Source organism: Paracoccus sp. BR5-17 (assembly GCF_055693925.1).
In genome coordinates, this window is the sequence record NZ_JBVFUV010000003.1 from 836,047 (window position 1) to 892,450 (window position 56,404).

49 protein-coding genes, 5 pseudogenes and 1 riboswitch (2 of these 55 running past the window's edge) are annotated in these 56,404 nt (G+C 70.4%); of the genes and pseudogenes, 35 read left to right on the top strand and 19 right to left on the bottom strand.

Features of this window, described 5'->3' with window-relative positions; genetic code table 11:
* From dnaK to ACZ1HC_RS05560, 7 genes are all read left to right on the top strand, one after another.
* Positions 1–337 carry the end of a molecular chaperone DnaK gene (gene dnaK / locus ACZ1HC_RS05530; protein WP_472699090.1) on the top strand. Its footprint begins 1,580 nt before the window's first position, so 337 of the gene's 1,917 nt are visible here — the last part of the coding sequence; its start codon lies beyond the left edge, outside the window; its stop codon occupies positions 335–337.
* 79 nt (positions 338–416) lie between these two features.
* Complete coding sequence (dnaJ, locus tag ACZ1HC_RS05535) at positions 417–1,574, top strand: molecular chaperone DnaJ (protein WP_472699091.1); 1,158 nt, start codon at positions 417–419, stop codon at positions 1,572–1,574.
* A 63-nt stretch (positions 1,575–1,637) separates the two neighbouring features.
* Positions 1,638–2,408 carry a RadC family protein gene (gene radC, locus ACZ1HC_RS05540; RefSeq protein WP_472699092.1) on the top strand — a complete coding sequence of 257 codons (771 nt, stop codon included), beginning with the start codon at positions 1,638–1,640 and terminating at the stop codon, positions 2,406–2,408.
* A gap of 285 nt (positions 2,409–2,693) precedes the next feature.
* A complete protein-coding gene (gene petA, locus ACZ1HC_RS05545) occupies positions 2,694–3,257 on the top strand; it encodes a ubiquinol-cytochrome c reductase iron-sulfur subunit (RefSeq protein WP_472699093.1) in 564 nt (187 codons plus the stop codon).
* 11 nt (positions 3,258–3,268) lie between these two features.
* A complete protein-coding gene (gene petB / locus ACZ1HC_RS05550) occupies positions 3,269–4,591 on the top strand; it encodes a cytochrome b (RefSeq protein ID WP_472699094.1) in 1,323 nt (440 codons plus the stop codon).
* Between the two features lie 592 nt (positions 4,592–5,183).
* Positions 5,184–5,981: a cytochrome c1 gene (locus ACZ1HC_RS05555; RefSeq protein WP_472700788.1), complete on the top strand. Its 798-nt coding sequence runs from the start codon at positions 5,184–5,186 to the stop codon at positions 5,979–5,981.
* A 107-nt stretch (positions 5,982–6,088) separates the two neighbouring features.
* Complete coding sequence (locus ACZ1HC_RS05560) at positions 6,089–6,964, top strand: ribokinase (protein WP_472699095.1); 876 nt, start codon at positions 6,089–6,091, stop codon at positions 6,962–6,964.
* Here ACZ1HC_RS05560 and phoB read toward each other — a convergent pair.
* From phoB to mutS, 8 genes and pseudogenes are all read right to left on the bottom strand, one after another.
* Entirely contained in the window at positions 6,961–7,650 is a 690-nt protein-coding gene (gene phoB, locus ACZ1HC_RS05565) for a phosphate regulon transcriptional regulator PhoB (RefSeq protein ID WP_472699096.1), read from the bottom strand. The two genes, ACZ1HC_RS05560 and phoB, sit on opposite strands and share 4 nt — an antisense overlap.
* A gap of 1 nt (position 7,651) precedes the next feature.
* Positions 7,652–8,377, bottom strand: a complete 726-nt coding sequence (gene phoU / locus ACZ1HC_RS05570) for a phosphate signaling complex protein PhoU (RefSeq protein WP_472699097.1) — start codon at positions 8,375–8,377, stop codon at positions 7,652–7,654.
* A gap of 17 nt (positions 8,378–8,394) precedes the next feature.
* Positions 8,395–9,195: a phosphate ABC transporter ATP-binding protein PstB gene (pstB, locus tag ACZ1HC_RS05575; RefSeq protein WP_472699098.1), complete on the bottom strand. Its 801-nt coding sequence runs from the start codon at positions 9,193–9,195 to the stop codon at positions 8,395–8,397.
* Positions 9,196–9,218: 23 nt separating this feature from the next.
* Complete coding sequence (gene pstA / locus ACZ1HC_RS05580) at positions 9,219–10,577, bottom strand: phosphate ABC transporter permease PstA (RefSeq protein WP_472699099.1); 1,359 nt, start codon at positions 10,575–10,577, stop codon at positions 9,219–9,221.
* Positions 10,574–11,779, bottom strand: a complete 1,206-nt coding sequence (gene pstC / locus ACZ1HC_RS05585) for a phosphate ABC transporter permease subunit PstC (protein WP_472699100.1) — start codon at positions 11,777–11,779, stop codon at positions 10,574–10,576. The genes pstA and pstC overlap by 4 nt, the downstream gene beginning before the upstream one ends.
* A gap of 64 nt (positions 11,780–11,843) precedes the next feature.
* Positions 11,844–12,872: a substrate-binding domain-containing protein gene (locus ACZ1HC_RS05590; protein ID WP_472699101.1), complete on the bottom strand. Its 1,029-nt coding sequence runs from the start codon at positions 12,870–12,872 to the stop codon at positions 11,844–11,846.
* A gap of 149 nt (positions 12,873–13,021) precedes the next feature.
* A pseudogene (gene aroC, locus ACZ1HC_RS05595) lies at positions 13,022–14,121 on the bottom strand (chorismate synthase).
* Positions 14,118–16,766: a DNA mismatch repair protein MutS gene (mutS, locus tag ACZ1HC_RS05600; RefSeq protein WP_472699102.1), complete on the bottom strand. Its 2,649-nt coding sequence runs from the start codon at positions 16,764–16,766 to the stop codon at positions 14,118–14,120. Before mutS ends, aroC begins: the two are co-directional and overlap by 4 nt.
* 47 nt (positions 16,767–16,813) lie before the next feature.
* Positions 16,814–16,909, top strand: a riboswitch (TPP riboswitch).
* A gap of 32 nt (positions 16,910–16,941) precedes the next feature.
* Here mutS and ACZ1HC_RS05605 point away from each other — a divergent pair.
* From ACZ1HC_RS05605 to ACZ1HC_RS05615, 3 genes and pseudogenes are all read left to right on the top strand, one after another.
* The gene (locus ACZ1HC_RS05605) at positions 16,942–17,922 is read left to right on the top strand and encodes a thiamine ABC transporter substrate-binding protein (protein ID WP_472699103.1); all 981 of its coding nucleotides are present in this window, start codon (positions 16,942–16,944) and stop codon (positions 17,920–17,922) included.
* Positions 17,898–19,443, top strand: a pseudogene (locus ACZ1HC_RS05610) (ABC transporter permease family protein). The gene ACZ1HC_RS05605 and the pseudogene ACZ1HC_RS05610 overlap by 25 nt, the downstream one beginning before the upstream one ends.
* Positions 19,436–20,128 (top strand): thiamine ABC transporter ATP-binding protein, encoded by a 693-nt coding sequence (locus ACZ1HC_RS05615; protein WP_472699104.1) that lies wholly within the window; start codon positions 19,436–19,438, stop codon positions 20,126–20,128. Before ACZ1HC_RS05610 ends, ACZ1HC_RS05615 begins: the two are co-directional and overlap by 8 nt.
* Here ACZ1HC_RS05615 and truB read toward each other — a convergent pair.
* From truB to rbfA, 3 genes are read right to left on the bottom strand one after another with little or no spacing between them, the layout of a single operon-like run.
* Complete coding sequence (truB, locus tag ACZ1HC_RS05620) at positions 20,116–21,018, bottom strand: tRNA pseudouridine(55) synthase TruB (RefSeq protein ID WP_472699105.1); 903 nt, start codon at positions 21,016–21,018, stop codon at positions 20,116–20,118. The genes ACZ1HC_RS05615 and truB overlap by 13 nt on opposite strands.
* A 52-nt stretch (positions 21,019–21,070) precedes the next feature.
* Positions 21,071–21,826 (bottom strand): phosphodiester glycosidase family protein, encoded by a 756-nt coding sequence (locus ACZ1HC_RS05625; protein ID WP_472699106.1) that lies wholly within the window; start codon positions 21,824–21,826, stop codon positions 21,071–21,073.
* Entirely contained in the window at positions 21,816–22,235 is a 420-nt protein-coding gene (gene rbfA / locus ACZ1HC_RS05630) for a 30S ribosome-binding factor RbfA (RefSeq protein ID WP_472699107.1), read from the bottom strand. Before rbfA ends, ACZ1HC_RS05625 begins: the two co-directional genes overlap by 11 nt.
* A 72-nt stretch (positions 22,236–22,307) precedes the next feature.
* Here rbfA and dapB point away from each other — a divergent pair, with 72 nt between their 5' ends.
* Positions 22,308–23,144 carry a 4-hydroxy-tetrahydrodipicolinate reductase gene (dapB, locus tag ACZ1HC_RS05635; RefSeq protein ID WP_472699108.1) on the top strand — a complete coding sequence of 279 codons (837 nt, stop codon included), beginning with the start codon at positions 22,308–22,310 and terminating at the stop codon, positions 23,142–23,144.
* 17 nt (positions 23,145–23,161) lie between these two features.
* Here dapB and ACZ1HC_RS05640 read toward each other — a convergent pair whose 3' ends face one another.
* On the bottom strand, positions 23,162–23,764 hold the full coding sequence (locus ACZ1HC_RS05640) for a COG3650 family protein (RefSeq protein WP_472699109.1): 603 nt from the start codon (positions 23,762–23,764) through the stop codon (positions 23,162–23,164).
* A 103-nt stretch (positions 23,765–23,867) separates the two neighbouring features.
* Between ACZ1HC_RS05640 and tsaE the strand changes: the two genes are divergently transcribed.
* The 9 genes from tsaE (at position 23,868) to ACZ1HC_RS05685 (ending at position 36,104) form a co-directional block, all read left to right on the top strand.
* Positions 23,868–25,268, top strand: coding sequence for a tRNA (adenosine(37)-N6)-threonylcarbamoyltransferase complex ATPase subunit type 1 TsaE (gene tsaE / locus ACZ1HC_RS05645; RefSeq protein ID WP_472699110.1), 1,401 nt, complete (start codon positions 23,868–23,870; stop codon positions 25,266–25,268).
* Positions 25,256–25,924: a nucleotidyltransferase family protein gene (locus ACZ1HC_RS05650; protein WP_472699111.1), complete on the top strand. Its 669-nt coding sequence runs from the start codon at positions 25,256–25,258 to the stop codon at positions 25,922–25,924. The genes tsaE and ACZ1HC_RS05650 overlap by 13 nt, the downstream gene beginning before the upstream one ends.
* Entirely contained in the window at positions 25,917–28,862 is a 2,946-nt protein-coding gene (addB, locus tag ACZ1HC_RS05655) for a double-strand break repair protein AddB (protein WP_472699112.1), read from the top strand. The genes ACZ1HC_RS05650 and addB overlap by 8 nt, the downstream gene beginning before the upstream one ends.
* A complete protein-coding gene (gene addA, locus ACZ1HC_RS05660; RefSeq protein WP_472699113.1) occupies positions 28,855–32,226 on the top strand; it encodes a double-strand break repair helicase AddA in 3,372 nt (1,123 codons plus the stop codon). Before addB ends, addA begins: the two co-directional genes overlap by 8 nt.
* A 54-nt stretch (positions 32,227–32,280) precedes the next feature.
* Positions 32,281–32,601, top strand: coding sequence for a thioredoxin (trxA, locus tag ACZ1HC_RS05665; protein ID WP_472699114.1), 321 nt, complete (start codon positions 32,281–32,283; stop codon positions 32,599–32,601).
* A gap of 90 nt (positions 32,602–32,691) precedes the next feature.
* Positions 32,692–33,249, top strand: a complete 558-nt coding sequence (gene hslV / locus ACZ1HC_RS05670) for an ATP-dependent protease subunit HslV (RefSeq protein ID WP_472699115.1) — start codon at positions 32,692–32,694, stop codon at positions 33,247–33,249.
* A 154-nt stretch (positions 33,250–33,403) separates the two neighbouring features.
* A complete protein-coding gene (gene hslU, locus ACZ1HC_RS05675) occupies positions 33,404–34,711 on the top strand; it encodes an ATP-dependent protease ATPase subunit HslU (RefSeq protein WP_472699116.1) in 1,308 nt (435 codons plus the stop codon).
* A 54-nt stretch (positions 34,712–34,765) separates the two neighbouring features.
* Positions 34,766–34,942, top strand: coding sequence for a PLD nuclease N-terminal domain-containing protein (locus ACZ1HC_RS05680; protein ID WP_472699117.1), 177 nt, complete (start codon positions 34,766–34,768; stop codon positions 34,940–34,942).
* A 94-nt stretch (positions 34,943–35,036) separates the two neighbouring features.
* Positions 35,037–36,104 (top strand): alpha/beta hydrolase, encoded by a 1,068-nt coding sequence (locus tag ACZ1HC_RS05685; RefSeq protein WP_472699118.1) that lies wholly within the window; start codon positions 35,037–35,039, stop codon positions 36,102–36,104.
* A gap of 30 nt (positions 36,105–36,134) precedes the next feature.
* Here ACZ1HC_RS05685 and ACZ1HC_RS05690 read toward each other — a convergent pair whose 3' ends face one another.
* On the bottom strand, positions 36,135–36,722 hold the full coding sequence (locus ACZ1HC_RS05690) for a Smr/MutS family protein (RefSeq protein ID WP_472699119.1): 588 nt from the start codon (positions 36,720–36,722) through the stop codon (positions 36,135–36,137).
* Positions 36,722–37,378: a Tim44/TimA family putative adaptor protein gene (locus ACZ1HC_RS05695; protein WP_472699120.1), complete on the bottom strand. Its 657-nt coding sequence runs from the start codon at positions 37,376–37,378 to the stop codon at positions 36,722–36,724. Before ACZ1HC_RS05695 ends, ACZ1HC_RS05690 begins: the two co-directional genes overlap by 1 nt.
* Before the next feature lie 106 nt (positions 37,379–37,484).
* Between ACZ1HC_RS05695 and ACZ1HC_RS05700 the strand changes: the two genes are divergently transcribed.
* The 3 genes and pseudogenes from ACZ1HC_RS05700 to ACZ1HC_RS05710 all read left to right on the top strand — a co-directional run bounded on the left by ACZ1HC_RS05700 (position 37,485) and on the right by ACZ1HC_RS05710 (position 39,208).
* Positions 37,485–38,012, top strand: coding sequence for an FxsA family protein (locus ACZ1HC_RS05700; protein WP_472699121.1), 528 nt, complete (start codon positions 37,485–37,487; stop codon positions 38,010–38,012).
* A 58-nt stretch (positions 38,013–38,070) separates the two neighbouring features.
* A complete protein-coding gene (gene secB / locus ACZ1HC_RS05705) occupies positions 38,071–38,592 on the top strand; it encodes a protein-export chaperone SecB (protein WP_472699122.1) in 522 nt (173 codons plus the stop codon).
* A gap of 6 nt (positions 38,593–38,598) precedes the next feature.
* Positions 38,599–39,208 (top strand): annotated as a pseudogene (locus ACZ1HC_RS05710) (HD domain-containing protein).
* 43 nt (positions 39,209–39,251) lie between these two features.
* On the opposite strand, the gene ACZ1HC_RS05715 reads toward ACZ1HC_RS05710, so the two are convergent.
* From ACZ1HC_RS05715 to ACZ1HC_RS05725, 3 genes are all read right to left on the bottom strand, one after another.
* On the bottom strand, positions 39,252–39,563 hold the full coding sequence (locus ACZ1HC_RS05715) for an H-NS histone family protein (protein WP_472699123.1): 312 nt from the start codon (positions 39,561–39,563) through the stop codon (positions 39,252–39,254).
* 78 nt (positions 39,564–39,641) lie between these two features.
* Positions 39,642–40,202, bottom strand: coding sequence for an ActR/PrrA/RegA family redox response regulator transcription factor (locus tag ACZ1HC_RS05720; protein ID WP_472699124.1), 561 nt, complete (start codon positions 40,200–40,202; stop codon positions 39,642–39,644).
* Between the two features lie 67 nt (positions 40,203–40,269).
* Positions 40,270–40,899: an SCO family protein gene (locus ACZ1HC_RS05725; protein ID WP_472699125.1), complete on the bottom strand. Its 630-nt coding sequence runs from the start codon at positions 40,897–40,899 to the stop codon at positions 40,270–40,272.
* A gap of 86 nt (positions 40,900–40,985) precedes the next feature.
* Here ACZ1HC_RS05725 and ACZ1HC_RS05730 point away from each other — a divergent pair, with 86 nt between their 5' ends.
* The gene (locus ACZ1HC_RS05730; protein ID WP_472699126.1) at positions 40,986–42,293 is read left to right on the top strand and encodes an ActS/PrrB/RegB family redox-sensitive histidine kinase; all 1,308 of its coding nucleotides are present in this window, start codon (positions 40,986–40,988) and stop codon (positions 42,291–42,293) included.
* A 4-nt stretch (positions 42,294–42,297) separates the two neighbouring features.
* Here ACZ1HC_RS05730 and ACZ1HC_RS05735 read toward each other — a convergent pair whose 3' ends face one another.
* Entirely contained in the window at positions 42,298–42,771 is a 474-nt protein-coding gene (locus ACZ1HC_RS05735) for a hypothetical protein (RefSeq protein WP_472699127.1), read from the bottom strand.
* A 43-nt stretch (positions 42,772–42,814) separates the two neighbouring features.
* Here ACZ1HC_RS05735 and ACZ1HC_RS05740 point away from each other — a divergent pair, with 43 nt between their 5' ends.
* Positions 42,815–43,927 (top strand): PAS-domain containing protein, encoded by a 1,113-nt coding sequence (locus ACZ1HC_RS05740; protein ID WP_472699128.1) that lies wholly within the window; start codon positions 42,815–42,817, stop codon positions 43,925–43,927.
* 10 nt (positions 43,928–43,937) lie between these two features.
* Here ACZ1HC_RS05740 and ACZ1HC_RS05745 read toward each other — a convergent pair whose 3' ends face one another.
* On the bottom strand, positions 43,938–44,585 hold the full coding sequence (locus tag ACZ1HC_RS05745) for a GntR family transcriptional regulator (RefSeq protein WP_472699129.1): 648 nt from the start codon (positions 44,583–44,585) through the stop codon (positions 43,938–43,940).
* A 270-nt stretch (positions 44,586–44,855) separates the two neighbouring features.
* Here ACZ1HC_RS05745 and ACZ1HC_RS05750 point away from each other — a divergent pair, with 270 nt between their 5' ends.
* The 10 genes and pseudogenes from ACZ1HC_RS05750 to ACZ1HC_RS05795 all read left to right on the top strand — a co-directional run.
* Positions 44,856–46,049 (top strand): NRAMP family divalent metal transporter, encoded by a 1,194-nt coding sequence (locus ACZ1HC_RS05750; protein ID WP_472699130.1) that lies wholly within the window; start codon positions 44,856–44,858, stop codon positions 46,047–46,049.
* Positions 46,050–46,059: 10 nt separating this feature from the next.
* Positions 46,060–46,827, top strand: a complete 768-nt coding sequence (locus ACZ1HC_RS05755) for a LamB/YcsF family protein (protein WP_472699131.1) — start codon at positions 46,060–46,062, stop codon at positions 46,825–46,827.
* Positions 46,827–47,609: a putative hydro-lyase gene (locus tag ACZ1HC_RS05760; protein ID WP_472699132.1), complete on the top strand. Its 783-nt coding sequence runs from the start codon at positions 46,827–46,829 to the stop codon at positions 47,607–47,609. Before ACZ1HC_RS05755 ends, ACZ1HC_RS05760 begins: the two co-directional genes overlap by 1 nt.
* A 2-nt stretch (positions 47,610–47,611) precedes the next feature.
* Positions 47,612–49,036: pseudogene (locus ACZ1HC_RS05765) on the top strand (5-oxoprolinase subunit B/C family protein); the annotation flags it as partial.
* A 112-nt stretch (positions 49,037–49,148) separates the two neighbouring features.
* A complete protein-coding gene (locus ACZ1HC_RS05770; protein ID WP_472699133.1) occupies positions 49,149–50,921 on the top strand; it encodes an acetyl/propionyl/methylcrotonyl-CoA carboxylase subunit alpha in 1,773 nt (590 codons plus the stop codon).
* 209 nt (positions 50,922–51,130) lie between these two features.
* Positions 51,131–53,002, top strand: coding sequence for a TRAP transporter large permease subunit (locus ACZ1HC_RS05775; protein WP_472699134.1), 1,872 nt, complete (start codon positions 51,131–51,133; stop codon positions 53,000–53,002).
* Between the two features lie 31 nt (positions 53,003–53,033).
* Positions 53,034–54,050 carry a TRAP transporter substrate-binding protein gene (locus tag ACZ1HC_RS05780; RefSeq protein ID WP_472699135.1) on the top strand — a complete coding sequence of 339 codons (1,017 nt, stop codon included), beginning with the start codon at positions 53,034–53,036 and terminating at the stop codon, positions 54,048–54,050.
* Positions 54,050–54,346 (top strand): hypothetical protein, encoded by a 297-nt coding sequence (locus ACZ1HC_RS05785; protein ID WP_472699136.1) that lies wholly within the window; start codon positions 54,050–54,052, stop codon positions 54,344–54,346. Before ACZ1HC_RS05780 ends, ACZ1HC_RS05785 begins: the two co-directional genes overlap by 1 nt.
* Positions 54,343–55,511 (top strand): annotated as a pseudogene (locus tag ACZ1HC_RS05790) (acetyl-CoA acetyltransferase). The gene ACZ1HC_RS05785 and the pseudogene ACZ1HC_RS05790 overlap by 4 nt, the downstream one beginning before the upstream one ends.
* Positions 55,508–56,404, top strand: the 5' portion of a protein-coding gene (locus ACZ1HC_RS05795; protein WP_472699137.1) for an acyl-CoA synthetase. It continues 681 nt past the right edge of the window; the window shows 897 of its 1,578 coding nt (coding positions 1–897); the start codon lies at positions 55,508–55,510; its stop codon lies off the right edge, out of view. Before ACZ1HC_RS05790 ends, ACZ1HC_RS05795 begins: the two are co-directional and overlap by 4 nt.

Sequence of the window (56,404 nt, forward strand, 5' to 3'; positions counted from 1 at the left end):
TCTGGTGGAAGCCAGGAACCAGGCCGAAAGCCTGATCCATTCCACCCGCAAGTCGCTGGAAGAGCATGGCGACAAGGTCGATGGCTCGACGGTCGAGGCGATCGAGCTGGCGGTGGGCGCGCTCGAGGAGTCGCTCAAGTCGGACGACGCGGGCAAGATCCGCGGCGGCATCCAGAACCTGATGGATGCGTCGATGAAGCTGGGCGAGGCGATCTACAAGTCGCAGCAGGCCTCCTCGGAAGGCGGCGACGATGACGGCGACCGCCCGCGCAACGTCGATGAGGACATCGTGGACGCCGATTTCGAGGATCTCGGCGAAGACAAGAAGCGCGGCTGATCCGGGCCGCACCCTTTCGGGCCGGTCCGCGGGATGACGCGGGCCGGCCGTTTCGTCGGGGAACCAGACAGGACGAAAGATGGCCAAGCGTTGCTACTACGAGGTTCTGGGCGTGACGCGCGGGGCCTCGGCCGAGGAAATCAAGAAGGCCTATCGCCAGAAGGCGAAGGAACTGCATCCGGACCGCAACAAGGACAACCCCCAGGCCGAAGCCCGCTTCAAGGAAGCCAACGAGGCTTACGACTGCCTCAAGGACGAACAGAAGAAGGCCGCCTATGACCGCTTCGGCCATGCCGCCTTCGAGGGCGGCGGGGGCGGCTTCGGCGGGCGCGGGGCCCATTCGGGCGACTTCGGCAGCGCCTTCGCCGACGTGTTCGAGGATCTGTTCGGCGACATGATGGGCCGGCGCGGCGGCGGCGGGGGCCGATCGCGCGCCCAGCGCGGCCAGGATCTGCGCTACAACCTGCGCGTCAGCCTGGAAGAGGCCTATGCCGGGCTGAAGAAGTCCATCACCGTCCCGGGATCTGTCGCCTGCGGCGAATGCGAGGGCACCGGGGCCGAGGGCGCGACCCAGCCCGCAGCCTGCCCCACCTGCGCGGGCATGGGCAAGGTCCGCGCCCAGCAGGGCTTCTTCACCGTCGAACGCACCTGCCCCACCTGCGGCGGACAGGGCCAGATCGTCAAGAATCCCTGCAAGGCCTGCCACGGCGCCGGCCGCATCGAACGCGAGCGCACGCTGTCGGTGAACATCCCCGCCGGCGTCGAGACCGGCACCCGCATCCGCCTGGCGGGCGAGGGCGAGGCCGGGTTGCGCGGCGGTCCCGCGGGCGACCTGTACATCTTCATCGAGGTGCAGGACCACCCGATCTTCCTGCGCGACGGCAAGATCCTGGCCTGCCAGGTGCCGGTCAGCATGGCCACGGCCGCCCTGGGCGGCGAGGTCGAGGTGCCCACGATCGACGGCGGGCGCGCGCGCGTCAAGGTGCCGGCGGGCAGCCAGTCCGGGCGCCAGATGCGCCTGCGCGGCAAGGGGATGCCTCCCCTGCGCCATGGTCCGGGCGCGGGCGGCGAACCGGGCGACATGCTGATCGAACTGGTCGTGGAAACCCCGGTGAACCTGACCCCCCGCCAGCGCGAGCTGCTGCGCGAGTTCGAGGCCGAGCAGGCCAACAACAGCCCGCAGTCGGACAGCTTCTTCGACAAGGTGAAAAGCTTCTGGGACGGCATGACCCGCTGAGGGGCCGCTGAGGGGCCGCGGGCGTTAACCAATTCTTCACCCGGTCGGGTCCATGCTGTGGCCATGGACCCGAATCGCACCTTTGGCGAAATGCCCCTGCCGCTGTTCCAGCCCGCCCCTGACGAGGCGGTCCCGGCGCCCGGCCCGTCGTCTGGCAGGCTGCCCTCGTACCTGGCGGATCACCGCGCCCGGTTGCGCGACCGCTTCCTGCAGGGCGGCGCCACCGCGATGCCCGATTACGAACTGCTGGAACTGGTGCTGTTCCGCGCCATTCCCCGCCAGGACGTGAAGCCCCTGGCGCGGCGGCTGATCGAAACCTTCGGCGACTTCAACCGCGTCCTGACCGCCCCCGCCGCGCGGCTGGAACAGGTCGCGGGCGTCGGACCCGCCGTCGTCACCGAACTCAAGATCGTCGAGGCCGCGGCCCAGCGCATGGCCCGGGCCCGGGTCATGCACCGCCCCGTCCTGACGGGCTGGGACGCGCTTCTGGACTATTGCCATACCGCCATGGCCCATCGCGAGATCGAACAGTTCCGGGTGCTCTATCTCGACCGCAAGAACGTCCTGATCGCGGACGAGGAGCAGGCCCGGGGCACCGTGGACCACGTGCCCGTCTACCCGCGCGAGATCATCAGGCGCGCCCTGGAACTGAATGCCTCGGCGCTGATCCTGGTGCACAACCACCCCTCGGGCGACCCGACGCCGTCGGACGCGGACATCGCCATGACCGCCCGCATCGCCCAGGCCGCCGACAGCATGGGAATCGTGATCCACGACCACCTGATCATCGGCAAGTCGCGCGAACTCAGCTTCCGCAGCCAAGGCCTGCTCTAGGCGTTCTTCTTTGCCGAAATACCCCCGGGGGTGAAGGCCGCGCCAGCGGCCGAGGGGGCTGGAAGCCCCCTGCCTGCCGAAGGGCGGGGAAACGGCCCGCGGATCCTGCGGCGGAATGCCCGCGACACTTTTCCAACAGCGGCCGGGGAATGGGCAGGGCAGGCGGGGCTTACCCGCTGGACTGACGGAAGATTGAAGGCTAGAACCGCCCCCGCGAAGGCTGCGACGATGCGCGGCCCGGATTGTCGTATCGGCCGGTCGCCGGCCCGAATTGGAGAATGACCCGTGTCCCACGCAGATGACCACGTAGGCACCCGGAGGGATTTCCTCTACTATGCCACGGCGGGCGCAGGCACGGTGGCCGCCGGTGCCGCCGCCTGGACGCTCGTGAACCAGATGAACCCGTCGGCCGATGTCCAGGCGCTCGCCTCGATCCAGGTCGATGTCAGCGGCGTGGCCGAAGGCACGCAGCTGACCGTCAAATGGCTGGGCAAGCCCGTGTTCATCCGCCGCCGCACCCCCGAGGAGATCGAGGCCGGCCGGGCCGTCGATGTCAGCGAGCTGATCGACCCCACCGCCCAGAACGCCAACCTGGGGGGCGTGGAGCCCGCGACCGACGAGAACCGCACCCTGGACGAGGCCGGCCAGTGGCTGGTCCAGATCGGCGTCTGCACGCATCTGGGCTGTGTTCCCATCGGCGACGGCGCAGGCGATTTCGGCGGCTGGTTCTGCCCCTGCCACGGCTCGCACTACGATACGGCGGGGCGCATCCGCCGCGGCCCCGCGCCGCAGAACCTGCACATTCCCGTCGCCGAATTCCTCGACGACACCACCATCCAGCTGGGCTGAGGAGGATCTCGATGGCCGGAATTCCGCACGACCATTACGAGCCCAAGACGCGCTTCGAAAAGTGGCTCTACCGCCGCCTGCCGATCGCCGGGGTGATCTATGACACGATCATGATCCCCACGCCGAAGAACCTGAACTGGATGTGGATCTGGGGCATCGTGCTGATGTTCTGCCTGGTCCTCCAGATCGTCACCGGCATCGTGCTGGTGATGCACTACACGCCGCATGTCGACATGGCCTTCGCCAGCGTCGAACACATCATGCGCAACGTGAACGGCGGCTACATGCTGCGCTATCTGCACGCCAACGGCGCCTCGCTGTTCTTCCTGGCGGTGTATCTGCACATGTTCCGCAACCTCTACTACGGCAACTACAAGGCGCCGCGCGAGGTGACCTATATCATCGGGATCCTGATCTATGTCCTGATGATGGCCACGGCCTTCATGGGCTACGTGCTGCCCTGGGGGCAGATGTCCTTCTGGGGCGCCACGGTGATCACCGGCCTCTTTGGTGCCATCCCGGGGATCGGGGCGCCGATCCAGCAATGGCTGCTGGGCGGGCCGGCCGTGGACAACGCGACGCTGAACCGCTTCTTCTCGCTGCATTACCTGCTGCCCTTCGTCATCGCGGCGCTGGTCGTGGTCCATGTCTGGGCCTTCCACACCACCGGCAACAACAACCCCACCGGGGTCGAGGTGCGCCGCACCAGCAAGGAAGAGGCCGCCAGGGACACCCTGCCCTTCTGGCCCTACTTCATCATGAAGGACCTGTTCGCGCTGGGCGTGGTGCTGGTGCTGTTCTTCGCGGTCGTCGGCTTCATGCCGAACTACCTGGGCCACCCCGACAACTACATCGAGGCGAACCCGCTGGCGACCCCGGCCCATATCGTGCCCGAATGGTACTTCCTGCCCTTCTACGCGATCCTGCGCGCCTTCACGGCCGACGTCTGGATCGTGCAGATCGTCCAGTTCCTGTCCTTCGGCATCATCGACGCCAAGTTCTTCGGCGTACTGGCGATGTTCGGCGCCATCCTGGTCATGGCGCTGGTGCCTTGGCTGGACACCAGCCGGGTCCGCTCGGGCCGCTATCGCCCGCAGTTCAAGTGGTGGTACTGGCTGCTGGCCTTCGACTTCGTGCTGCTGATGTGGTGCGGCGCGATGCCGGCCGAGGAGCCCTATGCGACGATCTCGCTGATCGCCTCGGCCTACTGGTTCGCCTACTTCCTGGTCATCCTGCCGCTTCTGGGCATTTTCGAGAAGCCCCAGCCGATGCCCGCCACGATCGAGCAAGACTACCTTGCGCATCACAATTCGCCCACGCGCATGGCCGAGTAAGGAGAGCCGGACAATGACCCTGAGAACCACGTCGCTCACGGCCGCTCTGGCCCTGGCGATCTCTGCCGGCGGCGCTGCCCTTGCGCAGCAGGCCGTCACGATCGCCCCGGCCCCGCAAGACGCCGAGACGCAGCAGGCACCCCAGCCTGCGGCCATCCCGCCGGCGACCGAAGGCGAGGCCGCCCCGGCCCAGGCCCAGGCCCCCGCGGCGGAAGCCCCTGCGGCCCAGGCCCCTGCAGCCCCCGCTCCTGCGGCCGAAGCCCCCGCGGCCCCGGCCCCCGTCGAGGCCGGTTCGGGGGAAACCCCGACCGGCGAATCCGCGACCGCGCCCACGCAGTCGTCCGAACCGACCTCGGAACCGGCCGGAGGCGAGCTGACGCCGATGGAGGCGCCGCAAGCCCCCACCGCCACCGCGACCGACGGCGACACGCCCGCCGAGGCCCCGGCCGCAGACGCGCCCGCCGCGATCCAGGAGCCGGCTGGCGATCCTGAAGCCGGCGCCGCGGCGGAAGACGGCGCGCAAGCCGCAGACGCCGTCGGCCTGACCGAGGGCGAGGAAGCCGCAGTCCCGGCCGAAACCACCGGCACGGTCGTGGCGGTCGAACGTCACGACGACGTCGAGGGACAGGCCGCCGAGGAGGAGGACCACGGCGGCGGCGACCACGGCGGCGGCCATATCGAGGACATCGCCTTCAGCTTCGAGGGTCCGTTCGGCACCTTCGACCAATTCCAGCTGCAGCGCGGGCTTCAGGTCTATACCGAGGTCTGCGCGGCCTGCCACGGCCTGAAGTTCGTGCCGATCCGCACCCTGCACGACGACGGCGGCCCCGGCCTGCCCGAGGATCAGGTCCGCGCCTACGCCGCGGCCCTGACCCCGATCCTGGATCCCGAGACCGGCGAGGAACGCGCCCGCCTGCCGACGGACCATTTCCCGACGGTGACAGGCGAGGGCATGGGTCCCGACCTGTCGCTGATGGCAAAGGCCCGCGCGGGGTTCCACGGCCCCTACGGGACCGGCATCAACCAGCTGCTGAAGGGCATCGGCGGGCCGGAATACATCCACGCGATCCTGACCAGCTATACCGGCGAACAGGTCGAGGAGGCCGGCGCGGTGCTGTATGAAAACACCGCCTTTCCCAGCGGCTACATCGCCATGCCTCCGCCGCTGACGGACGATGCGGTGACCTATCAGGACGGCACGCCCGCCACGGTCGATCAGATGGCGCGCGACGTGGCGGCCTACCTGATGTGGACGGCCGAGCCCAAGCTGACCGACCGCAAGCAGGTCGGCCTGGTGGCCGTGCTGTTCCTGATCGTCCTGACCTCGCTGCTGTATCTGACCAACAAGCGGATCTGGGCGCCCCACAAGGGCAAGAACCTGCACCGCTGATCCCTCTCAGCGCCGCAAGACCCTGACGCGCCCCCTGCGGGGCGCGTCTTTCGTTGACAACGCGGGCGACGCCCTGCTTGCCTCTCGGGCGGGACATCGGAGAACACATGGCCATCTGGAACCTGGGCTCGATCAACATCGACCATGTCTATCGGCTGGACCGCCTGCCCCGGCCGGGCGAGACGCTGGCCGCGCGAAGCTATTTCCGCGGCCTGGGGGGCAAGGGGGCGAATCAGTCCATCGCGGCGGCGCGGGCGGGCGCCGTCACCCGGCACATCGGCGCCACCGGCCAGGACGAGGACTGGGTGATTCAGCGCCTGCAGGATGCCGGGGTCGGTGTCGCCGGCATCCGGCGCCTAGCGGATCAGGCGACGGGCCACGCCATCATCCTGCTGGACGAGGGGGCCGAGAACGCGATCGTCATCCACCCCGGCGCGAACCGCGCCATCACCGCCGAGATGCTGCACGAATCTCTGGCCCCCATCCAGCCGCAGGACACGCTGCTGATCCAGAACGAGACAAGCTGCCAGGTCGAGGCCGCGCGCCGGGCGCGGGCGGCAGGGGCGCGGGTGATCTATTCGGCGGCACCCTTTGACATCGCCGCCGTGCGGGACGTCCTGCCGCATGTGTCCGTCCTGGCGCTCAACGCGGGCGAGGCCGAGGAGCTGTTCGCGGCGATGCCCGGCGATCCGCCGGTCGAAGGGCTGCTGATCACGCGCGGTGCCGAAGGCGCGGAATACCGCGACCTGACCACCGGCACCGTCCATCGCCAAGCGGCCTTTGCCGTGCGCGCGGTCGATACCACCGGGGCCGGCGACACCTTCGCGGGCTATTTCGCCGCGGCGCTGGACCGGGGCGAGGCGGTTCCGGCGGCGTTGCGGCTGGCCTCGGGGGCGGCGGCGCTGAAGGTCACGCGACCCGGTGCGGGCGACGCCGTCCCCGCGCTGAGCGAGGTCACGGCCTTCATCGCGGACCGCGCCTAGCCCAGCGAATAGCCGGCGCCGCGCACCGTCCGAACCGGGTTGTCGCCGCCGTTCTGCATCAGCGCCTTGCGCAGGCGGCCCACGTGCACGTCGATGGTGCGCGTGTCCACATAGATGTCGCGGCCCCAGACCCGGTCCAGCAACTGTTCGCGCGTCCAGACGCGGCCAGGCCTCTCCATCAGGGTGGACAGCAGCCGGAACTCGGTCGGTCCCAGATGCAGCGCCCGTCCCGCCCGGAAGACGCGGTGTTCGGCGGCGTCCAGGATGATGTCGCCGAAGGACAGCCGCTCGCCCATGCTGGCGGGCCGGGTGCGGCGCAACTGCGTGCGCAGCCGGGCCATCAGTTCGACCACCGAATAGGGCTTCACCACATAGTCGTCCGCCCCGGTTTCCAGGCCGCGCACGCGGTCGGCCTCCTCGCTGCGGGCGGACAGCATGATGATGGGGATGGACCGCGTCGCCGGGTCGGCCTTGACCTGGCGGCAGACCTCGATCCCCGAGACGCGGGGCAGCATCCAGTCCAGCACCAGCAGATCGGGCTGCTCCTCCTGGACCAGCAGCAGCGCGTCCTCGCCGTTGTCGGCGACAACGACCGCGAAGCCTTCGGCCTCGAGGTTGTATTGCAGCACCTCGCGCTGCGCGCCTTCGTCCTCGACCACCAGGACGCAGGGGGCTTGGCGGCTCATCTCAGCCTCGGGCCGTGGCGCCCGTGCCGATGTCCGGCACGCTGTTGTCCCGGGGCCGGCTGTCCTCGGGCACCACGCCCGTGACCAGATAGATCACCTGTTCGGCGATGGCGGTGGCCAGATCGCCCATGCGTTCGACGTTCTTGGCGATGAAGTGCAGGTGCATGCAGGCGGTGATGTTGCGCGGATCCTCCATCATGTGGGTCAGGAACTCGCGGAACAGGGCGTTGTACATCTGGTCCACTTCCAGGTCGCGCTGCCGGACGTCCTCGGCCAGGGCGGCGTCGCGGCGGATATAGCTGTCCAGCGCGTCCTGCACCATCTTGCCGACCGCCTGGCTCATCCGGCGCAGCGCCAGGCCGGCGCCCTCGATGGGCGGCATCTGCGACAGGACATGGGTGCGCTTGGCGATGTTCTTGGCATGGTCGCCCGCGCGTTCAAGCGAATGGGCGATCTTCATCACCGCCAGCACCATGCGCAGGTCGGTGGCGGTGGGGGCGCGCAGGGCGATCAGCCGGGCCGCGTCCTCGTTCAGCCGCGCCTCGAGGTCGTCGATCGCCTTGTCGCGGCGCCGCACCTGTTCGGCCAGCTCCTCGTCGCGGGTTTCCAGCGCGGTGGCGGCGTCGTGGATGGCGGCCTCGACCATGCCGCCCATCTTGACCGCCAGCGCCTGGATGGCTTCCAGATCGCGGTCGAAGGCCGATGAGATGTGCTTTTCGCGGTTCATGTTGCCTGCCCCCTGTGTCAGCCGATCCGGCCCGAGATATAGGCCTCGGTCCGGCTGTCCCTCGGCCTGGTGAAGATGTCGTCGGTGTCGCCGTATTCGACAAGGTTGCCCAGGTGGAAGAAGGCCGTCTTCTGGCTGACCCGGGCGGCCTGCTGCATGGAATGGGTCACGATCACGACCGAGAACTGCTCGCGCAGCTCCTCGATCAATTCCTCGACCTGGGCGGTGGCGATGGGGTCCAGCGCGGAGCAGGGCTCGTCCATCAGCAGGACCTCGGGGCTGGTGGCGACGGCGCGGGCGATGCACAGCCGTTGCTGCTGGCCGCCCGACAGGCCGGTGCCGGGCTCGCTCAGGCGGTCCTTGACCTCGTTCCACAACGCCGCGCCGCGCAGGGCCTTTTCGACGATGCCGTCCAGTTCCGCGCGGTTCCGGGCCAGGCCGTGGATGCGGGGACCGTAGGCCACGTTGTCGTAGATCGACTTCGGGAAGGGGTTCGGCTTCTGGAACACCATGCCCACCTTGGCGCGCAGCTGCACCGGATCGACGCGGCGATCATAGATATCCTCGCCGTCCAGAAGGATCTCTCCCTCGACCCGGGCGATGGGGATGGTGTCGTTCATGCGGTTGATGCAGCGCAGGAAGGTGGACTTGCCGCAGCCCGAGGGGCCGATGAAGGCGGTCACGGTCTTGTCCAGGATGTCCACATCGACATCCTTCAGCGCGTGCTTGTCGCCATAGAAGACCTGCACCTTGCGGGCCTGGATCTTGATGTCGTCGGGGGTCACGGCAGCCTCCGGGCGGCGGGTCGTGTCATACATGGGGGGCCTCGCTTGGGGCATGTTCACCACCGGCGCTCGAACCGGCGGCGCAGCCAGATGGCCAGCAGGTTCATGCACAGGAGGAAGACCAGAAGAACGATGATGGCGCCCGAGGCGCGCTCGATGAAGGCGGGGTCGGAACGCTGGGTCCAGTTGAAGACCTGCACCGGCAGCGCGGATGCGGGATCGAACAGCCCCTCGGGCAGGCCGCCGGGCAGGTCGCGGATGAAGGCCACCATGCCGATCAGCAGCAGGGGCGCGGTTTCCCCCAGGGCTTGGGCCAGGCCCAGGATCATGCCCGTCAGGATGCCCGGCGTGGCCAGCGGCAGGACGTGGTGGAAGACCGACTGCATCTTGGACGCCCCCACCCCAAGCGCCGCGTCGCGGATCGAGGGCGGCACGGCCTTCAGCGCCGCGCGCGCCGGGATGATGATGCGCGGCAGCGTCATCAGCGTCAGCACCAGACCGCCGACGATGGGCGCCGATTGCGGCAGGCCGGCGAAGTTGATGAAGGCCGCCAGCCCCAGGATGCCGAAGACGATCGACGGCACGGCCGCCAGATTCGAGATGTTGACCTCGATGAGGTCGGTCAGGCGGTTCCGGGGGGCGAACTCTTCAAGATAGATGCTGGCGGCGACCCCGATCGGCACCGCCAGGACCAGCACCACCAGCATCATGTAGAACGACCCCAGGATCGCCGCGCCGACGCCCGCCGCCTCGGGCCGCTGGTCCGAGGCGTCGGCATTGGTCAGGAAGTCCCAGTTGAAGCGGGTGACGATGTCGCCGCGATCCGCCAGTTCCTGCGCCAGCATCAGCTGCTGGGGCGAGGTGTTGGCATCGCGTTCGGCGCTGTCCAGGGTGACGCGGCCCTTGAAGTAGCCGTCGATGCGGCCCCCCACCAGCACGTCGAAGTCGACCGTCTGCCCCACCAGGTCCGGGTTGGCCAGCACCCGGTCGCGGACCTGCGCCGACGCCTCGCGCGAGATCAGCCCGTCGATGTCGTCCTGCGACAGCCCCTCGATGCGGATGCCGTGGCGCGCCACCGCGTCCTCGACCGCGGCATCCAGCACCCGGCCGTAGGACAGGGTCAGCACCTTGGCCATCTCGGCGGGGTCGCGGTTGCCGCGGGGATCCAGAACCTCGGGGTCCAGTGTGACGGGGATGTTCAGATAGGTCTGGCGGAAGGCCCCCGCCCCGCCGGCCAGGATCGTCGCCAGAAGCACCACCAGGGCGATCATCGACACCGCGATGGCTAGCACCCCGTAAAGGCGGAAGCGCCGCTCGGCGGCATTGCGGCGGCGGGTGCGGTCGTCCTGGGCCAGCAGCGACCCGTTGCGTCGGGCCGGCGCGGCGGCGGGGCTGGACAGCGGCAGGTCGGTCATTCGTATTGCTCGCGATATTTGCGCACGATGATCAGCGCGACCACGTTCAGCGCCAGGGTGATGACGAACAGCGTCAGCCCCAGCGCGAAGGCCACCAGCGTCTCGGGCGAGTTGAAGTCGCTGTCGCCGGTCAGCTGGCTGACGATCTTGACGGTGATGGTGGTCATCGCCTCAAGCGGGTTGAGGCTCATCTGCGCGGCCGCGCCCGCGCCCAGCACCACGATCATCGTCTCGCCGATGGCGCGGCTGGCGGCCAGCAGGATGGCCCCGACGATGCCCGGAAGGGCGGCGGGCAGCACCACCTGGCGCACGGTTTCCGACGGCGTGGAGCCCAGGGCCAGCGCCCCGTCGCGCAGCGATTGCGGCACCGCGTTGATGATGTCGTCGGACAGCGAACTGACAAAGGGGATCAGCATGATGCCCATGACCAGCCCCGCCGTCAGCACCGAGGATCCCGAATTGCCCAGCCCCAGCGGTTGCGCGAAATAGTCGCGCAGAAGCGGGCCGACGGTGATCAGGGCGAACAGGCCATAGACGATGGTAGGGATCCCCGCCAGAACCTCGATGGCGGGCTTGACCAAGCCGCGGACGCGGCCGCTCGCGTATTCCGACATGTAGATGGCGGCGAACAGTCCGATGGGCACCGCGACCAGCAGCGCGATGAAGCTGATGTAAAGCGTGCCCCACAGCAGCGGCAGGATGCCCAGCTGCGAATTGCCCTGGAAACGGGGCGTCCATTCGGTGCCGAAGAAGAAGGTCTGCCAGTCATAGACCTGGAAGAAGCGCGCGGTCTCGAAGACCAGCGACAGCACGATCCCGACGGTCGTCACGATGGCGATCAGCGAACACAGCATCAGCAGGCCCAGCACCATGCGTTCGACCACGTTGCGGGCCTGGAAGTCGCGCCCGACGCGCGTCACGCCCCAGCCAAGCCCGCCCACGGCCGCAGCCAGCGCCACCAGTCCCACGACCGGCCCCCCGTCCGCCGGCAGCACATCCGCCAGCCGCAGGACCGAGGCCACGGCCAGAACCGCCAGCGGCGGGAACAGCGCCGTCAGTGCGACGCTGTAGCCGTGATAGGTGGGGCGGCTGTGCAGCTTGCGGATGTCGGACCCGGCCGCGGCGAAGGCCCGGCCGCGGCCGATGGCGTAACCGGCGGCGGCCAGCAGGAAGCTTGCGAAAATCGCCCATGACAACGGCATTCGGGCAGTCCTTCAGGGAACGGAGGGCCGGGCGGCGGCCGGTTCTGCCACCGCCCGCCGGGTCTTACTGCATCACCGTCTCGTTGGCGACGGCTTCCTGGGTGGCGGCCAGTTCGGGGTCCGACACCAGGCCGTATTCGGCCAGCGGACCGTCGGGACCGGCGATCTCGTCGGAGACGAAGAATTCCACGAACTCCTTGAGACCGGGGATCTCGCCGATATGGGCCTTCTTGACGTAGAAGAACAGCGGACGCGACACCGGGTATTCGCCCGATGAAATCGTCTCGGTCGAGGGGGCGACGCCGGACATGGTGCCGACCTTCAGCTTGTCGGTGTTGTTTTCGTAAAACGACAGGCCGAAGACGCCGATCCCGTTGGGAGAGCTTTCGATGCGCGACAGCGTCTCGGTATAGTCGCCGTCGATGTCCACGGCGCGGCCATCGGTGCGCAGCGTCATGCAGGCTTGCTCGGCCGCGTCCTCGTCCATGCCCGAGGCCACGAAGGCCTCCATGGCGCCGGATTGCTCGCAGCCGGCCAGCATGACCTTTTCCTCGAAGACCTCGCGCGTGCCGTGCTTGGTGCCGGGAACGAAGGCCAGGATTTCCTGATCCGGCAGATCCGGGTTCACCTCGGACCAGGTGGCGGCGGTGTTGTCCACGATCTGGCCGTCGCGCACGACCTTGGCGGCCAGGGCGTTGAACCAGTCGGCGGGCGTATAGGCGAAGTCCGGGCCGCCGGCGGCATTGGCGAAGACGATCCCGTCATAGCCGATGCGGACCTCCATGATGTCGGTCACGCCGTTGGCGGTGCAGGTCTCGCGTTCGCTGTCGCGGATGGCGCGGCTGGCATTGGCGATATCGACGGTGCTTTCGCCCATCCCTTCGCAGAACTTCTGCAGGCCCGCGCCCGTCCCGCCGGATTCGACGACGGGAACGGGGAAGTCCATGTTCTCGCCGAACAGTTCGGCGACGATGGTGGAATAGGGCAGCACGGTGGACGATCCCGACACCTGGATCTGATCGCGGGCGGCCGCGGTCGTGGCCGAGGCGGCGATCACGGCCAGGGCCGAGACGGTGAGTTTCACGGTGGACATGGATCTCTCCTGTTGCTTCACGCCCAGTCGGGGCTGTGCGTGACCTAAGCGCCACAGGTGACGCTTGTGCAAAAGAATCATGACATTTTCATGACAAAACGGCCTTTCCCGAAGGATTCGGTGCGGATTCGGTGCCGGTCCGGTGGCGATCAGCCGATCCGCCCCCGCGCGCCCCCGGTCTGGGCGCGGTCCAACAGCAGGTGGTCCAGGATCACGCAGGCGGCCATCGCCTCGGCCACCGGCACGGCGCGGATGCCCACGCAGGGATCGTGGCGGCCCCTGGTCATCAGGTCGATTTCCGTGCCGTGGCGGTCGATGCTGCGGCGGGGCGTGGTGATGGAACTGGTCGGCTTGACCGAGAAGCGGACCACGATCGGCTGGCCGGTGCTGATGCCGCCCAGGATGCCGCCGGCGTGGTTGGACAGGAAGATCGGGCCGTCCTTACCCATGCGGATCTCGTCGGCGTTGCCGGTGCCCGTCAGGGCGGCGGCAGCCATGCCCTCGCCGATCTCGACGCCCTTCACCGCGTTGATCGACATCATCGCGGCGGCCAGATCGGTGTCCAGCTTGGCATAAACCGGGGCGCCGAGGCCGGGGGGCAGCCCTCGACCAGAACCTCGATCGCGGCGCCGACGCTGTTCTGGTCCTTGCGGATGGCGTCCAGATAATCGGACCACTGGTCCACCGCCGTCGCGTCAGGCAGGAAGAACGGGTTGTCGCCAATGGCATTGGCGTCGAAGCGCGCCCGCTCCAGGTGCAGCGTCCCCATCTGCACCATGTATCCGGTGATGCGCAGATCCGGCAGCAGGTCGCGCAGCACCGCCTGCGCCACGCCCCCCGCCGCGACCCGGGCCGCGGTTTCGCGCGCCGAGGACCGCCCGCCGCCGCGATAATCGCGGTGGCCGTATTTCAGGTGATAGGTGATGTCGGCATGGCCCGGACGGAAGGCCTGGGCGATTTCGCCGTAATCCTTGGACCGCTGGTCGGTGTTCTCGATCATCAGCTGGACCGGCGTGCCGGTGGTGAACCCATCGAAGACGCCGGACAGGATCCGCACCTGGTCGGCCTCGCGCCGCTGGGTGGTGTGCTTGCTGGTGCCGGGGCGGCGGCGGTCCAGGAAGGCCTGGATGAAAGCCTCGTCCAGGGCCACGCCGGGGGGCACGCCATCGACGGTGGCGCCCAGGGCGGGGCCGTGGCTTTCGCCCCAGGTGGTGAAGCGGAACACGCGGCCGAAGGTGTTGAAGCTCATGCGGTTTCCTTGCTCAGGGCTTTCAGGTCATAGATCAGATCCAGCGCCTCGCGCGGGGTCAGGGCATCGGGGTGGATGTCCTTCATCCGCGCCTCCAGCGGGCTGTCCTTGGCCTTGGTGGCGGGCGGCGGGGCGGGGGGCGCGGCGCGAAACAGCGGCAGGTCGTCGATCAGCGCGGCAGGACGCACCGCCCCCTCGCGTTCGCCCGATTCCAGCGCGTCCAGCACCGCGCGGGCGCGTTCGACCACCGAGGCCGGCAGCCCCGCCAGCCGCGCCACCTGCACGCCATAACTGCGGTCGGCCGCGCCCTTCCTGACCTCGTGCAGGAAGATCACCTCGCCGTCCCATTCGCGCACCGCGACGGTGGCGTTTTCCACGCCGTCCAGCCGGGCGGACAGCGCCGTCAGCTCGTGATAATGGGTGGCGAACAGCGCCCGGGAGCGATTGGCCGCGTGCAGATGTTCCATCACTGCCCAGGCGATCGACAAGCCGTCCCAGGTCGAGGTGCCGCGCCCGATTTCGTCCAGGATCACCAGGGCGCGGTCGTCGGCCTGGTTCAGGATGGCGGCGGTTTCCACCATTTCGACCATGAAGGTGGACCGGCCCCGCGCCAGGTCGTCGGCGGCGCCCACGCGGCTGAAAAGCTGGCTGACCAAGCCGATCCGGGCGCGGCGGGCGGGCACGAAGGACCCGGCCTGCGCCAGCACCGCGATCAGCGCGTTCTGGCGCAGGAAGGTCGATTTGCCGGCCATGTTCGGGCCTGTCAGCAGCCAGATCGCCGGGGTATCGCCTTCGGTCAGCGCGCAGTCATTGGCCACGAAGCTGTCGGCCTTGCGCTTCAGCGCGCGTTCCACGACCGGATGGCGGCCGCCTTCGATGACGAAGGCGCGGCTGTCGTCCACGACGGGCCGCGTCCAGCCCTCGCCCGCGGCGATGTCGGCGAAGGCGGCCGCCAGGTCGATCTCGGCCAGGGCGCGGGCCGCCTGGGCGATGGGGCCGGCGCGGTCCAGAACGGCGGCGCGCAGCCGCTCGAAGATCGCCCGCTCGATCTCCAGCGCGCGGTCGCGGGCGTTGAGGATCCGCGTTTCCAGATCCGACAGTTCGAGGGTGGTGAAGCGGATCTGGTTGGCGGTGGTCTGGCGGTGGATGAAGGTCGCGTTCAGCGGCGGGGCCATCATGCGTTCGGCATGGGTGGTCGTCGTCTCGATGAAATATCCCAGCACGTTGTTGTGCCTGATCTTCAGGCTTGGCACCCCGGCCAGCGCCGCGTAATCGGCCTGCATCCCGGCGATGACGCCGCGCCCCTCGTCGCGCAGGCGGCGGGTCTGGTCCAGATCGGCGTCGTGACCGGCGGCGACGAAGCCGCCGTCGCGGGCCAGCAGCGGCGGTTCGGCCACCAGCGCCTCGTCCAGCAGCCCGATCAGGTCGCCCTGGCCGGTCAGGTCGCGCGCGGCATCCGCCAGCACCGGCGCGCAGTCAGCGGGCAGCCGCGCCGCGATCGCCCCGCCCTGCGCCAGCCCGGCGCGGATCGCCCCCAGATCGCGCGGCCCGCCCCGGTCCAGCGCCAGCCGCGACAGCGCCCGGTCCATGTCGGGGACGCGGGCCAGCGCCATGCGCAGGTCCGCCAGCAGCCGCGGGTCGTCGACCAGCATCGCCACCGCGTCGTGGCGCGCCTGGATCAGCGCCAGATCGCAGCTTGGCGCGCCGACGCGCCGTTCCAGCAGCCGCGCCCCCGCCGCCGTCACCGTGCGGTCGATGGCCGCCAGCAGCGACCCCTCGCGCCCGCCCGACAGGGCTTGGGTCAGTTCCAGGTTGCGCCGGGTCGCGGCGTCGATCTGCATCGCTCCGCCAGCCCGTTCGCGCACGGGCGGGCGCAGCAGGGGCAGCCTGCCCTTCTGCGTCAGGTCCAGGTAGTCGACGATGGCCCCCATCGCCGCCAGTTCCGCGCGGGTGAAGCTGCCGAAGCCGTCCAGCGTGTCCACGCCGTAAAGCGCGCAGAGCCGCCGCTGCCCCGCCGCGCTGTCGAAGGCGCTGGCCGGCAGGTCGGTCATGGCCGCGCCGGCCTCCTCGATCAGGTCGCGCAGGGCCGGGTCCGCCACCAGCACCTCGCGCGGGGACAGGCGGGCCAGTTCCGGGGCCAACCGCGCCAAGGCGCAGTCCATCACCTGGAAGGCGCCGGTCGAGATATCCACCCAGGCCAGCGCGCTCTCCTCGCGCACCTGCGCGAAGGCCGCCAGGAAATTGTGCCGCCGCGCTTCCAGCAGCGATTCCTCGGTCAGCGTTCCCGGCGTCACCAGCCGCACCACCTCGCGCGCCACCACCGACTTCGAGCCGCGCTTGCGGGCCTCGGCCGGGTCTTCCACCTGCTCGGCGATGGCGACGCGGAAGCCCTTGCGGATCAGCGTCAGCAGATAGCCCTCGGCGGCATGGACCGGCACGCCGCACATCGGGATCGGTTCACCCCCATGCGTGCCGCGCCGGGTCAGCGCGATGTCCAGCGCGGCGGCGGCGGCCACCGCGTCGTCGAAGAACATCTCGTAGAAGTCGCCCATGCGATAGAACAGCAGCGCGCCGGGATTGGCGTCCCGGATCGCCAGGTATTGCGCCATCATCGGGGTGGGCTGTTCGCTCGCGTCCTTGGTCATGGCGGCTTTTCTAGCCGCTTGCGCGGGCGCGCGAAATCCCTACATTCGACCCCACCTCGGGGGCCAAGTGGCTGAGACGCGCAAGCGGACCCGTTGAACCTGATCCGGCTAACACCGGCGGAGGGAAGGTGACGCTGTCCTTTCTTTCGGCAACCCTTGTGGAAAGGAGACAGCGATGAGACTGCCCCTGATGCTTGCCCTTCTGGCCGCGGCCCCGGCCGTGGCGCAGGAACGACCCGTCCTGACCGTCTATGCCGGCGAATCGATCACCAGCGAATGGGGACCCGGCCCGAAGATCGAGGAAGGGTTCGAAGCCTTCTGCGCCTGCGACCTGCGCTTCGTCACCGGGGACGAGTTGTCCCGCATCCTGATGGAGGGCGAGCGGACCGAGGCCGACATCGTCTTCGGCCTGAACACCGACGTGACGGCGCGTGCCCGCGCATCGGGGCTGTTCGCGCCGCACGGGCAGGACACCACCGGGCTGTCGATGCCCATCGCATGGACCGACGACATCTTCCTGCCCTACAACTGGGGCGAGACGGCCTTCGTCTATGACGAGACCCGGCTGAAGAGTCCCCCCGCCAGTTTCGCCGAACTGCTGGACGCGCCGGACGATCTGAAGATCGTCATCCAGGATCCGCGATCATCGGTCAGCGGTCTGGCGCTGCTGCTGTGGGTCAAGGCGGTCTATGGCGATCAGGCGCCGGACGCCTGGGCGAAGCTTGCCCCCAAGGTGCTGACCGTCACCAAGGGCTGGTCGGAATCCTACGGCATGTTCACCGAGGGCGAGGCCGACATGGTGCTGTCATACACCACCTCGCCCGCCTATCACATCGCGGCCGAGGACGACCCGACCAAGAAGGCCGCGATCTTCCCCGAAGGCCATTACTTCATGGCCGAGGTGGCGGCCCAGGTCCGCACCACCGACCAGCCGGAACTGGCGCAACGCTTCATGGACTGGATCCTGACGCCCGAGTTCCAGAAGGTGATCCCGCTGGCCAACTGGTCCCTGCCCGCCAAGCTGCCGCAGGACGAATGGCCGCAGGTGATGCGCGACCTGCCCCGCCCCGAAAAGACCCTGTTCTATACCGAGGACGAGGCCGAGGCGGCCCGCCAGCCCGCGCTTGACGAATGGCTGCGGGCCTTCGCGGGCTGAGCCGGGCCGAGGCCGGGGGCGCTGCGGCAGCCCTTGGCCTTGCCGTCCTGATCCTGGGCACGCTGGGGGCCGTCGCCTGGGCGGCGCAGGGGCTGTCGGGGCTTGGCCCCTGGGACTGGCGCGCGGTCCGGTTCACGCTGTGGCAGGCGGCGCTGTCGGCCACGCTGTCGGCGGCCCTGGCGGTGCCGGTGGCCCGCGCCCTGGCGCGGCGGCGCTTTGCGGGCCGGGCCGCCCTGGTCACGCTGCTGGGCGCGCCCTTCATCCTGCCGGTGATCGTGGCGATCATGGGGCTGGTCGCGGTCTTTGGCCGCAACGGCGCCGTCAATGACGCCCTGCGGCTTCTGGGCCTGCCCGAGGTCTCGATCTATGGCTGGCAGGGGGTGATCCTGGCGCATGTGTTCTTCAACCTGCCCCTGTCGGTGCGGCTGATCCTGCAGGGCTGGCAGTCGATCCCGGCCGAACGCTTCCGGCTGGCGGCCTCGCTGGGGTTCGGGCCGGGCGATCTGGCGCGGCATCTGGAACGGCCGATGCTGCGCGCGGTGCTGCCCGGCGTCTGGCTGGTGGTGTTCCTGGTCTGCCTGACCAGCTTCACCGTGGCCCTCGCCCTGGGCGGGGGACCGCGCGCGACGACGGTGGAGCTGGCGATCTATCAGGCCTTCCGCTTCGACTTCGACCTGGGCCGGGCGGCCAGCCTGGGGCTGGTCCAGATCGGCCTGTGCCTGGCGGCAATGGCGCTGGCCCGCCGGATCGCCGTTCCCGCGGCCTTCGGGGCAGGCTTGGACGCGGTCGCGACACCGCTTGCGCCGGGCGGCTGGCACCGGATCGGCGACGCCCTGGCCATCGCCGGGGCGGGGGTTCCTGATCGCTCCGCTGGCGGCGGTGATCCTGCGCGGCCTGCCGCAGATCCCTGCCCTGCCGCCCGAGGTCTGGGCGGCGGCGCTGCGGTCGGCGGTCATGGCGCTTGTCTCGGCGCTGCTGGCGCTGGGGCTGGGGCTCAGCCTGGCGCTGGGGCTGGCGCGCGGCCGGTTGCGCTGGCTGGAAGCGGCCGGGACGCTGCCGCTCATCGCCTCGCCGCTGGTGCTGGGGACGGGGCTGTTCATCCTGCTGCGGCCCTGGGTCGCGCCGCAGGCGCTGGCGCTGCCGGTGACGGTGGCGATCAACGCCGTCATGGCGCTGCCCTTCGGGCTGCGGGCGCTGATCCCGGCGGCCCGCAGCCTGCAGCAGGATTACGGGCGGCTGGCCGATTCGCTGGACCTGCGCGGGCTGGCGCGGCTGCGCCTGCTGACCCTGCCGCGCCTGGCCCGGCCCCTGGGCTTTGCCGGCGGGCTGGCCGCGGCGCTGGCGATGGGGGATCTGGGGGTCATCACGCTGTTCGCCGCCGACCAGCCGACCCTGCCCTTGCAGCTTTACCAGTTGATGAACGGCTATCGCATGGCCGAGGCCGCGGGCTGCGCGGTGCTGCTGATGGCGCTGAGCCTGGGGCTGTTCTGGATCTTCGACCGTGGAGGCCGCCTTGCTTGAACTGGACGCCATCCGGGTGGTGCGCGGCGGCTTTTCGCTGTCGGCCGATCTGGCGGTGCAGCGCGGCGCCCGGGTGGCCGTGATCGGCGCCTCGGGGTCGGGGAAATCCACGCTGCTGTCGCTGGTGGGCGGCTCTCTGGCGCCGCAATCGGGTCGGATCCGGCTGGACGGCCAAGACATCACCGGCATGGCGCCGGGCCAGCGCCCGGTCTCGATCCTGTTTCAGGACCAGAACCTGTTCCCGCATCTGAGCGTGGCGCAGAACGTCGGGCTGGGCCTGCGGCCCGACCTGCGCCTGTCCCCGGCCGACCGCGACCGCGTCGCGCAGGTGCTGGCCGATGTCGGGCTGGAGGGGCTGGCGGACCGCCGCCCCGCCGACCTGTCCGGCGGCCAGCAGGGCCGCGTCGCCCTGGCCCGCGTCCTGTTGCGGGCCCGCCCGCTGCTGCTGCTGGACGAGCCCTTCGCGGCGCTTGGCCCGGCCCTGAAATCCGAGATGCTGGCCCTGCTGGCGCGCATCGCCGACCGGACCGGCGCCACGGTGCTGATGGTCACCCACGACCCGGACGACGCCCGCCGCTTCGCGCCGCAGACGATCCTGGTCGAGGGCGGCGTGGCCCACCCGCCGGTGCCGACCGGGCCGTTGCTGGACGATCCGCCGCCGGGGCTGCGGGCTTATCTGGGCTGAAGATTGAACACCCTCTCGGGCTGCACCGTGCCGCCCTGATAGCGGCCGATGCAGACCGGACCTGCGGCATCGGCCACCCAGACCAGATCGCCCCATTCCGCCATGCCCGTCACCTGCCCGGGATTGCCGTTGCGGATGCGCATCGCCCCTTCCGGCGTGGCGCGCAGCATCGGCAGGTCGGCGAGCGCAGTCTCCAGCGGCAGAAGCCGGCCGTCCAGCCAGTCCTGCGCGTCGCGGTCGATACGGTCGAAGGGCACGCCGTCGCCGGCATCGAAGGGCCCTGACCAGGTGCGGCGCAGATGCGCCACATGGCCCAGGCAGCCCAGCGCGCGGCCCAGGTCGCGGGCGATGGACCGCACATAGCCGCCCTTGCCGCAGACCATCTCAAGCCGCGCGGTATCCCGGTCACAGTCCAGCAGGGCCAGGCTTTCGACCCACAGCGGCCGGGCGGCCAGATCGGGCGCCTCGCCCTCGCGCGCCAGGTCGTAGGCGCGTTCGCCATCGACCTTGACGGCGGAAAAGGCAGGCGGCACCTGCATGATGTCTCCGGTGAAGGCGGGCAGCGCCGCGCTGATCGCGGCGCGGTCGGGGCGGGCATCCGACCGGCGCAGGACTTCGCCCGAGGCATCGTCGGTCGTGGTCTCGGCCCCCCAGGCCACTGTGAAGTCATAGCATTTCAGCGCGTCGGTGACGGTGGCGACGGTCTTCGTGGCCTCGCCCAAGGCCACGGCCAGCACGCCCGTCGCATCGGGATCCAGCGTCCCGGCATGGCCCGCCTTCCTGGCGTCCAGCGCCCAGCGGACCTTGGCCACCACGGCGGTCGAGGTCACGCCGGCGGGCTTGTCCACGATCAGCCAGCCATTGATGTCGCGGCCCTTCTTGCGTGCCATGCTGCACCCCCTGAAAGCGAAGGCGGCGGCATAGCGGCGGGGCCGGGGGCCGTCAACCGGCGCTTTCGACCAGCCCGATGATCGGCCCCAGCGACCGTCCGAAATCCGCCCGGTTCACCCCCGGCGCGTAAAGCCGGCTGATGGATCCGTCGAAATAGAGCGCGTCGCGCACCCCCAGCCCGTCGCGGAACAGCCGTCCGAATTCGTGAAACGTCACCGCCCGGTCGGAAATCGCGAACCAGGCCGTCTGCCCGTCGGGCGACACGCCCACGCCGTTCCTGACATAGCGGCTGTCCGAATCGCTCAGGAAGCGCGGATGCAGGTCGCCGTCGATGACCAGCATCGGCCCCGACTGGGTGGCCAGCCGGCAGTCCGGGCGCGCTGCCGCGAAGGCCCGGCTTTCGATCACCTGGAAGGGACGCGCGCCGCCGGTGCAGAAGACGCCGTTGGGCAGCATCCCGAAGTTGTCGTTGCTGGCCCCCGTGACGATGGGCTGCAGTTCCACCCCGTTGATGACCAGCAGCCCCACCGGGCGATAGTCGGCGTGATACATGCCGGCGTTCATGGCGAAGGCCAGGCTCTCGCCGGGGGCCAGGGTCGCGCGGACATTGGCGAAGTTGCGCAAGGGCTCGCCGTCCTCTCCGTCCTGCCACAGCCGCAGCGCGGGTTCTTGCGCGGCCGCGACCGCGCAGACGACATAGCCCTGGCCGTCATGGGTCATGCGGCTGCAGTCCGCGGCCGCCGCGGGGATCGCCCAGGCCAGCAGCATCCCGGCCGCCACGCCCAGGGGCCGCAGGTCAAGCTTCATCCTGATCCTCGTCCGTGGCTTCCACATCGCGGCGTACGCGTTCATCGGCGAACAGGCGGCGGGTGTCGTCCATCCGGTCGAAGGTCTCGTCCAGCTGGAAGCGTAGCTGGGGCGCGTATTTCAGCGTCATCGCCTTGGCGACCAGATGGCGCAGCTCGGGGGCGTTGCGGCGCAGCGCGGCCAGCGCGTCCTCGGCCCCGCGCCCGCCCAGGGGCAGGACATAGGCCGTCGCGACCTTCAGATCGGGCGAGGTGCGGACCTCGCCCACGGTGATCGAATGGCGGTTCAGGTCCGGGTCGTGGACATCGGCGCGGGCCAGCACGTCGGACAGGGTGCGGCGGATCAGTTCGCCCACGCGAAGCTGGCGCTGCGAAGGGCCGTGCCCTTGGGAAAAGCGGTTCTGTGCCATGTGTCCCGATGTAGGGGGTCGCAGGCCGCGCCGCAACGGGGTAAGAGGCCCCCAGGACAGCCGGAGGCCCGCATGAGCGACTTGCAGAACGCCGACACGCCCACCCTGCCGGGGATCGTCGTCACCGGCGCCTCGGGGCGGATGGGGCAGATGCTGGTGCGGCTGATCCGGGACAACCCCGCGGTGCGGCTGGCCGGCGCGCTGGAACGGCCGGGCCACCCCTGGCTGGGCCGCGACCTGGGCGAGGCGATGGGCGGCGCGCCCCTGGGGGTGACGGTCAGCGACGACGCGGTGGCGGTGATCGCGCAGGCGCAGGCGGTGATCGACTTCACCGCGCCCGCCGCCACCGTGACGTTCGCCGAACTGACCGCGCAGGCCCGCGCGGTCCATGTGATCGGCACCACCGGCCTGGAACAGGCGCATCTGGACCATCTCAGGGCGGCCGCGCGCCACGCCCCCATCATCCGCGCCGGCAACATGAGCCTGGGGGTGAACCTGCTGGTGGGCCTGACGCGCAAGGTCGCCGCCGCCCTGGGCGAGGACTGGGACATCGAGGTGGTCGAGGCCCATCACCGCATGAAGGTCGATGCCCCGTCCGGCACCGCGCTGATGCTGGGCGAGGCGGCGGCCGAAGGCCGGGGCACGACCCTGGCCGCGTTGCGCACCCCCGCGCGCGAGGGGATCACCGGCGCGCGGGTTCCGGGCTCGATCGGCTTTGCGGCGATCCGGGGCGGGGACGTGGTGGGCGAACATGACGTGATCTTCGCGGGCCAGGGCGAACGGATCGTGCTGCGCCACCTGGCGACCGACCGGGCGATCTTCGCGCGCGGCGCCATCCGCGCGGCGATCTGGGGCCAGGACAAGGGGCCCGGCGAATACGACATGCAGGACGTGCTGGGGCTGAACTGAACCGCAGGGGCGGTCCGCTAGGGCTGGATCGTGCAGCACCCCGACAGCAGCCGCGGGCTGGCGCCGTGGATCACCAGCGTCGCCGACAACCCGAACAGCCGGTCCGACATCCCGTCCGAACAGATCCGCGGCTGGGAAAACAGCGTCATGTCCCGCGCCACCACCACCCGCGCGGGGTCGCGGAACACGCCCGTGTCCAGCACCGCCTGCACCGGGCGGCGGTCGCCCGCCTGATCCTCGGGGCTGCGCAGCACCAGGTCGCCGCCTTCCAGCGTGGCGTCCCAGAACGGCTCGGTCCCCAGGCAGCGGAAGGCGGCGGGCAGCGCGCCCGGCTGCCACACGTCGCTGCGATAGGCCAGGTAGCGCGCCGAGACCCAGCCCGACCCCTCGGCGGTGTTGACCCGCGCCCAGCCGCGGCGTTCCTCGACCACCTCGATCCGGCGGGCGTCGGGGGGCAGGGTGGCGATGACGGGGGCGGATGCGTCCGGCATGGCCCGGATGTTCAGGACATCGCCCGCCGCCACCCCGCTGACGTCGAACAGGCTGGGCAGGATGTATTCCTGGGTGGCCAGGGCGGGGCCGGAAAGGGCAAGCATCAGGGCAAGGGCGCTGCGGAACATGAACGGATCCTCCTGCCCGTCAGTCTAGCGGCCCGGGCGGTCCATGCCAGCACCGCGTTCACGGATGGTTCCCCCCGCGCGCCGAAGGCGCTAGAACAGCCTCATGACGACGCGACTGATTGCCGACGAGACCCTGACCGCCGCCCTGGCGCGGATGCTGGCCGCCACGCTGCGGCCCGGCCAGACGATCCTGCTGGACGGGCCGGTGGGGGCGGGCAAGACCCATTTCGCCCGCGCCTTCATCCGCGCCCGCCAGGGCGAGGCGGCCGAGGACGTGCCAAGCCCCACCTTCACGCTGGTCCAGACCTATGACGATCCGCTGGGCACCGAGATCTGGCACGCGGACCTGTACCGCCTGGGCGATGCTTCGGAACTGGCCGAACTGGGGCTGGACGAGGCGCTGTCCGACGCCATCTGCCTGATCGAATGGCCCGACCGGCTGGACCGCCTGCCGGAAGGCGCCATCACCCTGGCGATTGCCGCGCATACCGATCCCGCCCTGCGCCGGATCACGCTGGTGGCGCCGGAAGCCGCGCGCATCGCGGCGCGCGCGGCCTTCGTGGCACAGGCGGGCTGGGGCGAGGCGCGGGTGGTGCCGCTGGCCGGCGACGCCTCGGCCCGGCGCTATTTCCGGCTGACGGGGGCGAAGGGCAGCGCGGTGCTGATGGACGATCCCTCGGGGGCCTGCGGGCCCTTCGTGGCCATGACCGACTGGCTGCGCGGCCGCGGCTTCGGCGCCCCGGCGATCCTGGCGCGCGACATCCAGGCCGGCCTGCTGCTGGTCGAGGATCTGGGCGACGATCTGGTGGCCCGCGTGCTGGAACGCGATCCGGCGATGACCGGGCCGGTCTACCAGCGGATCACGGATATGCTGGTCGAACTGCACCGCCATCCGGTTCCCGATGCCGTGCCCCTTCTGGACGGACCCGCCCTGGCCGATCAGGTCGGGCTGTTCGCCGACCATTATCCGCAGGCGGCAGGCGCCGCGGGCGGCAAGGACATCGCGCCGCTGGTCGCCCGCCTGCACGCGGAACTGGCCGCCGATCTGCCCCCGGTGCTGTCGCTGCGCGATTTCCACGCCGAAAACCTGATCTGGCGCGGCGACGCGCCCCTGGGCCTGATCGACTATCAGGACGCCGTGGCCTGCCATCCCGCCTATGATCTGGTCTCGGCCCTGCAGGATGCGCGCCGCGACGTGGACCCGGCGGTCGAGGAGGCCTGCATCCGCCGCTATCTGGCGGCAAGCGGGCTGGAGGAAGCCCGCTTCCGCGCCGCCTATGCGCTGCTGGGGGCGCAGCGGAACCTGCGGATCCTGGGGATCTTCACCCGCCTGTGCATCCGCGACGGCAAGCCGCGCTATCTGGACTTCATGCCGCGCGTCTGGGGCCATGTCCGGCGCAACCTGGCGCATCCGGCGCTTGCGCCCCTGGCCGGGGCGGTCGCCGCCCTGCCCGCCCCCGAGCCCGCCGTCATCGAAAGGATCCGCGCCCGATGCGCCCGCTGATGATCTTCGCCGCGGGCCTGGGCACGCGGATGCGCCCGCTGACCGACACCCTGCCCAAGCCCCTGATCGCCGTGGGCGGCCGGACTCTGCTGGACCGCGCGCTGGATCTGGGCCGCAAGGCGGGGGCGGGGCCGATCGTCGTGAACACGCATTACCTGGGCGAGCGGATCGCCGATCACCTGGCCGGGCAGGACGTGGCGATCAGCCACGAGGCGGAAAGGCTGCTGGAAACCGGCGGCGGGCTGCGCCGGGCGCTGCCGCTGCTGGGGCCGGGGCCGGTGATGACGCTGAACCCCGACGTGGTCTGGACCGGGCCGAACCCGCTGGCCGCGCTGGACGCCGCCTGGCGCGACGACATGGACGCGCTGCTGATGCTGCTGCCGATGGCACGGGCCGAGGCGCGGCAGGGGGCGGGCGACTTCTCGCTGGACGCAAGGGGGCGCATCAGCCGCAGGGGCGATTTCGTCTATGGCGGGGCGCAGATCATCCGCCCCGACCGGCTGGCCCGGATCCCCGATCCGGTGTTTTCGCTGAACCGGCTGTGGGATCTGCTGATCGCAGACGGCCGGGCCTTCGGGATCGTCCATCCCGGCGGCTGGTGCGACCTGGGATATCCGCAGGCGATCCCCCTGGCCGAGGCGCTGCTGGATGGCTGAGCCCCGTTTCCGCGGCCTCTACGCCCTGCCGCCCGGCGTCGATTTCGCCCGTGAATTCGTGGCGGGCTTCCTGGACCGCATGGCCGGCCAGCCGCCCGAGGCGATGGCCCGCGTCACGATCTATGGCAACGCTTCGCGGACGCTGGCCGAACTGCAATGCGCCTTCGACCTGCGCGGGCCGCTGCTGCTGCCGCGCCTGCTGCCGGTCACCAACCTGGAAGCCCCCGGGATCGCCGACCAGGCCGAGGCCTCGCCCCTGGCGCGGCGGCTGCATCTGGCGCGGCTGGTGGCGGGCCTGCTGAAGACCCGGCCCGACCTCGCCTCGGGCCATTCGATCGCGGCGCTGGCCCGGTCTCTGGCCGACCTGATGCAGGAAATGCAGACCGAGGGGCTGGGCCCCGAAGCGCTGGAAGACATCGACACCGGCGATCACGCCCGCCACTGGCAGAACGCGCTGGCCTTCCTGCGCATCGCCACCCGCTTCCACCTGCAAGGCCCGCCCGCCGACCGCGCCGCCCGGCAGCGGCTTGCGTCGGAGATCCTCTGCGACGACTGGTCCAGGGGCCTGAACCTGCCCGAGGGGCCGGTGATCGTCGTCGGCTCCACCGGATCGCACGGCGCCACGCGGCTGTTCATGGAGGCGGTGGCGCAACTGCCCGAGGGCGCGGTGGTGCTGCCGGGCTTCGACTTCGACCAGCCGCAATCGGTCTGGGACGGGCTGGACCACACGGCCGAGGATCATCCCCAAGCCCGCTTCGCCCCGCTGGTGCGCAAGCTGGGCCGCCCCGCCCGCTGGACCGGCACGCCGCCCCCTGCCCCCGCCCGCAACCGGCTGGTGTCGCTGGCGCTGCGGCCCGCCCCCGTCACCGACCAGTGGATCGCCGAAGGCCCGCGCCTGCCCGACCTGATCGCCCCCACCGAGGGGCTGACCCTGATCGAGACCGACCAGCCGGGGCAAGAGGCCGAGGTGATCGCCCTGATCCTGCGCGACGCCGCCGAACGCCATGTCCCGACGACGCTGGTGGCGGCCGACGGCAACCTGATCCGGCGGGTCAACGCCGCGCTCGACCGCTGGCGGCTGTGTCCCGACGAAAGCGCGGGCCAGCCCCTGTCGCTGACCGGCCACGGGCTGTTCATGCGCCACATCGCCGCCCTCTTCGGCGAGGCGCTGGGCATCGACCGCCTGCTGATCCTTCTCAAGCACCCTCTGGGCCTGACCGGATCGCCGCTGGTGGGAGCGAACGACGCCCGCCGCCTGGCGCGCGACCTTGAACTAGAACTGCGCCGCAACGGCCCGGCCTTCCCCGACGGCGATTGCCTGCGCGTCTGGGGGACCAAGGGCGATCCGCTGCGCAAGATCTGGGCCGCCTGGCTGGCGGGCCTTCTGGACCGCATCACCCCGCTGGCGGGCGACCGCGCGCCGCGGCCGCTGCCGGACCGGTTGCGCGACCTGATCGCCCTGGCCGAGGCGCTTGCCGCCGGCCCGGGCGGCGATCCGGCCGCATCGCGGCTGTGGCAGGACCGCGAAGGGGCGCTTCTGCGCTCGACGGTGGATCATCTGGCCGAACACGCGGGCCAGGGTCCGGATCTGGGCGCGCAGGATTTCTGCGCCCTGCTGCTGGACGAGCTGCACCAGCAATCCGTGCGGATCGAGGGGGACGCCCATTACCTGCACATCCGCGGCCCGCGCGAGGCGCGGATCATCGGCGATGGCCTGGTCATCCTGTCCGGCCTGAACGAGGGCGGCTGGCCCCAGCAGCTGAAGCCCGACCCCTGGCTGTCGCGGCAGATGCGTCTGGCGGCCGGGCTGCCGCTGCCCGAACGCCAGATCGGCCTGGCCGCGCACGACTTCCAGCAGGCGATGGGAATCGAACGGGTGATCCTGACCCGCGCCCGCCGCGACGCCGAGGCCGAAACCATCCCGTCGCGCTGGCTGAACCGGCTGACGAACCTGATGGGCGGCCTGCCCGAGCGCAACGGCCCCCAGGCGCTTGCGGCGATGCGGGCGCGCGGCGAGGCCTGGCTGGCCCTGGCAGGCGCGGTCTCGCGCCCCGCCCGCCCGGTGCCGCCCGCGGCCCGGCCCGCGCCTGTCCCGCCGGCGCCGCCCTTCCGGGAACTGCCGGTCACCGATGTCTCGCTGCTGATCCGCGACCCTTACGCGGTCTATGCCAAGCGCGTCCTGGACCTGCGCCCGCTGCCCGCGCTGCGCCCCGAGCCCGACGCCGCGCTGCGCGGCCAGACGCTGCATTCCATCGTCGAGGCCTGGCTGGACACCCGCCCCGAACCGGGCATCGGCTTCGAGGCGCTGAAGGCGCGCTTCCTGGCGACCACCGCCAAGGTGCTGGCCCGGCAGGTGCCCTGGCCCGCGACCCGCGCCTTCTGGGCCGCGCGCATGGAACGCATCGCCGACCGGATCGTGGCCGACGAACTGGCCCGCTTGGCCGAGGGCCGCCCCGTGGTGATCGAGAAGCGCGGCAAGGTCGCGCTTGCGGGGATGGACTTCATCCTGACGGCCAAGCCCGACCGGATCGACCTGCTGCATGACGGCCGGGTGGTGGTCTATGACTACAAGTCCGGCACCCCGCCCACCGACAAGCAGATCGCCGCCTTCGAAAAGCAGCTGATCCTGGAAGCCGCGATGGTCCGGCGCGGCGGCTTCGACGCGATCGGTCCCGCCGATGTCGCGGCCATCCGCTATATCCACCTGGGCGGCGAGGGCGAGACCCACGACCGCGATTACTCCCCCGCGCTCGAGGACGAGAACTGGGCGGGCTTCCTGCGGCTGGTCTCGGCCTATCTGTCGGGGAAGACCGGCTTCACCTCGATGCGCGCGCCCGAGCAGACCAGCTATGCGGGCGATTACGACCACCTGGCGCGGTTCGGCGAATGGTCGCTGGCCGACGCGCCCCATGTGCAGACGGTGGGCGACCATGAATGAAGCCAGCCTGAACCAGATCGCCGCGGCCGATCCCCGGCGGTCCACCTGGCTGACCGCCAATGCCGGGTCGGGCAAGACCCGTGTGCTGACCGACCGCGTGGCGCGGCTGCTGCTGGCCGGGACCGCGCCGGAACGCATCCTGTGCCTGACCTATACCAAGGCCGCCGCGACCGAGATGCAGAACCGCCTGCTGCGCCGGCTGGGCCAGTGGGCGATGCTGCCCGAGCCGCGGCTGCGCGCCGAACTGGCCGAACTGGGCGAGGCGGGCGAACCCGACCTGGCCGAGGCGCGGCGCCTGTTCGCCTGCGCCATCGAGACTCCGGGCGGGCTGAAGGTGCAGACCATCCACAACTTCTGCGCGGCGCTGCTGCGGCGCTTTCCGCTGGAAGCGGGCGTGCCGATGGGATTTCGCGAACTGGACGACCGGTCGGCCAAGGTGCTGCGCGCGCAGATCCTGGACCAGATGGCCGCGGGCGACGATCCGGCGATCCGCGACCTGACCGCGCTCGTCTCGGGCGACGACCTGGACGGCTTTCTGGCCGGGCTGGCCGAGGCGGACTTTCCGCAAGAACCCGATCCCGCGCCCGTCTGGCGGTCCCTGGGCCTGCCGGCCGGGCTGGACCGGGCGGCGCTGCTGGGCCGCGTCTTCGACGGGACCGAGGCGGATCTGTTCGACGCCCTGCTGCCGATCCTGTCGCGCAGCGGCGCCAAGGACTGCAAGCTGGCCGACCAGCTGGCCCGCGGCGACTGGCGCGCTCCGGGGCTGGCCGAGGTGCATTTCCTGTGCAGATGCCTGCTGTTCGGCGCGACGGCCAGAACCCCCTTCGGCCCCAAGATCGGCGACATCCCCACCAAGGCGCTGCGCCAGGGCCTTTGCGCGCCCTTCATGCCGCAGCTGGACGACCTGATGACCCGCGTGGCCGAGACCCGGCCGCTGGTCCTGGGGCTGGAGCTTGTGGAAAAGACGCTGGCGCTGCACCGCTTCGCCCATCACTTCACCCGCCGCCTGGCCATCGAGAAGTCGGCGCAGGGCTGGCTGGATTTCGACGACCTGATCCGCCGCACCGCCGACCTGCTCGAGGATTCCAGCATGGCGCAATGGGTGCTGTGGCGGCTGGACGGCGGCATCGACCATATCCTGGTGGACGAGGCGCAGGACACCAGCCCCGACCAGTGGCGCGTGATCCGCCGGCTGACCGGCGAATTCACCAGCGGCCAGGGCGCGCACGACCGGCACCGCACGCTGTTCGTGGTGGGCGATCCCAAGCAGTCGATCTATTCCTTCCAGGGCGCCGACATCGCCGTGTTCGAATCGGTCCGCGACCGCTTCCGCCGGGATTTCGAGGCCGTCGGCCAGCCCATGCAGCAGCGCGGGCTGGCCCATTCCTTCCGGTCCTCGCCCGCGATCCTGTCGCTGGTCGATACCGTCTTTCAGGGCGACGCGGCCGAGGGCCTGGGCGATCCGCCCCGCCACGTCGCCTTCCGCGACGGCCTGCCCGGCCGCGTGGACATCTGGCCGCCCCTGCCCGAGCCCGAAAAGCCCGACCGCGGCGACTGGACCACGCCCGTCGATGCCCCGGCCGAGAACGCGGCCGACACGCAACTGGCCCGCGCCGTCGCGCGCCAGGTCAAGGCCATCATCGGCACGCCCATCCAGGACGCCAAGACCGGGCAGATCCGCGCCATCGGGCCGGGGGACATCCAGATCCTGGTGCAGCGGCGGGCGGGGCTGTTCGACGACCTGATCCGGGAACTGAAGGCGGCTGACCTGCCGGTGGCGGGCGCCGACCGGCTGAAGCTGGCGGCCGAACTGGCCGTGCGCGACATCACCGCGACGCTGGCTGTGGTCTCTACCCCGGAAGACGACCTGTGCCTGGCCGCCATCCTGCGATCCCCCCTGTTCGGGCTGACCGAGGACGACCTTTACCGACTGGCCGCGGGCCGGGGCCGGCAATACCTGTGGGAACGGTTGCGCGTCTCGCCGCACCGCCTGGCCTACGAGGTGCTGAACGACCTGATGAGCCGGGCCGACCAGCTGCGCCCCTACGAACTGATCTCGCGGCTGCTGGTGCGCCACGGGGGCCGGGCGGCGCTGCTGGCCCGGCTGGGGCCCGAGGCCGAGGACGGCATCGACGAGCTGCTGTCCCAGGCGCTTGCCTACGATTCCGTCGAAACCCCGTCGCTGACCGGCTTCCTGGTCTGGCTGGGCCGCGACGATGTGCAGGTCAAGCGCCAGCTTCCCGGCGAGGGGGGCGGGCTGATCCGGGTGATGACCGTGCATGGCTCGAAGGGCTTGGAAAGCCCGGTGGTGATCCTGCCCGAAACCCGCAAGCGCCGGTCCGGGCGCAGCCAGCCGCTGATCCGGCTGGACGACAGGCCCGCCTGGCGCGGCGCCGCGGCCGAACGCCCCGATCCCGTGGCCCAGGCCGTGGCCGACCACGAGATGCGCCAGGAACAGGAACGGCGGCGGCTGCTTTACGTCGCCATGACGCGCGCGGAAAGCTGGCTGATCGTCGCGGCGGCGGGCGACTGCGGATCGGGGCTGGAATCCTGGCATTCCATGATCTGCACCGGCGCCGAACGCTGTGCCCTGACCCGCTCGGCCATCGAGATCGACGGCATCGGCCCGGCGCAGCGCCTCTCCTTCGGCGACTGGCCCGATCTGCCGGTCAGCCTGGACCGCAAGGCCCCGGCCGCCGTCCGCCCGCCCGCCTGGGCCGACCGGCTCGCCCCTGCCGCGCCGCCGCGCAACCGGGCGATGGCGGCGACGGGGCTGGGGGGCGCCAAGGTGATCGCGGGCGGCGAGGGCGAGGGCGACCCCGACGCGGCCATGCTGCGCGGCACGCGGCTGCACCTGCTGCTGGAACGGCTGCCCGCGGTGCCGCCCGCCGACTGGCCGGCCCGCGCCCGCGCCCTGCTGGCCGGGGCCGAGGGCGGCCTGCCCGGCGCGGCCGAGCTTGCCGATCTTCTGTCAGAGGCGCAGGCCGTCATCGCCGCCCCGGCCCTGGCCGAGGTCATGACCCCCGCCCCCGGCGCGCAGATCCTGCCCGAGGTCGGGCTGACGGCGCCCCTGCCGGGGCTGGGCATGGTCCGCGGCGCGGTGGACCGGCTGATCGTCTCGGACCACGAGATCCTGGCGGTGGACTACAAGTCGAACAGCATCGTCCCCGACCGCCCCGAGGACACCCCCGAGGGGATCCTGCGCCAGATGGCCGCCTATCGCGCCGCGCTGCGGATGATCTGGCCCGGCCGTCCGGTGCGCGTGGCGGTGCTGTGGACCGCCGCCCGCGCGCTGATGCCCATTCCCGATGCGGTCCTGGACGAGGTCATGGCCGCCCTTGACCGCCGCGCCCTCGCTTCATAGCTCTAGGGCAAGCTTTCGCCGGATTGCGCCGGCATCCCATGAAGGAGCGACAGAATGGCCACCGTTCACGTCAACGACAAGCAGTTCGACACCGAGGTCCGTCAGGCCGAAACCCCGGTCGTGGTGGACTTCTGGGCCGAATGGTGCGGCCCCTGCAAGCAGATCGGGCCGGCGCTGGAAGAACTTTCGGACGAATATGCGGGCCGCGTGAAGATCGTGAAGGTCAACGTGGACGAAAACCCCGAACAGGCCGCGGCGCTTGGCGTGCGGGGGATCCCGGCGCTGTTTCTGTTCAAGGGCGGGCAGGTCGTGTCCAACCGCATGGGCGCCGCGCCCAAGGCGGCGCTGAAAAGCTGGATCGACGGCTCGATCTGATCCAGCCCTGTGCCACAGGGGGCGGCGGCGGGCGGCCGGCCGCCCCTTTTCGTTGAAGACCCCGACCCAAGACCCGCGACGGAGACCCCCATGATGGACGACAGATTTCCCGGCTGGCACGGCACCACCATCCTGGCGGTGCGGCGCGGCGGCAAGGTGGTGGTCGCGGGCGATGGGCAGGTCAGCGTCGGCCAGACGGTGATGAAGGGCACGGCCCGCAAGGTCCGCAGGCTGTCGCCGGGCGGACGCGACGTGGTGGTGGGCTTCGCGGGATCGACCGCCGATGCCTTCACCCTGCTGGAACGGCTGGAAAAGAAGCTTGAAGCCGCCCCCGGCCAATTGCAGCGCGCCTGCGTGGATCTGGCCAAGGACTGGCGCATGGACAAGTACCTGCGCAACCTCGAGGCGATGCTGATCGTGACCGACGGGCGCGATGTCCTGGTCGTCACCGGCGCGGGCGACGTGCTGGAACCCGAACACGACGTGGCCGCCATCGGATCGGGCGGCAACTTCGCCCTGGCCGCCGCCCGGGGCCTTCTGGAAAGCGACCTCGACGCCGAAGCCGTGGCGCGCAAGGCCATGGCCATCGCCGCCGACATCTGCGTCTATACCAACGGCAACCTGACGGTCGAGGTGCTGGAAGGCTGACCCCGGGCGCGGCGCCGCAAGGCCCGGCCTGCGGCGTCCGTGCCCGGGCCGGCAGCCTGCCGCGCCGCCCCCCGGCCCGGCGGGCCGCCGGCGCAGCCCTTCAAAATCCGGCCGCGCCTCGCTATCTGGGCAGGAACCGAAAGAAGGCAGACCCATGACCGACCTCACACCGCGCGAAATCGTATCCGAACTGGATCGCTTCATCATCGGCCAGAAAGAGGCCAAGCGCGCCGTCGCGGTGGCCCTGCGCAACCGCTGGCGGCGCAAGCAGCTGGGCGACGACCTGCGCGACGAGGTCTATCCCAAGAACATCCTGATGATCGGCCCCACCGGCGTCGGCAAGACCGAGATCAGCCGCCGTCTTGCGAAACTGGCCAACGCCCCCTTCATCAAGGTCGAGGCCACCAAGTTCACCGAGGTGGGCTATGTCGGGCGCGACGTGGAACAGATCATCCGCGACCTGACCGACGCCGCGATGATCGACACCCGCGAGCGGATGCGCGAGGCGGTGAAGGCCCGCGCCCACAAGTCCGCCGAGGACCGCGTGATCGAGGCGCTGGCCGGAAAGGATGCCCGCGACGGCACCCGGCAGATGTTCCGCGACAAGCTGAAGCGCGGCGAACTGGACGAAACCCAGATCGAGCTTGAGGTTCAGGACAGTTCCAACCCCTTCGGCGCGATGGAGATCCCCGGCCAGCCGGGCCAGTCCCTAGGCGGGATGATGGATCTCTCGGGGCTGATGAAGGCCTTCGGCGGCCGCCGGGTGCGGCGCAAGATGACGGTTGCGGAAAGCTATGACCTGCTGATCGCCGAGGAAGCCGACAAGCTTCTGGACGACGACGCGGTGAAGGCCGCCGCGCTCGAGGGCGTGCAGCAGAACGGCATCGTCTTCATCGACGAGATCGACAAGGTCTGCGCCCGCGCCGATGCCCGCGGCGGCGACATCAGCCGCGAGGGCGTGCAGCGCGACCTGCTGCCCCTGATCGAGGGCACGACCGTCAGCACCAAATACGGCCCCGTCAAGACCGACCACATCCTGTTCATCGCCTCGGGCGCCTTCCACGTCGCCAAGCCCAGCGACCTTCTGCCCGAATTGCAGGGCCGCCTGCCGATCCGCGTGGAACTGCGCGCGCTGACGGAGGAAGACTTCATCCGCATCCTGACCGAGACCGACAACGCCCTGACGCGGCAATACACCGCGCTGATGGCGACCGAGGGCGTCACGGTGGCCTTTGCCGACGACGGCATCGCCGCCCTGGCGCGGATCGCCGCCGAGGTCAACGCCTCGATCGAGAACATCGGCGCGCGCCGCCTTTACACGGTCATCGAACGCGTCTTCGAGGAGCTGTCCTTCAGCGCCCCCGACCAGGACGGCGAGACGGTGCAGGTGGATGCGGCCTATGTGGAACGCCACCTGGGCGATCTGGCGCGGTCCACCGACCTGTCGCGCTATGTGCTGTGACGGAACCGGCGCGCAAGCTTCCGGGTTGGCCCCCGGAACACAGGGGGCCCGCTCATGGGATACGTCTTCGGGATCATCATCTTCGTGCTGGATGTCTGGGCGATCGCCTCGGTCATCAACACCAATGCCAGCATGGGGACCAAGATCCTGTGGATCGCGCTGATCGCGATTCTTCCGGTGGTCGGGCTGATCATCTGGTATTTCATGGGACCGAAGGCGCGTTACAGCTAGAAGGCGCGATGCGGCCTGGTGGGGCGACGCCAGGTCTGGCAGCGCCGGCCGTTTTCTGACAGCCTGACCGCAACCGTTTCCCTGCAGGTGACGCTTGCGGCCGCTTTTCCTTTGTCTTTTCCTGTTCCTGGCGGCCTGTTCTCCGCGCGGCGCGCTGGTGCTGGCGCCCCCGGACTATCAGGCGCCCGCCAGCGAAACCGTCTGGATCGCGTCGCAGCGCAGCGTCTCGGGCCAGCATCTGGTGCGGCCCTGGTTCTCGCGCATCGACGTCTCGGTTCCGCCCGACCGCGCCCCGGGCCGCCTGGCCTATCCCCGGCCCGGCGCCGACCCCGACCGGCAGTTCCTGGTCACGGGCGGCGGGCGTCTGGCCGATGCCCGCGCCTTCCGGCGCGCGATCGCAGACGACCTCGCGGGCCGCGCCCCGGATGATCGCGACATCGTCCTGTTCGTGCATGGCTACAACTACAGCTTCGCCGAGGGCGTCTATCGCACCGCGCAACTGGCCCACGACCTGCAGTTGCAGGGCATCCACGCGCATTTTTCCTGGCCGTCGCGGATGAAGCCCTATGCCTATGCGGGCGACCGGGACGCGGCGCTGTATTCGCGGGACGGGCTGGTGCAGACCATCGAGACGCTGACCCGGACGCAGGGCCGGGGCAAGATCGTGCTGATGGCCCATTCGATGGGCAGCCTGCTGCTGATGGAGGCGCTGCGCCAGATGGCGCTGGAGGGCCGACGCGACCTGATCGAGCAGATCGAGGGGGTGGTGCTGATCTCGCCCGACCTGGATCTGCGGCTGTTCCGCGCGCAGGTCCGCGCCATCGGCCCGCTGCCGCAGCCCTTCGTCATCATGACCTCGCCCGGCGACCGGGTGCTGCAACTGTCCGCGCTGATCTCGGACGAGCCGCTGCGGCTGGGCAACATCCCCAATGCCGCCCCGGTCGCCGATCTGGACGTGATCGTGGTGGACACGCGGGCCTTCGACACCGGGCTGGGCCACTTCAACCTGGCCGATTCCCCCGCCCTGCAGCAGATCCTGGCCCGGATGCGAAGCCTTGACCGGATCCTGCCCGACGAAGGCGGCGCCAGCCCCGGCGTGATCGGCGGCGCGGTCAGCCGGGTCGAACAAGCGGTCGAGGTGGTGCTGTCCCCGGCCTTCTAAGCCCCAACCCGGCTGCCGGGCCGGGCCCGGCTAGGGCTTGCGGCGCAGATAGACGTAATAGGCGCCCTCGCCGCCGTGGCGGTGATGCGCCGGGGCAACCTGCTGGACGACCTGGTTCAGCGGCGGCATGTGCAGCCAGTGCGGCACCTGGTGGCGCAGCGCGCCGGGACGGGTCGGCAGGGGACCGTGATCGCCCTTGCCCTTGCCGGTGATGACCAGCACCAGACGGTGGCCGTTGTCGTGGCACGACAGGATGAAGCGGATCAGCTGGGGATGGGCCACGGCCAGCGTCATGCCGTGCAGATCCAGCCGCGCCTCGGGCGCCAGCTTGCCCTGGGCCATGCGGCGGTGGATCTTGTGGTCCATCCGCAGCGGCTGCTGGGACAGGCGCTGCGCGGGGGTCGCAAGATGCGGCATGACGACCGCCGCGGGGCGGGCATTGGCGGCCTGCCCGATGCTGAAGGGGGCCAGCGGCGCCACCGGCGCCACCGGTTTCGGCGCGGCGCGCAGGCCGGGCTCGGCCGGCTTCGGCCGGTCCGGGTGCAGGGGGATGGCGGTGCGGGCGATGCGCGACCACAGTTCCCAGTCTTCGGGGGTCAGGCCCCGGCTGCGGCCCATCAGCCGGTCGCGACAAGCTGCCAGTTCGGGTCGTCCTGACCCATGACCCGGGCGAAGGTCCAGATGTCGCGCTGCTTGCGCGGGGCCTTGGGATCGCCCTCGACCACGTTGCCCTGCGCGTCGCGCGTCGCGGCGATCAGTTCGCCCACGAAGCGCACGGTCAGTTCGGCCATGCCGGTCGCGGGATCGTATTGCGCCCCGGCCAGCGCGGTTTCGCGCGTCCCGATGTACTGGGCCGTCACCGTCTGGCCCTGCGCGGCGCGGGCGTCGATGACCGACTGGAAGGCCTCGGCCACGGGATCGGACAGGAAGGCGCGCACCTCGGACAGGTCGCCGCGCTCGAAGGCCATCAGGATCATCTCGTAGGCCGCCTTGGCGCCGTTCAGGAAGTCCATCACGCCGAAGGACGGCTCGACCGCCTTCATGGCCGCCAGCGCCTTGGCCGTCGGGCTGCCTGCCTCGGCATGGTCCAGGATGTCGTGATCCACCTCCTCGGCCCGGCCCTCGATCACGTCGAAGCGGGGGCGCGAGGGGCCGGGCGTCTCGACCTGCGGAGGCTCGTAACCGCCGCGGGTGCCCAGCACGCTGCGCAGGCGCAGGATCAGGAAAATCGCGATCCCTGCCAGGACAAGCAACTGCAACAGCGGATTGTTCATGCGATCGGCCTCATGTGGTCTTGGCTGGTATCTGCGCTCTGCGCCATTATGTAGGGAGCGGGACCGGGCAAGTCCAGTTATCCCCGGCCCCGGAGGGGGAATCCGCATGTGGCTGTTGTGGCTGTTCGTGGCGCTGCCGATCGTCGAGATCGCGCTGTTCATCCAGGTCGGAGGGCTGATCGGGGTCTGGGCGACCCTGGCCCTGGTGGTGCTGGCCTTCGTGCTGGGCCTGGCGGTGATCCGCAGCCAGGGCAGCCAAGCCTGGACCCAGGCGCAGCGCAGCCTGGCCGAGCTGCGCGATCCCTCGCGTCCGCTGGCGCATGGCATGATGCTGATCCTGGCGGGCGTCCTGCTGATGGTGCCCGGATTTCTGAGCGACGCCATCGGGCTGCTGCTGCTGATCGCGCCGCTGCGCAACCTGCTGATCCGCCAGGCGGGGCGGCGGATGCGGGTCCGCACCGTCCATGTGGCGCGGCGCGAAACCTATCGGCCCCCTTACGCGGATGGCGTGATCGACGCCGATTACGTCGTCGAGGAGGGCCCCGGCCCGCGGCGCCCGCCCGTGGACCTGCCCGAGGACATCGACAACCCCGGCCCTCCGCGGCGCGGCAGTTCGGGCTGGACGCGCCATTGAGACAGCGGCCCGCGCCTGCTAGAACCGGGCGCGACAACGATCCGACAAGGGAAGACTCATGGCCGACGATACCACGACCAACGGCGCGGCGCCCGCCGCCCCCCAGCTGCGGATGCAGATCCTTGCCCAGTATATCCGCGACCTGTCCTTCGAGAACGCGGTGGCCACCAAGGGCGCCCCGCAGGGCGAGGTCCAGCCCGAGATCACCGTCCAGGTCAGCCTGGACGCCCGCAAGCGCGCCGCGGACAACCAGTACGAGGTGATCTCCAAGTTCCGCGTCACCTCGACCAACAAGAACGACAACACGACCCTGTTCCTGGCCGAACTGGATTATGGCGGGGTGTTCCTGATCGAGGGCGTGCCGGAGGAACAGATGCACGCCTTCCTGATGATCGAATGCCCGCGGATGCTGTTCCCCTTCGTGCGGCGCATCATCTCGGACGTGACGCGCGACGGCGGGTTCCCGCCGTTCAACATGGATCCGGTGGATTTCGTGGCGCTGTATCGCCAGGAACTGGCGCGGCGCGCCCAGGCGCAGCAGCAGCAGGCCGCCCCGGCGGACCAGCAGCGCCTGTCCTGACGCGGCATGGCCACCCGACAGCGCCGCGCCTGGCAGCGGATGCTGTCGGGCCGGCGGCTGGATCTGCTGGATCCGACGCCGCTGGACATCGAGATCACCGACATCGCGCATGGCCTAGCCTTCGTCGCCCGCTGGAACGGCCAGACCCGGGGCGACTGGCCCTATTCGGTGGCCGAACATTCCCTGCTGGTCGAGGATATCCTGGGGCGCCTGCATCCCGGCATCGAGACGCGCTGGCGGCTTGCGGCGCTGCTGCACGACGCGCCGGAATATGTGATCGGCGACATGATCTCTCCGGTCAAGGCGGCGCTTGGCGCGGAATATGGGCGCATGGACGAAAGGCTGGCCGCCGCCATTCACCTGCGCTTCGGTCTGCCCGCGGTTTTGCCGCTGACGATCAAGAAGAAAATCAAGGCCGCCGACCGGATTTCGGCCCGGCTCGAGGCGGTTCAAATTGCCGGCTTCGGCGAGATCCGAGGCGAGGCGCCTTTTCCCGCTGCAAAACGATGCCATAATGTCCGAATTGCAAATCCGGCTGCGCCCGCCGGCCGAGGCGCGGGCGGCCTTTCTGGACCGTTTCGGCCTGCTGACGGGCGACAAGGATCAACCGGCATGAAAAAGGCCGCCCCGGGCAGGCGGCCTTTCGCAAGAAAACGCGATCAGATCAGCAGGTCGTCCAGTTCCTTGCCGCTGGCCAGGCTTTCCTGCACCCAGCGGGGTTTGCGGCCGCGGCCCGTCCAGGTCATCGTCGGATCCTGGGGGTTCGCGTATTTCGGCGCCACGGTCCCCGGGCGGCGGGGTTTCGCGCCGGTCAGTTCCGTCAGATTGAAACCGTGTTCGCGCGCCGCTTCCTCGATTGCCGCCAAGGCCTCGCGACGCTTGCGGTCCTCATAGGAATTGATCGCGCGATCCAGTTTTGCCCGAAGATCACGCAGTTCCTTCAGCGTCATCTTGTCGAGATCAAAGTTCATTTTGTCTGCATCCACCTTCTAATTGCTGTTTAGCAATTTGATGCAACTGCCTTTGAATTACAAGATGGTTTCATCCGGTTATCGCGGTCCGCGTTTTGCCAGTATTCTTTGCAATGTCCGCCGGTGCATATGCAGGCGGCGCGCCGTTTCGCTGACATTGCGATCGCATTGTTCGTAAACCCGCTGGATATGTTCCCATCTGACGCGATCGGCCGACATCGGATTGTCGGGCGGCGGCGGCAGCGCCTCGCCCTCGGACAGCAGCGCCGAGGTCACGTCGTCGGCATCCGCGGGCTTGGCCAGATAATCGGTCGCGCCCATCTTCACGGCCGCGACCGCGGTGGCGATGGCGCCGTAACCTGTCAGCACGATGATGCGGGCATCCTCGCGCAGGTCGCGCAGCGCCTCGACCACGTCCAGCCCGTTGCCGTCCTCGAGCCGCAGGTCCACCACGGCATAGGCCGGGGGCTGGCTGCGGATCATCGCTAGGGCCTCGGCCACGCCGAGGGCGGTGCGGGTCACGAAGCCGCGCCTGTCCATCGCGCGCGCCAGGCGGGTCACGAAGATCTCGTCGTCATCCACCAGAAGCAGGGAGGGATCGGGGCCGGGGGTCAACCGGTCGGGGCTGTCGTCTTGCATCTGTCGCCTGTCGCAGCTTCGATAGGCGGCAACAGTGCCGCAAGCCGGCCAGGGGGGCAATCGTTTCTCAGCCTAGCGCCTCGACGAAGCAGCCCACACGTTCGGCCATGACATCGGGCGCCGTCTCGCGCGAGAAGAAGGCGACGGTCCGGTTGCCGGGCATCACCAGATAGGTGTTGGTCATGTGATCGACGAGGTAATATTCCTGGTCCTCCTCGTCATTGGCCTTGTAGTAATTGCGCCAGCCCCTGTTCACCGCGGCGATCTCCTCCTCGGATCCGGTCAGGCCGATCATCTCGCCGGGAAACTGGCTGGTGAAGCCGGCCAGCGCCTCGGGCGTGTCGCGGCGGGGATCGACGGTGACGAAGACCGTCTGCACGTCGGTACCCTGTTCCTGCAGCAGCGCCGCCGCCTCGGCGTTGCGGGCGCTGTCGAGCGGGCAGACATCGGGGCAGAAGGTATAGCCGAAATACAGAAGCGAGGGCTTGGTGAAGACCTGCTCGGCGGTGACGCGCGCACCGTCCTGTCGGGTCAGGGTGAAGTCGGTGCCGAAGCTGTCCATGCTGCCCGCCACCGCCCCGCCCTGGCATTGCGCCAGCTGGTCGCCGCCGTCGCGGCCCGCCAGGAAGATGCCGCCGGCGCCCAGCAGGGCCAGGGCGGCAACGCTTCCGATCAGCAGCATCTTGCGGTCGGCCATGGTCAGACTCCTTCATCGGCAGGCGGCGCATTGATCGCCCATCCCGGCCCGCGTATCAAGGTGCGCATCGTCGCACCCCGGACCCCATGCCCGATCCCTTCCTTACCCCCGAGGGCCCCGCCTTCCCCGCCGAGCCGATCCGAATGCGCACCCTGGTGCTGCTGCGGTGGTTCGCCATCGCCGGGCAGATGGCCGCGGTGGTGGTGGCGCACGGCATGGGCATCCGCTTTCCCATGACGCCGGTCCTGGCGCTGATCGCCGCGGCCATCGCCATGAACCTGTGGGAGGGGCTGATGCCGCCCCGCCGCGCCTCGGCCCGGATGGCGGTGGTGCATCTGTCCTTCGACGTGGTCCAGATCTCGACCCTGATGGCGCTGACGGGGGGGCTGGCCAATCCCTTCGCCCTGCTGGTCCTGGCGCCGGTCACGGTAGCCGCGGCGACGCTGAACTCGCGCCAGATCGTGGCCCTGGGGCTGGCGACGATGGTGCTGATCTCGCTGGCCTCGCTGTTCGGGGTGCCGCTGCGCGACAGCCAGGGTCGGGAACTGATGCTGTCGCCGATCCTGGCACTGGGGCACTGGACGGCGCTGATGATCGGGGTGGTGTTCTTCGCGGGCTACGCCCACCGCGTCACGGCGGAACTTCAGGCGACCTCGAACGCGCTGTTCGCCACGCAGATGGCCCTGGCGCGCGAACAGCGCCTGCAGCACCTGGGCGGGGTGGTGGCCGCCGCCGCGCACGAGATGGGCACGCCCCTGGCCACCATCAAGCTGATCGCGGCCGAACTTGCCGACGAACTGCGCGACCGGCCCGACCTGCGCGCCGATGCCATCGCCCTGCGCGATTCGGCCGTCCGCTGCGGAGAGATCCTGCGCAGCATGGGACGGGCCGGCAAGGACGACCTGCACCTGCGCAGCGCCCCCCTGCGGGCCGTGCTCGAGGACGCGGCCGAACCCCATGCCGGGCGCGGCCCCGTGGTCGAGATCCGCGCCAGCGGCCCCGACATCCGGCGCGACCCCGCGATCACCCACGCGCTGCGCAACCTGATCCAGAACGCCGTCGATTTCGCCGCCAGCCGGGTGGTCGTCGAATCGCAGCTGGGCAACGGCTGGCTGGCGGTGACGATCCGCGACGACGGGCCGGGCTACCCGCCCGCGCTTCTGGCCCGGATCGGCGATCCCTACCTGACCAGCAGGCGCGGCGCGCAGCGCTACGGATACGAGGGGATGGGCCTGGGCCTGTTCATCGCCAAGACGCTGCTGGAACGGTCGGGGGCGCGTCTTGGCTTTGCCAATGGCGGACCGGGCGCGGTCGTCACCGTGCGCTGGCCGCTGGACCGCATCCTGGCCGATGCCCGCGCGCCACTGGGCGCCAATCCCGTCTGGCTGCCCTGACGTTTTAACTGTTCCTTAAGGCTGCTCTCGCTATGGTTGTCCAAACGCGAAGGAGCTTGGGATGATCCTCCACGGTATCGGGCTGGTCCTGCTGGCGGTGCTGGCGGGATCGCTGTCGGTCCTGCTGGCGATGGCGCTGGTGCGCTGGTGGGACGCCGCCGGGCGCGGGCAGCGCGGCGCGCGCCTGCCGCAGGGCCTGGATGGCAGCCTCAAGCCGATGGTGCTGCTCTATCGCAACCAGCGGCTTGTGGACGCGACGCCTCCGGCACGGGCGCTTCTGGACCGCATCTCGGTGCCCGAGGATGAATGGGCGCGGCTTCTGCAATGGATCGGCCCGCGCTTTCCCGACGCGATCGAGGGGCTGGCCCGGATCGACCGTCTGGGCCGGTTCGAATGTCTGGGTCAGACCGGCACCGGCAGCGCCACCCTGCGGCTGCAGGTGGAACAGGTCGATCCGGGGCTGCTGCAGAATCACCATCACCGACCCCCAGGCCGAATATGCCGGCATCGTCGTCGATTCGATGTCCCAGCAGGCGATGGAGGAGGAGCTGGATCTGCTGCGCCGCTCGCTGGACCAGACGCCGATGCTGGTCTGGCGGCAGGACGCCGAAGAGCGCGTCACCTGGGCCAATGCCGCCTATCTGCGCAAGGCCGAGGGGCAGTCGGAGGAACCGATCGGCTGGCCGCTGCCCCGGCTTCTGGACGCGCCCCGGCCGGTCCCCGGCGCGGGGACGCGGACGCGGCGGGCCTCGCTGACGCAGAACGGGGCGGTGTTCTGGTACGACTGCCACAGCCACCCCGTCGGCGACCAGGTGATGATGTTCGCCCTGCCCGCCGATGCCGCGGTGCGGGCCGAACGAAGCCTGCGCGAATTCGTCCAGACGCTGACCAAGACCTTCGCGGACCTGCCCATCGGCCTGGCGATCTTCGACCGGCAGCGGCACCTGCAGCTGTTCAACCCGGCGCTGATCGACCTGACGAACCTGCCGACCGGCTTCCTGACCGCGCGGCCGACGCTGTTCGACCTGCTGGACAAGCTGCGCGAGCTGCGGATGGTGCCCGAGCCCAAGGACTTCCGCAGCTGGCGCCAGCAGATGAGCAATCTGGAAAGCGCCGCCGCCACCGGCCACCATGTCGAGGAATGGTCCCTGCCCGGCGGCCAGACCTATCGCGTCACCGGCCGCCCCCATCCCGACGGCGCCGTGGCCTTTCTTTTCGAGGACATCACCACCGAGATGAGCCTGACGCGCAAGTTCCGCGCCGAACTCACGCTGGGCCACGCGATCCTCGACAACATCGGCGAGGCGGTGGCGGTCTTCGCGCCCGGCGGGCAGGCCGTCATGTCGAACCGCGCATTCCGCGACCTGTGGCCCGGCGCGGACAGCCTGGGCCACGCGCTGGGCTGCTGGCAGAACCAGCCGGAAACCGGCCCCGGGACCGAGGCGCTTTGCGCCCGCCTGACCCAGCCCGATGCCGGGCTGCGCGACAGCGGCCTGATGGCCGGCCCGCAGGGCCAGTTGCTGGGCTGGTCGGTGGTCAGGCTGACCGGCGGACGGCAAATGGTCCGCTTCCGCCTGCCCGATCCCGCCCAGCAGGACAGCAGCCAGCCGCTGCTGGCGGCGAACCTGGGCTGAGCCCGCTTCCTCAGCCCCGGCGGGCGAAGGCCGCCAGGATCGCCCGCTCGGACTCCTCGAGGTAATCGGCCAGCAAGCGCGAGGCGTCGGCCTGCCGCCCTTGCGTCAGCAGCGCCAGGATCTGGGCGTTGCGGTCGATATAGGGTTCGTGCAGCCGTTCGGGGCTGTCCAGCAAGCCGAAGGCCAGCCGCAGTTCGGCGACGATCTGGGCAAAGAAGGCCCGCAGGCGCGCGCTGTCGGTCAAGGCGACGATGGCGGCGTGGAACTCCATGTTGGCGCTGCCGACGCTGCGCCAGTCCTCCGCCTCGCGCGCCAGGCGGGCCTTGTCCACCGCCGCCGCCATCTGCGCCACGGCCTCGTGCCGCGGCCAGGCCTGGGCCAGGGCCGGAACCTCGATCAGGCGGCGGACGCGGTAGATGTCCAGGATCGCCGCCATCGAGGGCACCGTCACCGACACCCCCCGATTCGGCTCGTGCTTCAGCAGCCCCTCGCGGGTCAGCAGGCGGAACACCTCGCGCAGCGTGTTGCGCGACACGCCCAGATCGGCGGCCAGCCGGGTTTCCGACAGCCGCTGCCCCGGCGCAAGCCCGCCGCCGATGATGTCGTCGCGCAATCGAGTTGCCGTTTCCTCGGCCAGTCCCGCCGGATCGTGGGCCATGTCATGTCCTTGTTCCGGCCCGAGATTGGCGCCGGTCCCCGGCCGAGGCAAGCCACAAAACCGCAGGGCTGCGCGACTCCCGCATCAAGAACGCCAGACCATCCTTGCTTGATTGTTCAACAATTAAAGACGTTCTGTCACATAATCGTTGACAGGGTGCGGTCCCTCCAGCACCCTGAGGCCAATCGCACGACCCTCACCATCCCACCCCTTGCCGCAGGAGCCTGCCGGATGACTGCATTCCCCGCTTCCCCTTCCGGAAACCCCTCCTTGCGGGGCGGCTTCCTGGCGGCGATCTTCCTGATGGCCACCTCGGCCATCGGCCCGGGCTTCATCACCCAGACCGCGACCTTCACCGCCACGCTGGGCGCGGCTTTCGCCTTCGCGATCCTGGCCTCGATCGTGATCGACTTCGTGGTGCAGCTGAACATCTGGCGGATCACCGCGCTGACCGGGCGCAACGCCGCGGAAACCGCCAATGCCGCGATCCCCGGCGCGGGCTATCTGCTGGCGGTGCTGGTGATGGTCGGCGGGCTGGCCTTCAACGTGGGCAACATCGCTGGCGCCGGCCTGGGGATGAACGCCATGTTCGGGCTGGATCCGCGCATCGGCGGCGCGATCTCGGCGCTGCTGGCGATCGGGGTGTTCCTGTCGAAGCGCGCGGGGCTGCTGCTGGACCGGTCGCTGATCGGGCTGGGGCTGCTGATGATCGTCATGACGCTGATCGTCGCCGTCACCTCGAACCCGCCGGTGGGCGAGGCGTTGCGCCAGGTGGTCCTGCCCGAGGTGATCGACTTTCCGACCATCACCACCATCGTCGGCGGCACGGTGGGCGGCTACATCACCTATTCCGGCGCCCACCGCCTGCTGGACAAGGGCCTGGTCGGAGAGCGAAACCTGGCCGCCGTGACCCGCGCCGCCCTGACCGGGATCGCCCTTACCGGGGTGATGCGCTTCGTGCTGTTCCTAGCGATCCTGGGCGTGGTCGCCTCCGGCGTGACGCTGGATCTGTCCAGCCAGGCCGCGAACCCCGCGGCGCAGGCCTTTGCGGCCGGCCTGGGAAACTGGGGGATGCGGATCTTCGGCGTGGTGCTGTGGGCGGCGGCCATCACCTCGGTCATCGGCGCGGCCTATACCTCGGTCAGCTTCCTGGTGGCCTTCACCGCGCTGACCGACCGCAGCCGCAACATTGCCACGGTGATCTTCATCGCGCTGTCGCTGGCGGTCTTCGTCACCATCGGCACCGCGCCCGCCGCGCTTCTGGTCTTCGTGGGCGGCTTCAACGGGCTGATCCTGCCGATCGGGCTGACGATCTTCACCTATGTCGGCTTCGCGCGGCCCGACCTGATGGGCGGGCACCGCTACAACCGGGCGCTGCTGAGCCTTGGCGCGATCGTCTGTGCGCTGACCTGGTACATGGGCTACAAGTCCTTCGGCGCCATTTTCGCCTTTCTGCACCTTTGAGGGAAAACCCATGCGGACCATCGACCTGAACAGCGACCTGGGCGAAGGTTACGGCGCCTGGAGCATGGGGGACGACCCGGCCATGCTGGAGATCGTCAGTTCCGCCAACATCGCCTGCGGCTTTCACGCGGGCGATCCGCTGACCATCCGCGCGACGGTGACGGCGGCGGCGGCGCGCGGGGTGGCGGTGGGGGCGCATGTGTCCTATCCCGACCGGGTGGGCTTCGGCCGCCGGGCGATGGACGTGACCCCGGCGGAACTGACCGCCGACGTGATCTATCAGATCGGCGCCCTGCAGGGGATCGCCCGGGCCGCGGGCACGCGCGTCGCCTATGTCAAGCCGCACGGGGCGCTCTATAACACCATCGCTACCGATGCGCGTCAGGCCGATGCGGTGATCGCCGCGATCCGCGAGATCGACCCGGCGCTGGTGCTGATGGGGCTGGCCGGCACGCCGGTCCTGTCGCGCGCCGCCAACGCCGGTCTTGCCACCGTGGCCGAGGCCTTCGGCGACCGCGCCTATGCGCCCGACGGCCAGCTTGTCTCGCGCCGCCAGCCCGGCGCGGTGCTGCACGACGCCGAAGCCGTCGCCGCCCGGATGCTGCGCCTGGCCGGCGACGGCGTGATCGAGGCGATCGACGGGTCCAGCCTGCGCCTGAGTGCGGACAGCATCTGCGTGCATGGCGACAGCGCCGGGGCCGTGGACATGGCGCGGCGCATCCGCGAAACGCTGGTCGCGGGCGGCATCGCCATCGCCCCCTTCACGGCGGCCGGCTGATGGGTCCCGATCCCGAAACCGCCGCCGCCGCGCGGCTGGTCTGCCGCCGCGCCGTGACCCCGACCGCGGGGATGGCGCCGGGCTTCACCCAGTGCAACCTGATCGCCCTGCCCCGCGACTGGGCCTGGGACTTCCTGCTTTACGCGCAGCGCAATCCCAAGCCCTGCCCGGTCCTGGACGTGACCGATCCCGGTAGCCACCGCACCGCGCTGGCGCCGGGCGCGGATCTGCGCAGCGACATCCCGCTCTATCGCGTGTGGCGCGACGGGATTCTGGTTCAGGAAACGCCGGATGCGACCGAAGCCTGGGCCGAACACCCCGATCTGACGGCCTTCCTGATCGGCTGTTCCTTCACCTTCGAGACGCCCCTGCAGGCCGCCGGGATCGAGGTCCGCCACATCGCCCGGGGCTGCAACGTGCCGATGTATCTGACCAACCGCGCCTGCCGGCCGGCGGGCCGCCTGCACGGGCCGCTGGTGGTGTCGATGCGACCGATCCCGGCCGACCGCGTGGCGCAGGCGGCGATGATCTCGGGCCGCTTTCCGGCCGTCCACGGCGCGCCGGTCCATGTCGGCGAACCCGGCGCGCTGGGAATCGCGGATCTGTCGCGGCCGGATTTCGGCGATCCGGTTCCGATCCGCCCGGGCGAGGTGCCGGTCTTCTGGGCCTGCGGGGTGACGCCGCAGGCGGCCGTGATGGCCTCGAAGCCGCCCTTCGCCATCACCCATGCGCCGGGGCACATGTTCATCACCGACATCCCCGACAGCGACTGGCAGGTGTGAGGATGCGGTTTCTTCCCGTCGGGCCGCGCACGCTGCTGGTCGAACTGGCCGATCTGGACGCGACTCTGGCGCTGTTTCACGCGCTTGCCGCCGATCCGGTCGGGGGCGTGACCGAGATCATCCCCGCCGCCCGCACGCTGATGGTGCGCGTGGGTCCGGGCCATGCCGCCGATGGCAGGCTGGCCGGCGCGATCCTGGCGCGCCAGCCCGCCCCCGGCGACGTGCGCCCGCAGCAGGCCACCGAAACCGTCGAGATCCCGATGACCTATGACGGCCAGGATCTGGATGACGTGGCCCGCCACATGGGCCTGACCGTGCCCGAGGTGATCGCCGCCCATCAGGCCGCCACCTGGACCGTGGCCTTCTGCGGCTTCGCGCCGGGCTTTGCCTACATGACCGGCGACGATCCCCGCTTCGACCTGCCCCGCCGGCCCGCCCCGCGCACGCGCATCCCGGCGGGGTCGGTGGGGCTGGCCGCGCGGTTCTGCGGCGTCTATCCGCAGGACAGCCCCGGCGGCTGGCAGTTGATCGGAACGACCCGGCTGCCGATGTGGGACCTGTCGCGCGACCCGCCCGCCCTGCTGCGCCCCGGCCTGCGCGCCCGGTTCGTCGAGGGCGAGGCGCAGGTCCACCCCTCGGCCCCCCTGCCCCGGCCGCAGGGCCGGCCGGCGCTGACGATCCTGCAGACCGCCTTTCCGATCCTCTTTCAGGACGAGGGGCGGGCAGGCCAGGGCGGGCAAGGCGTCTCGGCTTCGGGGGCGCTGGACCTGGGCGCGATGCGCCGGGCCAACCGCGCGGTCGGCAACCCCTCGGACGCGCCGGTGCTGGAGATCACCCTGGGCCCGGTGCGGCTGCGGGCCGAAGGGCCGGTGACGCTGGCCCTGACCGGCGCGGCGCGGGCCTTTGTGGCCGGCCAGGCGATGCCCACGGCCTTCGCGCTGGATGCGGGCGACGAGGTGCTGATCCCGCCCCCGCAGGCCGGGATGCGCAGCTATCTGGCGCTGCGCGGCGGGTTCGGGGTGGCGCCGGTGCTGGGTTCGGCCGCGACCGACACGCTGGCGGGCATCGGCCCCGCGCCGCTGGCGGCGGGCGACGTGCTTGCCGCCGGGAACCGCCCGGCCCGGGCCGTCGCCGCCCCCGAGGACCAGCCCGCCCTGCCCGGGCCCGGCGACCTGGTGGACCTGCCGGTGACGCTGGGGCCGCGCGCCGACTGGTTCAGCCCCGAAACGATCGCCCGTTTCCTGTCGCAGGAATGGCGGGTGACGCCGCAATCCTCGCGTGTGGGGATCCGCCTCAGGGGCGATCCCGTGACGCGCGACGACGCCCGCGAACTGCCCTCGGAAGGGACCGAGACCGGCGCCATCCAGATCCCCCATGACGGCCAGCCGGTGCTGTTTCTGGCCGACCACCCGCTGACCGGCGGCTATCCGGTGATCGCAACGCTGCTGCCGTCCGCCCTGGATCTGGCGGGGCAGATCCCCCCGGCGCGCGGATCCGCTTTGCCGCCGCCGTCCCCTTTCACGAGACGAGGCCCGACCCATGACGCTTTTCGCCTCTGGCCCGACGCTGCCGCTGGGCCGCCTGCTGATCGCCAACCGGGGCGAGATCGCCGTCCGCATCATCCGCGCCTGCCGCGACGAGGGGATCGAGACGGTCGCCGTCCATGCCGATGCCGACCGCGACGCCCCCTTCGTGCGGATAGCCGATCAGGCCTTCGCACTGGGCGGCGACCGGCCGGACGAAACCTATCTGGACGCAGGCCGGATCATCGCCATCGCCCGGCGCGCAGGCGTCGACGCGATCCATCCGGGCTATGGCTTCCTGTCGGAAAACGCGGCCTTCGCCCAGGCGGTGCAGGACGCGGGCCTGATCTGGATCGGCCCCGATCCCGTCGTCATCGCCGCCCTTGGCGACAAGATCGAGGCCCGGCGCATCGCCGAAGCCGTCGGCGCCCCCTTGGTCGCCGGCACCCCCGGCCCGGTGGAAACCCCCGCGCAGGCCCTGGCCTTCGCCCGCGAACACGGCCTGCCCATCGCCATCAAGGCGGCCTTCGGCGGGGGCGGGCGCGGCATGAAGGTCGCCTGGCGGCTGGACGAGGTGGAAGAGCTGTTCCAATCCGCCACCCGCGAGGCGCTGACCGCCTTCGGCCGCGGCGAATGCTTCATCGAGCAGTTCCTGGACCGCCCCCGCCATGTCGAGGCGCAGGTGCTGGCCGACCGCCACGGCACCGTCCGGGTGATCGGCACCCGGGACTGTTCGCTGCAACGCCGCAACCAGAAGCTGATCGAGGAAGCGCCCGCCCCCTTCCTGACCAACGACCAGCGCGCGCGCATCCACGACAGCGCCCGCGCGATCTGCGCCCATGCGGGCTACAGCGGCGCGGGGACGGTCGAATACCTGCTGTCCGCGAACGGCACGATTTCCTTCCTCGAGGTGAACACGCGGTTGCAGGTCGAACATCCCGTGACCGAGGAAACCGCCGGCATCGACCTGGTGCGGGCCATGATCGCGGTGGCGCGGGGCGCGCGGCTGGCGGACGGGCCGGTGCCCGAACCGCGCGGCCATGCGATCGAGTTCCGGATCAACGCCGAGGATGTGGCCCGCGGCTTCCTGCCCACGCCGGGGCCGGTGGATCGCTTCGACGCCCCCTCGGGCCCCGGCGTGCGGCTGGACAGCGGCGTGGGGGCGGGATCGGTGGTGCCCGGCAGCTTCGATTCGATGATGGCCAAGCTGATCGTCACCGGCCCCACCCGCCGCGACGCCATCGCCCGCGCCCGCCGCGCCCTGGCCGAGTTCCGCATCGAGGGCGTGGCCAGCGTCCTGCCCTTCCACCGCGCCGTCCTGGAGGCCCCGGATTTCCGCGCCGAGGACGGCGATTTCCGCGTCCATACCCGCTGGATCGAGACCGATTTCGCCGAAACCCTGGCCGCCGCCGTTCAGCCGCACGCCCGCGTGGCGCCGCCCGCCAGCCCGCCGCTGCTGCGCATCGCCATCGAGATCGACGGCAGGCGCCACGAACTGGGTCTGCCTGCGGGGCTTCTGGCGGGCGGGATCAGCGCCGCACCCCCGCCGGCAAAGCCGGGCCAGCCCGAAACCGACCCCGCCGCCGTCACCGCCCCCGTCCCCGGCACCCTGACCGCCTGGCAGGTCGAGGACGGCGCCCGGGTCGAGGCGGGCCAGGTCATCGCCGTGATGGAGGCCATGAAGATGGAGACCCGCGTCGAGGCCCACCGCGCGGGCCGGATCGCCCTGGCGGCCAAGGCCGGCGATGTCCTGCCCTTCGCCGCCCTTCTGGCGCGGATCGAGCCCTGACCCGGCCCGGCCCGCAGCCGGCGACCGCCGCCCGGAAGGCAAGCCCGCCTGCGGCAGGCCGCGCCGCCCGAAGCCCCGGGCGGGCGGCAGAATCCTGTTGCAGTCCCCGGGCATTTCGCTGACCTTGCCCCGGCAGGATGGCGGACTGCATCCACGATCTGGACGCGGGGAGTGGTGCCGGGCGCCGTTTCTGCGGACAGGGGGACGGGATGCACCAGCCTGAAGCCGATGCCGACCTGGCGCTTGGCGGGATCGAGGCCTTTGCCGAGCCGAAGCGGGCCGAGCGCTGGATGCGCCCGGTGGAAATCGCCGCGGCCGCCCTGCTGGTGGCGATGATCGTCACGGTGCTGGCCAATGTCTTCTTCCGCTATGTGCTGGCCCGGCCGCTGATCTGGGGGGACGAGGTCGCCTCGATCAGCTTCATCTGGATGGCGATGCTGGGCGCGGCCCTGGCGGTGGACCGGCACGAACACATGCGCCTGACGGTGTTCCTGCCGCTGCTGCCCGGCCGCCTGGCCCGGGTCTTGGAAATCGCCGGCAGCGTGCTGGTCTGCCTGCTGCTGGTCCGGCTTTTCCCGGTCGCCGTCGCCTATGCCTACGAGGAATCCTTCATCACCTCGCCCGCGCTGGGGCTGCCGATGTCCTGGCGCGCCTCGGCCCTGCCGGCGGGCATCGGGCTGATGGCGGTGCTGATGGTGCTGTCGGTCATCCGCACCCGGGAATGGGGCGTGATCCTGGCCACGCTGGCCCTGGCGGGGCTGGCGGTGGCCGCGCTGTGGTTCGCCCGGCCCGCCGTGCTGGCCCTGGGCAACTGGAACCTGCCGCTGTTTCTGGGCCTGTTCGCGGGCGCGCTGCTGGCGGTGGGCGTGCCCATCGCCTTCTGCTTCGCGCTGGCGACGCTGGGATACCTGACCTTTGCCACGACCGCCCCGGTCTTCGTGATGATGGGCCGCATCGACGAGGGGATGTCGTCGCTGATCCTGCTGTCGGTGCCGGTCTTCGTGCTGCTGGGCTGCATCCTGGACGCGACCGGCATGGGAAGGGCCATCGTCGGCTTCCTCGCCTCGATGCTGGGCCATGTGAAGGCGGGGATGAGCTATGTGCTGCTGGGCTCGATGTTCCTGGTGTCGGGGATCTCCGGCTCCAAGGTGTCGGACATGGCGACGGTGGCGCCGGCGCTGTTTCCCGAAATGCGCCGCCGCGGCCATTCGGCGCCGGAAATGACCGCGCTGCTGGCGACCGGGGCGGCGATGGCCGACACCGTGCCGCCGTCGATCGTGCTGATCGTGCTGGGATCGGTGGCGGGCGTGTCGATCGCCGGGCTGTTCACCAGCGGCTTCGCCATCGCCCTGGTGCTGCTGGCGGTTCTTGCCATCCTGGCCCGCTGGAAGGCCCGCGGCGAACGGATGGAGGGCGTGCGCCGCGCGTCCCCGTCGGTCATCGGCCGCGCCGCGCTGATCGCCGCCCCGGCCCTGGTGCTGCCCTTCATGATCCGCAGCCTGGTGGGCGGCGGCGTCGCCACCGCGACCGAGGTCAGCACCATCGCCACGCTTTATGCCTTCATCATCGGCGCGGTGCTGTATGGCGGCATCCCGCTGCGCCGCGTGGGCGGGATGCTGGTCGAAACCGCCGCCATGTCGGGGGCGATCCTGCTGATCCTGGGCGCGGCCTCGGCGATGGCCTGGGCGCTGACGCAATCGGGCTTCGCGCGCGACCTGATGGTGCTGGTGACCGGCCTGCCGGGCGGCTGGGCGGTCTTCATGCTGGCCTCCATCGCGATCTTCCTGATCCTGGGCTGCGTGCTGGAAGGGCTGCCCGCCATCGTGCTGCTGGCGCCGATCATGTTTCCGATCGCCCGGGGCCTGGGGATCCACGACATCCATTACGCCATGGTCATCGTCACGGCCATGAACATCGGCCTGATGGCGCCGCCCATCGGCATCGGCTTCTATATCGCCTGCAAGATCGCCAACGTGCCGGCCGAACGGGTCATGGCGACGATCTGGCCCTATCTGGCCGCCCTGCTGGCGGGCCTGCTGGCCATCGCCGCCGTGCCCTGGTTCTCGACCGTCTTGCTGTAACCCATTCAACACCTCGGGGAGGAGGAATTCCATGACGATCACCCGCCGCACCATCCTGCTGGGCGCCGCCGGCGGCGCGCTTGCCGCGCCGTTCATCCGGGCCCGCCCGGCCATGGCCGCCGAATTCAGCTACAAGATCGCCAACAACCAGCCGCTGGACCATCCCAGCAACGTCCGCCTGGCCGAGGCGCAGAAGGCGATCCTGGAGGCGACCGCGGGGCGGTTCGACCTGCAGATCTTCCCGTCGAACCAGCTGGGCGCGGATACCGACGTGCTGGGCCAGCTGCGCTCCGGCGGGGTCGAGTTCTTCCAGCTGTCGCCGATCATCCTGTCCACGCTGGTCCCGAACGCCTCGATCAACGGCGTGGGCTTCGCCTTCCCCGATTACGAAACCGTCTGGAAGGCCATGGACGGCGAACTGGGCGCCTATGAGCGGTCGCAGATCGAAGGCGCGGGCCTGGTGGTGATGGACCGGATCTGGGACAACGGCTTCCGGCAGACCACCTCGTCGACGAAGCCCATCGCCACCCCCGCCGACCTGGAGGGCTTCAAGATCCGGGTGCCCGTCAGCCCGCTCTGGACCTCGATGTTCACGGCCTTCGGCGCCGCCCCGGCCTCGATCAACTTCGCCGAGGTCTATACAGCGCTGCAGACCGGCATCGTCGACGGGCAGGAAAACCCGCTGGCGATCATGAAGACCGCCAAGCTGTGGGAGGTGCAGGAATACTGTTCCATGACCAACCACATGTGGGACGGCTTCTGGCTGTTGGGCAACCGCCGCGCCTGGGGCGCGCTGCCCGAGGACATCCAGCAGGCGGTGGCCGAGAACTTCAATGCCGCCGCGCTGAAGCAGCGCGATGACATCGCCCGGATGAACGCCACGCTGCGCACCGACCTGGAAGCCCAGGGCTTCGTCTTCAACGACGTCGATCCCAAGGACTTCGAGGACAAGCTGCGCGAGGCGGGCTTCTACAGCGAATGGAAGACCACCTACGGGGATGAGGCCTGGGCCATCCTCGAGGCCGCCATCGGCCGGACCCTGGCCTGATGCGGGACGATCCGGCCCCCTTGGCTACCGGCGGCCCGCAGGTGGCGGCGCGCGCGCTGCCGCTGCGGCCGCTGGTCGGGCGGGGCCGTGCCTTGACCCTGCGGCGCGGGGCCGCTGGATCCCGGGGGCTGGACGTGGCAATCCTGTGGCATGGCGGAGGTCCCGCCGGCGCGCTGTCGATCGCCGCGGACAACCGCATGACAACCGCGCGGCAGGCCGTTCCGGTCGCCGCACTGCACCGCAAGGCCGGGCCGATCGTCCGACGCCTTGCCGATCTTGAAAGGAAGATTCGATGACCGACCCCCTGATCGTTGGCTGGGCGCACAGCAAGTTCGGCAAGGCCGAGGCGCCCGACACCATGGCCCTGATGGCCGAGGTGGCGCTTCCCGCCTTGGAACACGCGGGCCTGGCCCCCGAGGCCGTGGACGGGATCTTCACCGGCGTCTTCAACAACGGCTTCCAGCGCCAGGATTTCCAGGGCGCGCTGGTGGCGATGGGCAGCCCGGAACTGGCGGGCGTGCCCTTCATGCGCACCGAAAACGCCTGCGCCACCGGCTCGGCCGCGCTTTATGCCGCCGCCGACTTCATCGCCTCGGGGCGCGGCAAGGTGGCCCTGGTGATCGGGGCCGAGAAGATGACGGCGATCCCGATCGGCGATGTCGGCGGCGTGCTGCTGTCGGCCAGCTATGTGGCCGAAGAGGGCGACACGCCCGGCGGTTTCGCCGGCGTCTTCGGCCGCATCACCGACAGCTATTTCCAGCGCAACGGCGACCGGTCCGAGGAACTGGCGATGATCGCCGCCAAGAATCACGAGAACGGCGCCCGCAACCCCTATGCGCATATGCAGAAGGCCTTCGACCTGGCCTTCTGCAACACGCCCTCGGACAAGAACCCGCTGGTGGCGGGACCGCTGCGGCGCACCGACTGTTCGCTGGTGTCGGACGGGGCGGCGGCCATCGTCCTGGCCGCGCCCGAGGTGGCCGAGACCCTGTCGCGCGCCATCCGCTTCCGCGCCCGCGCGCAGGTGGGCGACATGCTGGCCCTGTCGCGCCGCGACCCGACCGAATTCGCGGGCGCCCATCGCGTCTGGCAGAAGGCCCTGGATCAGGCCGGGCTGGCGATCGACGACCTGTCGCTGGTGGAGACGCATGACTGCTTCACCACCGCCGAGATGATCGAATACGAGGCGATGGGCCTTGCCCCGCGCGGCCAGGGCTGGCGCGTGATCCGCGAGGGCACCACGCGCATGGACGGCAGGCTGCCGGTGAACCCCTCGGGGGGCTGAAGTCGCGCGGCCATCCCATCGGCGCCACCGGGGTGTCCCAGCACGTCATGGCGGCGATGCAGCTGACCGGCGAGGCCGGCGCCATGCAGGTGCCGGGCGCGGAACTGGCCGGCGTGTTCAACATGGGCGGCACGGCGGTCGCCAACTACTGCTCGATCCTGGAACGGCAGAAATGACCGATCCCGTGGGCGGCCAGGCGCCGGTCTCGACCCGGGTGATGAACCTGGCGACCTTCCTGACGCAGGCCGCCCGGCGCGACCCCGACGGCATCGCCCTGGTGATGGGCGATGCCCGCTGGACCTGGGGCCAGTGGGAGGCCCGCACCGACGCGCTGGCCCATGCCCTGCAGACCCGCTTCGGGCTGCAGAAGGGCGACCGGGTGATGTGCCAGTCGCAGAACTGCATGGAGATGATGCAGGCGATGTTCGCCGTTTGGCGGGCGGGCGGCGTCTGGGTGCCCGCCAACTTCCGCCAGACCCCCGACGAGGTGGCCTATCTGACGCAGGCCTCGGGCGCCCGGCTGATGGTCTGCAACGCCGCCTTCCCCGACCATGCGGCGGCCTGCGGCGTGACGACGCTGGCCATCGGGCAGGCGGATTTCGGGCCGGATCTGGGGGCCGTCACCGACGAGCATCTGGGGCAGCGCCCGCAGGTGGCGGCGGTGGATCGCGACGACCCCTGCTGGTTCTTCTTCACCTCGGGCACCACGGGACGGCCCAAGGCAAGCGTCCTGACGCATGGCCAGATGACCTTCGTGGTGACGAACCACCTGGCGGATCTGATGCCGGGGCTGACGGGGGCCGATGCCTCGCTGGTGGTGGCGCCGCTGTCGCATGGCGCGGGCGTCCATCAGCTGACGCAGGTGGCGCGGGGGGTCAAGACGGTGCTGCTGCCCGGCGAGCGGTTCGACGTGGCGCAGGTCTGGGATCTGGTCGCGCAGTGGCGCGTCTCCACCATGTTCACGGTGCCCACGATCCTGAAGCTGCTGGTCGAACATCCCTCGACGGCGGGGGCCGACAGGTCCTCGCTGCGCTATGTCATCTATGCCGGATCGCCGATGTACCGGGTG

Coding starts and splice junctions, on each gene's coding strand:
- ACZ1HC_RS05590 (WP_472699101.1), bottom strand. CDS start 12,872: ATGTCCACCGTGAAACTCACCGTCTCGGCCCTGGCCGTGATCGCCGCC.
- ACZ1HC_RS05770 (WP_472699133.1), top strand. CDS start 49,149: ATGACGCTTTTCGCCTCTGGCCCGACGCTGCCGCTGGGCCGCCTGCTG.
- dapB (WP_472699108.1), top strand. CDS start 22,308: ATGAGCGACTTGCAGAACGCCGACACGCCCACCCTGCCGGGGATCGTC.
- phoU (WP_472699097.1), bottom strand. CDS start 8,377: ATGAACCGCGAAAAGCACATCTCATCGGCCTTCGACCGCGATCTGGAA.
- pstB (WP_472699098.1), bottom strand. CDS start 9,195: ATGTATGACACGACCCGCCGCCCGGAGGCTGCCGTGACCCCCGACGAC.
- ACZ1HC_RS05650 (WP_472699111.1), top strand. CDS start 25,256: ATGCGCCCGCTGATGATCTTCGCCGCGGGCCTGGGCACGCGGATGCGC.
- ACZ1HC_RS05735 (WP_472699127.1), bottom strand. CDS start 42,771: ATGGTGATTCTGCAGCAGCCCCGGATCGACCTGTTCCACCTGCAGCCG.
- hslV (WP_472699115.1), top strand. CDS start 32,692: ATGATGGACGACAGATTTCCCGGCTGGCACGGCACCACCATCCTGGCG.
- ACZ1HC_RS05560 (WP_472699095.1), top strand. CDS start 6,089: ATGGCCATCTGGAACCTGGGCTCGATCAACATCGACCATGTCTATCGG.
- petB (WP_472699094.1), top strand. CDS start 3,269: ATGGCCGGAATTCCGCACGACCATTACGAGCCCAAGACGCGCTTCGAA.
- ACZ1HC_RS05605 (WP_472699103.1), top strand. CDS start 16,942: ATGAGACTGCCCCTGATGCTTGCCCTTCTGGCCGCGGCCCCGGCCGTG.
- dnaJ (WP_472699091.1), top strand. CDS start 417: ATGGCCAAGCGTTGCTACTACGAGGTTCTGGGCGTGACGCGCGGGGCC.
- addB (WP_472699112.1), top strand. CDS start 25,917: ATGGCTGAGCCCCGTTTCCGCGGCCTCTACGCCCTGCCGCCCGGCGTC.
- rbfA (WP_472699107.1), bottom strand. CDS start 22,235: ATGGCACAGAACCGCTTTTCCCAAGGGCACGGCCCTTCGCAGCGCCAG.
- ACZ1HC_RS05740 (WP_472699128.1), top strand. CDS start 42,815: ATGTCCCAGCAGGCGATGGAGGAGGAGCTGGATCTGCTGCGCCGCTCG.
- mutS (WP_472699102.1), bottom strand. CDS start 16,766: ATGACCAAGGACGCGAGCGAACAGCCCACCCCGATGATGGCGCAATAC.
- radC (WP_472699092.1), top strand. CDS start 1,638: ATGGACCCGAATCGCACCTTTGGCGAAATGCCCCTGCCGCTGTTCCAG.
- ACZ1HC_RS05700 (WP_472699121.1), top strand. CDS start 37,485: ATGTGGCTGTTGTGGCTGTTCGTGGCGCTGCCGATCGTCGAGATCGCG.
- addA (WP_472699113.1), top strand. CDS start 28,855: ATGAATGAAGCCAGCCTGAACCAGATCGCCGCGGCCGATCCCCGGCGG.
- ACZ1HC_RS05680 (WP_472699117.1), top strand. CDS start 34,766: ATGGGATACGTCTTCGGGATCATCATCTTCGTGCTGGATGTCTGGGCG.
- tsaE (WP_472699110.1), top strand. CDS start 23,868: ATGACGACGCGACTGATTGCCGACGAGACCCTGACCGCCGCCCTGGCG.
- ACZ1HC_RS05625 (WP_472699106.1), bottom strand. CDS start 21,826: ATGAAGCTTGACCTGCGGCCCCTGGGCGTGGCGGCCGGGATGCTGCTG.
- phoB (WP_472699096.1), bottom strand. CDS start 7,650: ATGAGCCGCCAAGCCCCCTGCGTCCTGGTGGTCGAGGACGAAGGCGCG.
- pstC (WP_472699100.1), bottom strand. CDS start 11,779: ATGCCGTTGTCATGGGCGATTTTCGCAAGCTTCCTGCTGGCCGCCGCC.
- ACZ1HC_RS05730 (WP_472699126.1), top strand. CDS start 40,986: ATGCCCGATCCCTTCCTTACCCCCGAGGGCCCCGCCTTCCCCGCCGAG.
- ACZ1HC_RS05760 (WP_472699132.1), top strand. CDS start 46,827: ATGGGTCCCGATCCCGAAACCGCCGCCGCCGCGCGGCTGGTCTGCCGC.
- ACZ1HC_RS05695 (WP_472699120.1), bottom strand. CDS start 37,378: ATGAACAATCCGCTGTTGCAGTTGCTTGTCCTGGCAGGGATCGCGATT.
- pstA (WP_472699099.1), bottom strand. CDS start 10,577: ATGACCGACCTGCCGCTGTCCAGCCCCGCCGCCGCGCCGGCCCGACGC.
- hslU (WP_472699116.1), top strand. CDS start 33,404: ATGACCGACCTCACACCGCGCGAAATCGTATCCGAACTGGATCGCTTC.
- ACZ1HC_RS05720 (WP_472699124.1), bottom strand. CDS start 40,202: ATGCAAGACGACAGCCCCGACCGGTTGACCCCCGGCCCCGATCCCTCC.
- ACZ1HC_RS05755 (WP_472699131.1), top strand. CDS start 46,060: ATGCGGACCATCGACCTGAACAGCGACCTGGGCGAAGGTTACGGCGCC.
- ACZ1HC_RS05690 (WP_472699119.1), bottom strand. CDS start 36,722: ATGGGCCGCAGCCGGGGCCTGACCCCCGAAGACTGGGAACTGTGGTCG.
- ACZ1HC_RS05785 (WP_472699136.1), top strand. CDS start 54,050: ATGCGGGACGATCCGGCCCCCTTGGCTACCGGCGGCCCGCAGGTGGCG.
- ACZ1HC_RS05715 (WP_472699123.1), bottom strand. CDS start 39,563: ATGAACTTTGATCTCGACAAGATGACGCTGAAGGAACTGCGTGATCTT.
- ACZ1HC_RS05780 (WP_472699135.1), top strand. CDS start 53,034: ATGACGATCACCCGCCGCACCATCCTGCTGGGCGCCGCCGGCGGCGCG.
- ACZ1HC_RS05725 (WP_472699125.1), bottom strand. CDS start 40,899: ATGGCCGACCGCAAGATGCTGCTGATCGGAAGCGTTGCCGCCCTGGCC.
- secB (WP_472699122.1), top strand. CDS start 38,071: ATGGCCGACGATACCACGACCAACGGCGCGGCGCCCGCCGCCCCCCAG.
- ACZ1HC_RS05640 (WP_472699109.1), bottom strand. CDS start 23,764: ATGTTCCGCAGCGCCCTTGCCCTGATGCTTGCCCTTTCCGGCCCCGCC.
- trxA (WP_472699114.1), top strand. CDS start 32,281: ATGGCCACCGTTCACGTCAACGACAAGCAGTTCGACACCGAGGTCCGT.
- truB (WP_472699105.1), bottom strand. CDS start 21,018: ATGGCACGCAAGAAGGGCCGCGACATCAATGGCTGGCTGATCGTGGAC.
- ACZ1HC_RS05745 (WP_472699129.1), bottom strand. CDS start 44,585: ATGGCCCACGATCCGGCGGGACTGGCCGAGGAAACGGCAACTCGATTG.
- ACZ1HC_RS05775 (WP_472699134.1), top strand. CDS start 51,131: ATGCACCAGCCTGAAGCCGATGCCGACCTGGCGCTTGGCGGGATCGAG.